Annotated in this window: 55 protein-coding genes, 1 tRNA gene and 1 pseudogene (1 of these 57 only partly in view); 31 read left to right on the top strand and 26 right to left on the bottom strand. The window is 71.0% G+C overall.

Annotated features, from left to right (window positions below):
• Nucleotides 1-47: 47 nt before the first annotated feature.
• From GHR20_RS19065 to GHR20_RS19055, 3 genes are all read right to left on the bottom strand, one after another.
• On the bottom strand, nt 48-1,283 hold the full coding sequence (locus tag GHR20_RS19065; protein WP_153813870.1) for a tyrosine-type recombinase/integrase: 1,236 nt from the start codon (nt 1,281-1,283) through the stop codon (nt 48-50).
• A gap of 11 nt (nt 1,284-1,294) precedes the next feature.
• Entirely contained in the window at nt 1,295-1,600 is a 306-nt protein-coding gene (locus GHR20_RS19060) for a helix-turn-helix domain-containing protein (protein WP_153813869.1), read from the bottom strand.
• 176 nt (nt 1,601-1,776) lie between these two features.
• Nucleotides 1,777-2,292: a helix-turn-helix transcriptional regulator gene (locus GHR20_RS19055; protein ID WP_153813868.1), complete on the bottom strand. Its 516-nt coding sequence runs from the start codon at nt 2,290-2,292 to the stop codon at nt 1,777-1,779.
• Nucleotides 2,293-2,762: 470 nt separating this feature from the next.
• On the opposite strand from GHR20_RS19055, the gene GHR20_RS19050 reads away from it, so the two are divergent.
• The 4 genes from GHR20_RS19050 to GHR20_RS19035 all read left to right on the top strand — a co-directional run bounded on the left by GHR20_RS19050 (nt 2,763) and on the right by GHR20_RS19035 (nt 7,971).
• A complete protein-coding gene (locus tag GHR20_RS19050) occupies nt 2,763-3,863 on the top strand; it encodes a DUF3631 domain-containing protein (RefSeq protein WP_234376287.1) in 1,101 nt (366 codons plus the stop codon).
• 416 nt (nt 3,864-4,279) lie between these two features.
• Nucleotides 4,280-5,242 carry a DUF2637 domain-containing protein gene (locus GHR20_RS19045; RefSeq protein WP_153813866.1) on the top strand — a complete coding sequence of 321 codons (963 nt, stop codon included), beginning with the start codon at nt 4,280-4,282 and terminating at the stop codon, nt 5,240-5,242.
• A gap of 154 nt (nt 5,243-5,396) precedes the next feature.
• Complete coding sequence (mobC, locus tag GHR20_RS19040) at nt 5,397-6,224, top strand: plasmid mobilization relaxosome protein MobC (protein ID WP_153813865.1); 828 nt, start codon at nt 5,397-5,399, stop codon at nt 6,222-6,224.
• Nucleotides 6,214-7,971, top strand: coding sequence for a mobilization protein (locus GHR20_RS19035; RefSeq protein ID WP_153813864.1), 1,758 nt, complete (start codon nt 6,214-6,216; stop codon nt 7,969-7,971). The genes mobC and GHR20_RS19035 overlap by 11 nt, the downstream gene beginning before the upstream one ends.
• A 397-nt stretch (nt 7,972-8,368) precedes the next feature.
• Here the strand turns inward: GHR20_RS19035 and GHR20_RS19030 are convergent, their stop codons facing one another.
• Nucleotides 8,369-8,842, bottom strand: coding sequence for an NUDIX hydrolase (locus tag GHR20_RS19030; RefSeq protein ID WP_234376277.1), 474 nt, complete (start codon nt 8,840-8,842; stop codon nt 8,369-8,371).
• Between the two features lie 94 nt (nt 8,843-8,936).
• Nucleotides 8,937-9,854, bottom strand: a complete 918-nt coding sequence (locus GHR20_RS19025; RefSeq protein ID WP_100575780.1) for an FkbM family methyltransferase — start codon at nt 9,852-9,854, stop codon at nt 8,937-8,939.
• 100 nt (nt 9,855-9,954) lie between these two features.
• On the opposite strand from GHR20_RS19025, the gene GHR20_RS19020 reads away from it, so the two are divergent.
• Nucleotides 9,955-10,455 (top strand): ATP-binding protein, encoded by a 501-nt coding sequence (locus GHR20_RS19020; protein ID WP_208446851.1) that lies wholly within the window; start codon nt 9,955-9,957, stop codon nt 10,453-10,455.
• Here the strand turns inward: GHR20_RS19020 and GHR20_RS19015 are convergent.
• The 4 genes from GHR20_RS19015 to GHR20_RS19000 are packed head-to-tail and all read right to left on the bottom strand — an operon-like array spanning nt 10,413 to nt 14,384.
• Nucleotides 10,413-11,306, bottom strand: a complete 894-nt coding sequence (locus GHR20_RS19015; RefSeq protein WP_153813863.1) for a hypothetical protein — start codon at nt 11,304-11,306, stop codon at nt 10,413-10,415. The two genes, GHR20_RS19020 and GHR20_RS19015, sit on opposite strands and share 43 nt — an antisense overlap.
• Nucleotides 11,303-12,532, bottom strand: coding sequence for a hypothetical protein (locus GHR20_RS19010; RefSeq protein ID WP_153813862.1), 1,230 nt, complete (start codon nt 12,530-12,532; stop codon nt 11,303-11,305). The genes GHR20_RS19015 and GHR20_RS19010 overlap by 4 nt, the downstream gene beginning before the upstream one ends.
• Nucleotides 12,529-13,233, bottom strand: coding sequence for a hypothetical protein (locus GHR20_RS19005; RefSeq protein WP_100575777.1), 705 nt, complete (start codon nt 13,231-13,233; stop codon nt 12,529-12,531). Before GHR20_RS19005 ends, GHR20_RS19010 begins: the two co-directional genes overlap by 4 nt.
• Complete coding sequence (locus tag GHR20_RS19000; protein ID WP_100575776.1) at nt 13,230-14,384, bottom strand: glycosyltransferase; 1,155 nt, start codon at nt 14,382-14,384, stop codon at nt 13,230-13,232. Before GHR20_RS19000 ends, GHR20_RS19005 begins: the two co-directional genes overlap by 4 nt.
• A gap of 144 nt (nt 14,385-14,528) precedes the next feature.
• Here GHR20_RS19000 and GHR20_RS37125 point away from each other — a divergent pair, with 144 nt between their 5' ends.
• The 3 genes from GHR20_RS37125 (at nt 14,529) to GHR20_RS18985 (ending at nt 17,020) form a co-directional block, all read left to right on the top strand.
• Nucleotides 14,529-15,500, top strand: coding sequence for a helix-turn-helix transcriptional regulator (locus GHR20_RS37125; RefSeq protein ID WP_153813861.1), 972 nt, complete (start codon nt 14,529-14,531; stop codon nt 15,498-15,500).
• A complete protein-coding gene (locus GHR20_RS37120) occupies nt 15,497-16,066 on the top strand; it encodes a peptide deformylase (RefSeq protein WP_153813860.1) in 570 nt (189 codons plus the stop codon). The genes GHR20_RS37125 and GHR20_RS37120 overlap by 4 nt, the downstream gene beginning before the upstream one ends.
• Nucleotides 16,067-16,144: 78 nt before the next feature.
• Nucleotides 16,145-17,020, top strand: a complete 876-nt coding sequence (locus GHR20_RS18985) for a GIY-YIG nuclease family protein (RefSeq protein WP_153813859.1) — start codon at nt 16,145-16,147, stop codon at nt 17,018-17,020.
• Between the two features lie 319 nt (nt 17,021-17,339).
• Here GHR20_RS18985 and GHR20_RS18980 read toward each other — a convergent pair.
• Nucleotides 17,340-17,525 (bottom strand): annotated as a pseudogene (locus GHR20_RS18980) (tyrosine-type recombinase/integrase); the annotation flags it as partial.
• A 42-nt stretch (nt 17,526-17,567) separates the two neighbouring features.
• Between GHR20_RS18980 and GHR20_RS18975 the strand changes: the two are divergent.
• Both GHR20_RS18975 and GHR20_RS18970 read left to right on the top strand, forming a co-directional pair.
• The gene (locus GHR20_RS18975) at nt 17,568-17,972 is read left to right on the top strand and encodes an NUDIX domain-containing protein (protein WP_153813858.1); all 405 of its coding nucleotides are present in this window, start codon (nt 17,568-17,570) and stop codon (nt 17,970-17,972) included.
• A 545-nt stretch (nt 17,973-18,517) separates the two neighbouring features.
• Complete coding sequence (locus tag GHR20_RS18970) at nt 18,518-19,834, top strand: hypothetical protein (protein WP_153813857.1); 1,317 nt, start codon at nt 18,518-18,520, stop codon at nt 19,832-19,834.
• A gap of 515 nt (nt 19,835-20,349) precedes the next feature.
• Here the strand turns inward: GHR20_RS18970 and GHR20_RS18965 are convergent.
• Nucleotides 20,350-20,664 carry a hypothetical protein gene (locus GHR20_RS18965; RefSeq protein ID WP_100575771.1) on the bottom strand — a complete coding sequence of 105 codons (315 nt, stop codon included), beginning with the start codon at nt 20,662-20,664 and terminating at the stop codon, nt 20,350-20,352.
• Nucleotides 20,665-20,814: 150 nt separating this feature from the next.
• Complete coding sequence (locus GHR20_RS18960) at nt 20,815-21,174, bottom strand: hypothetical protein (RefSeq protein WP_153813856.1); 360 nt, start codon at nt 21,172-21,174, stop codon at nt 20,815-20,817.
• 779 nt (nt 21,175-21,953) lie between these two features.
• On the opposite strand from GHR20_RS18960, the gene GHR20_RS18955 reads away from it, so the two are divergent.
• A complete protein-coding gene (locus GHR20_RS18955) occupies nt 21,954-23,585 on the top strand; it encodes a DUF4041 domain-containing protein (RefSeq protein ID WP_153813855.1) in 1,632 nt (543 codons plus the stop codon).
• Here GHR20_RS18955 and GHR20_RS18950 read toward each other — a convergent pair.
• From GHR20_RS18950 to GHR20_RS18935, 4 genes are read right to left on the bottom strand one after another with little or no spacing between them, the layout of a single operon-like run.
• Nucleotides 23,575-24,336 carry a glucose 1-dehydrogenase gene (locus GHR20_RS18950; RefSeq protein WP_153813854.1) on the bottom strand — a complete coding sequence of 254 codons (762 nt, stop codon included), beginning with the start codon at nt 24,334-24,336 and terminating at the stop codon, nt 23,575-23,577. The two genes, GHR20_RS18955 and GHR20_RS18950, sit on opposite strands and share 11 nt — an antisense overlap.
• Complete coding sequence (locus GHR20_RS18945) at nt 24,333-24,809, bottom strand: cupin domain-containing protein (protein ID WP_111585800.1); 477 nt, start codon at nt 24,807-24,809, stop codon at nt 24,333-24,335. Before GHR20_RS18945 ends, GHR20_RS18950 begins: the two co-directional genes overlap by 4 nt.
• Before the next feature lie 21 nt (nt 24,810-24,830).
• The gene (locus tag GHR20_RS18940; RefSeq protein WP_111585799.1) at nt 24,831-25,415 is read right to left on the bottom strand and encodes a GNAT family N-acetyltransferase; all 585 of its coding nucleotides are present in this window, start codon (nt 25,413-25,415) and stop codon (nt 24,831-24,833) included.
• The gene (locus GHR20_RS18935) at nt 25,405-27,501 is read right to left on the bottom strand and encodes a penicillin acylase family protein (protein ID WP_153813853.1); all 2,097 of its coding nucleotides are present in this window, start codon (nt 27,499-27,501) and stop codon (nt 25,405-25,407) included. Before GHR20_RS18935 ends, GHR20_RS18940 begins: the two co-directional genes overlap by 11 nt.
• 96 nt (nt 27,502-27,597) lie before the next feature.
• On the opposite strand from GHR20_RS18935, the gene GHR20_RS18930 reads away from it, so the two are divergent.
• On the top strand, nt 27,598-28,191 hold the full coding sequence (locus GHR20_RS18930) for an HhH-GPD-type base excision DNA repair protein (RefSeq protein ID WP_153813852.1): 594 nt from the start codon (nt 27,598-27,600) through the stop codon (nt 28,189-28,191).
• Between the two features lie 98 nt (nt 28,192-28,289).
• Nucleotides 28,290-28,985 carry an HdeD family acid-resistance protein gene (locus GHR20_RS18925; RefSeq protein ID WP_153813851.1) on the top strand — a complete coding sequence of 232 codons (696 nt, stop codon included), beginning with the start codon at nt 28,290-28,292 and terminating at the stop codon, nt 28,983-28,985.
• A 119-nt stretch (nt 28,986-29,104) separates the two neighbouring features.
• Here the strand turns inward: GHR20_RS18925 and GHR20_RS18920 are convergent, their stop codons facing one another.
• Nucleotides 29,105-30,688 carry a helicase HerA-like domain-containing protein gene (locus GHR20_RS18920; RefSeq protein WP_153813850.1) on the bottom strand — a complete coding sequence of 528 codons (1,584 nt, stop codon included), beginning with the start codon at nt 30,686-30,688 and terminating at the stop codon, nt 29,105-29,107.
• Between the two features lie 133 nt (nt 30,689-30,821).
• On the opposite strand from GHR20_RS18920, the gene GHR20_RS18915 reads away from it, so the two are divergent.
• Nucleotides 30,822-31,118 carry a type II toxin-antitoxin system VapB family antitoxin gene (locus GHR20_RS18915; protein WP_003986294.1) on the top strand — a complete coding sequence of 99 codons (297 nt, stop codon included), beginning with the start codon at nt 30,822-30,824 and terminating at the stop codon, nt 31,116-31,118.
• 202 nt (nt 31,119-31,320) lie between these two features.
• Nucleotides 31,321-31,971: a LytR C-terminal domain-containing protein gene (locus GHR20_RS18910; RefSeq protein WP_243878073.1), complete on the top strand. Its 651-nt coding sequence runs from the start codon at nt 31,321-31,323 to the stop codon at nt 31,969-31,971.
• Nucleotides 31,972-32,074: 103 nt separating this feature from the next.
• On the opposite strand, the gene upp is transcribed toward GHR20_RS18910, so the two are convergent.
• Nucleotides 32,075-32,710 (bottom strand): uracil phosphoribosyltransferase, encoded by a 636-nt coding sequence (gene upp, locus GHR20_RS18905; protein WP_085568627.1) that lies wholly within the window; start codon nt 32,708-32,710, stop codon nt 32,075-32,077.
• Between the two features lie 94 nt (nt 32,711-32,804).
• Here upp and GHR20_RS18900 point away from each other — a divergent pair, with 94 nt between their 5' ends.
• From GHR20_RS18900 to GHR20_RS18860, 9 genes are all read left to right on the top strand, one after another.
• On the top strand, nt 32,805-33,008 hold the full coding sequence (locus GHR20_RS18900) for a hypothetical protein (RefSeq protein ID WP_153813849.1): 204 nt from the start codon (nt 32,805-32,807) through the stop codon (nt 33,006-33,008).
• 321 nt (nt 33,009-33,329) lie between these two features.
• Nucleotides 33,330-33,878, top strand: coding sequence for a hypothetical protein (locus GHR20_RS18895; protein ID WP_153816040.1), 549 nt, complete (start codon nt 33,330-33,332; stop codon nt 33,876-33,878).
• A 68-nt stretch (nt 33,879-33,946) separates the two neighbouring features.
• Nucleotides 33,947-34,378 carry a tRNA adenosine(34) deaminase TadA gene (tadA, locus tag GHR20_RS18890; protein WP_237520509.1) on the top strand — a complete coding sequence of 144 codons (432 nt, stop codon included), beginning with the start codon at nt 33,947-33,949 and terminating at the stop codon, nt 34,376-34,378.
• A gap of 45 nt (nt 34,379-34,423) precedes the next feature.
• Nucleotides 34,424-34,508, top strand: a tRNA-Ser gene (locus GHR20_RS18885).
• A 154-nt stretch (nt 34,509-34,662) separates the two neighbouring features.
• Nucleotides 34,663-34,842, top strand: a complete 180-nt coding sequence (locus GHR20_RS18880; protein ID WP_037650636.1) for a hypothetical protein — start codon at nt 34,663-34,665, stop codon at nt 34,840-34,842.
• Between the two features lie 10 nt (nt 34,843-34,852).
• A complete protein-coding gene (locus GHR20_RS18875) occupies nt 34,853-35,146 on the top strand; it encodes a Dabb family protein (protein WP_153813848.1) in 294 nt (97 codons plus the stop codon).
• 164 nt (nt 35,147-35,310) lie between these two features.
• A complete protein-coding gene (locus tag GHR20_RS18870; RefSeq protein WP_111585792.1) occupies nt 35,311-36,165 on the top strand; it encodes an RNA polymerase sigma factor SigF in 855 nt (284 codons plus the stop codon).
• A gap of 385 nt (nt 36,166-36,550) precedes the next feature.
• The gene (locus GHR20_RS18865; RefSeq protein WP_111585791.1) at nt 36,551-37,465 is read left to right on the top strand and encodes an RNA polymerase sigma factor SigF; all 915 of its coding nucleotides are present in this window, start codon (nt 36,551-36,553) and stop codon (nt 37,463-37,465) included.
• A gap of 38 nt (nt 37,466-37,503) precedes the next feature.
• Complete coding sequence (locus tag GHR20_RS18860; RefSeq protein ID WP_153813847.1) at nt 37,504-38,277, top strand: hypothetical protein; 774 nt, start codon at nt 37,504-37,506, stop codon at nt 38,275-38,277.
• A gap of 35 nt (nt 38,278-38,312) precedes the next feature.
• On the opposite strand, the gene GHR20_RS18855 is transcribed toward GHR20_RS18860, so the two are convergent.
• Nucleotides 38,313-38,516 carry a hypothetical protein gene (locus tag GHR20_RS18855; RefSeq protein WP_037650629.1) on the bottom strand — a complete coding sequence of 68 codons (204 nt, stop codon included), beginning with the start codon at nt 38,514-38,516 and terminating at the stop codon, nt 38,313-38,315.
• Between the two features lie 207 nt (nt 38,517-38,723).
• Between GHR20_RS18855 and GHR20_RS18850 the strand changes: the two genes are divergently transcribed.
• From GHR20_RS18850 to GHR20_RS18840, 3 genes are all read left to right on the top strand, one after another.
• Nucleotides 38,724-39,218: a MarR family transcriptional regulator gene (locus GHR20_RS18850; RefSeq protein ID WP_153813846.1), complete on the top strand. Its 495-nt coding sequence runs from the start codon at nt 38,724-38,726 to the stop codon at nt 39,216-39,218.
• Nucleotides 39,219-39,231: 13 nt separating this feature from the next.
• The gene (locus GHR20_RS18845; protein WP_153813845.1) at nt 39,232-41,796 is read left to right on the top strand and encodes an MFS transporter; all 2,565 of its coding nucleotides are present in this window, start codon (nt 39,232-39,234) and stop codon (nt 41,794-41,796) included.
• 100 nt (nt 41,797-41,896) lie between these two features.
• Nucleotides 41,897-42,718, top strand: coding sequence for a YceI family protein (locus tag GHR20_RS18840; protein WP_153813844.1), 822 nt, complete (start codon nt 41,897-41,899; stop codon nt 42,716-42,718).
• A gap of 64 nt (nt 42,719-42,782) precedes the next feature.
• On the opposite strand, the gene GHR20_RS18835 is transcribed toward GHR20_RS18840, so the two are convergent.
• A complete protein-coding gene (locus GHR20_RS18835; protein WP_153813843.1) occupies nt 42,783-43,538 on the bottom strand; it encodes a GAF and ANTAR domain-containing protein in 756 nt (251 codons plus the stop codon).
• A 144-nt stretch (nt 43,539-43,682) separates the two neighbouring features.
• On the opposite strand from GHR20_RS18835, the gene GHR20_RS18830 reads away from it, so the two are divergent.
• Nucleotides 43,683-44,153 (top strand): PPOX class F420-dependent oxidoreductase, encoded by a 471-nt coding sequence (locus GHR20_RS18830; RefSeq protein WP_153813842.1) that lies wholly within the window; start codon nt 43,683-43,685, stop codon nt 44,151-44,153.
• 15 nt (nt 44,154-44,168) lie between these two features.
• On the opposite strand, the gene GHR20_RS18825 is transcribed toward GHR20_RS18830, so the two are convergent.
• The 6 genes from GHR20_RS18825 to GHR20_RS18800 form a co-directional block, all read right to left on the bottom strand.
• The gene (locus GHR20_RS18825) at nt 44,169-44,921 is read right to left on the bottom strand and encodes a TetR/AcrR family transcriptional regulator (protein ID WP_181516581.1); all 753 of its coding nucleotides are present in this window, start codon (nt 44,919-44,921) and stop codon (nt 44,169-44,171) included.
• A gap of 176 nt (nt 44,922-45,097) precedes the next feature.
• A complete protein-coding gene (locus tag GHR20_RS18820) occupies nt 45,098-47,317 on the bottom strand; it encodes a glycosyltransferase family 39 protein (RefSeq protein ID WP_153813841.1) in 2,220 nt (739 codons plus the stop codon).
• Nucleotides 47,314-48,657, bottom strand: a complete 1,344-nt coding sequence (locus tag GHR20_RS18815) for a bifunctional glycosyltransferase family 2/GtrA family protein (protein ID WP_153813840.1) — start codon at nt 48,655-48,657, stop codon at nt 47,314-47,316. The genes GHR20_RS18820 and GHR20_RS18815 overlap by 4 nt, the downstream gene beginning before the upstream one ends.
• Before the next feature lie 14 nt (nt 48,658-48,671).
• Entirely contained in the window at nt 48,672-50,399 is a 1,728-nt protein-coding gene (locus GHR20_RS18810; protein WP_153813839.1) for a HAMP domain-containing sensor histidine kinase, read from the bottom strand.
• A complete protein-coding gene (locus tag GHR20_RS18805) occupies nt 50,399-51,136 on the bottom strand; it encodes a response regulator transcription factor (protein ID WP_161214726.1) in 738 nt (245 codons plus the stop codon). Before GHR20_RS18805 ends, GHR20_RS18810 begins: the two co-directional genes overlap by 1 nt.
• A 101-nt stretch (nt 51,137-51,237) precedes the next feature.
• Nucleotides 51,238-52,110: a DUF2797 domain-containing protein gene (locus GHR20_RS18800; protein ID WP_153813838.1), complete on the bottom strand. Its 873-nt coding sequence runs from the start codon at nt 52,108-52,110 to the stop codon at nt 51,238-51,240.
• Nucleotides 52,111-52,487: 377 nt separating this feature from the next.
• Here GHR20_RS18800 and GHR20_RS18795 point away from each other — a divergent pair, with 377 nt between their 5' ends.
• From GHR20_RS18795 to GHR20_RS18785, 3 genes are all read left to right on the top strand, one after another.
• A complete protein-coding gene (locus GHR20_RS18795; protein WP_153813837.1) occupies nt 52,488-53,690 on the top strand; it encodes a hypothetical protein in 1,203 nt (400 codons plus the stop codon).
• 447 nt (nt 53,691-54,137) lie between these two features.
• Nucleotides 54,138-54,356, top strand: a complete 219-nt coding sequence (locus tag GHR20_RS18790; protein ID WP_153813836.1) for a hypothetical protein — start codon at nt 54,138-54,140, stop codon at nt 54,354-54,356.
• 390 nt (nt 54,357-54,746) lie between these two features.
• Nucleotides 54,747-55,406, top strand: the 5' portion of a protein-coding gene (locus tag GHR20_RS18785; protein WP_153813835.1) for a YdcF family protein. Its footprint extends 9 nt past the window's final position; only the first 660 of its 669 coding nucleotides appear in the window; its start codon is at nt 54,747-54,749; its stop codon lies beyond the right edge, outside the window.

The raw sequence follows: 55,406 nt of genomic DNA, 5'->3' as shown, positions 1-55,406 counted from the left end.
TGCAGACGCATTCGAGCCGACAGCCCCGCTGGTGAAGTGTGCGGCGCTCAGACGACGGGCGGTACCTCGGGCAGCGGCCAGAGCAGGCCGCTGATCTTGTCGGCCGTGTCCGTGAGCACCCGGTTGGTGAGGTGCTGGTAGCGGCGGCGCATCCGGGCGGACTTGCCGGGTTCCCAGCCCATGATCGCGTCAACGACCGTGTCCGGAACACCGAGAATCAGCAGCACGGTCGCCGCCGTGTGACGGGCGTCGTGGAGACGGCCTGTGCGCAGACCCGCCGCCTTCAGGAGGTCCTTCCACTCGTGGTGGTCGGTGTTCGGGTTGAGGGGCTCGCCGGTCGGGGAGGCGAAGACGTACCCCTTCTCCGTCCAGAGGTCGCCGGCCAGTCGGCGGTCCCGCTCCTGCTCTCGCCGGTGCTGGAGCAGCAGCCGCACCAGCGGTTCGGGGATGCCGATGGGCCGACGTCCGGCGCGGGACTTGGTGTCCTTGGTCTCGCGTCGGATGTTGACCTTCTGGGGGCAGTAGCCGGGCTTGCGCCCGCAGCGGTTGCCGCAGCCGTGCTCGTACCGAGGTCGCAGTCGATTGCGCTGGACCGTCATGACCCGCAGCTCGAAGTCGACGTCCGTCCACTTGAGCCCGAGGACCTCGCCCTGACGCAGTCCGAGTGCCAGGGATATGACCCAGCGCGCGGGGTGTCGGCTCTTGTTGGCCAGGTCGAGGAGCTTCTGCACCTCCTCAACCGTGTAGGGCTCGACCTCTTCCTCCTCCAGGCGTGGCGCCTTGGCGACGGAGGCGGGGTTGACGGTGAGGTGACCTCGGCGCACCGCCTCGTTGAGGGCCGTGCGCACGGTGCGGTGGACCTGGTGCGCGGTACCGGCGGCGCTGCCGGCCTTCTGCATCTTGGCGTAGAAGCGCTCCAGGTGCTCGGGCTCCAGCTTGGGGAGGCGGTGTGCGCCGAGGCCGGGGATGAGGTGGTGGTAGACGGCGACGCGGTAGCCGTCGATGGTGTTCTCGCCCACGTGTGGTGCGGCGATGTTCTCGACCCAGTGGGTCAGCCAGGTCGTGACGGTCCAGGTCTGCCCGGCCTTGCCGACGGTGCCGGAGTCGCGCTTGCGTTCCAGTTCGCGGACCGCCTTGGTGGCGTCGGCACGGGTCTTGCGCTTGACGTGGCGCCGGTCGGGTTTGCCGTCGTCCTTGACGCCGACGGTCACGTAGCCGTGCCACTTGCCGTCCCTGCCGAGGAAGATCGAGGAGGCGCCGTTGGGCTGGCGGGAGTTGGCCATGTCCGCCCCCTTCAGGCCGCGAGGGCGACGGTCGGGGCGGGAGCCTGGGAGCAGTCGGCGAGGTAGACGGCCAGGGCATCGGCAGACACTCGGCGCAGGCGGCCGATGCGGACGGACTGGACCTCGCCGGAGGCGATGAGCGCGTACATGGTGGTGCGGCCGACGCCGAGGCGGCGGGCGGCCTCCTCGACGGTGAGCGCGGCGAGGGTCGCGTCAGGGGTGGGTGCCGTGTGTTCCAGCACCAGAGTGCGGAGCCGCTGCTCGGGGACGCCGAGGGCGTCGGCGATGCGGGTGAGCGGGGGCAGGGTGGTGGGCATGCGGGATCGCCTTTCGGTGGTCACGGGGCAACGTGACCGCTGGACTGTCCGGGATGGGCGGTGGGCTTGGATCGGTGTCCGCGCTGGTGAACCCCGGTGTTCGTAGCACCGAGGGATGGCGGTGGATGGGCTTCGAAGAGCCCATTCAGGCGCCTGAGGAGATATCCGCCGAGCGGTTACTCGTCGTCGGCGGAACCGCTGCGGAGCGGATCGCCGGGCGAGTTCGGAGCCGGATAGAACGAGAGGCTCCCCGGGTCTGGCTCGATGCCGAGGCGGTCGGCGATCTCGTCGTACCGGGCCTCGGCCGCCTCAAGTCTGTTCTTCGCGGCAACGGCGAGATCTTGGGCGACCCGGTGCTCCTGTTCGGCCTTCTGAATGTCGAAGGCCGCTTCCTGCAGCTCCCAGTGAGGATCGTCGAGGCCCGCGACGGCTTCGAGCAGGAAGTGATCAGCAGGGACGCCGAGAGCCTTGGCGAAGCCCAGGGCCTCGTTGAGGCTGATGCTCCGACCACCGTTCTCGATCTTGGCGATCTGGGTCTGGTGCATCTTGAAGCCCAGGCGGCGCATGCGCTCCGCCATGTCCTCCTGGGACAGGCGGGCCGTCATGCGTAGGACCTTCAGGTTGTGCGCCACCAGGGCTTCCCCTTCGGGCGGAGCCCAGCGCTGCGGCTTGGCATCTTCCACTTCTTTCACCTCCCTCCTCTTTCTCGGTCGACGGAGGGCGCCACACCTCCACCCTTAAAACCTACCAGCATGGATACCCCAACCCGCAAGAGATTAACCCCGCATGTGGCACGCGTCACTATGGACTTGAGCAGCGAGCATTCCCGTAGGGGTTGGATTATCGATTCACTGGAAGGTTGACTACGGGCGGGCGCTCGTGCACACTTATGCCATGAGGGCATCTACTAGCGAACCGCACCGAGGTTGAAACACCTAGGTGCCCCGAGGAACGCGAAAACCCCCGGCGCTACGAACACCGGGGGCTGCAGGAAACCTCGCCACCGCCCATCCCAGGACAGTCGACCACGGCGGACCGGGTTGCCCCCCGGAGCCGCCGAGTGAGGATCTCCGTGAACGAGAGTACCGCCCCCGCCGCCCCTGCGGCATCCCTTCCGACCGGCACCCCGTCACCGGACCGTGGGCAGCCGGACGGCGCCGCGCTGCTGGACGAGCTGCGCACCGCCCTCGCCCGCTTCGTGGTCCTCCCGTGCGAGCAGGCACTGGACGCAACCGTGCTGTGGATCGCGGCCACTCACCTCCAGCAGGTGTGGCAGCACGCCCCACGTCTGGCTGTGGTCGGCCCGGCGAAGCGGTGCGGGAAGTCCCGCCTGCTCGACCTGCTCACCGAGACGGTCCACAAGCCCGTCATCACCGTGAACTCCACGGCAGCGGCCATCTTCCGCTCGATCTCAGACGAGCCGCCGACCCTCCTCGTGGACGAAGCCGACACCATCTTCGGCAGCCCCAAGGTCGCCGAGAAGAACGAGGAGATGCGCGGTCTGCTCAACGCCGGGCATCAGCGCGGCCGACCGGTACTGCGAGTGGTCGGCAAGGAGCACACACCCCACTCCTTCGCGACCTTCGCCATGGCGGCGCTCGCCGGTATCGGCGATCTGCCCGACACGATCATGGACCGGTCCGTCGTGATCCGGATGCGCCGCCGCGCAGAGGGCGAGCGGGTGAGCCCGTACCGGACCCGCCGCGACAGTCCCAGCCTGCACGAACTGCGGGCCCGTCTCGCGCGCTGGGCCGCCTCGGTGAGCCAGCAGGCCCTCCATCTGGAGCCGGGGATGCCCGTCGAGGACCGGGCGGCCGACACCTGGGAGCCTCTGGTGATCGTCGCCGACCTCGCAGGCGGCACCTGGCCCGAGCGCGCCCGCACCGCATGCACGCAGATGGTCACCGCCGAGGTCCAGGCCGAGGAGGACAACCCCTCCAATGCCCGCATCCTCGCCGACATCCGCCGCGCCTTCGCCTCCGCTGGCGACCCCGAGAGCGTCTCCACCGACGCCCTGCTCTACCGCCTCAACTCCGACCCCGAAGCCCCCTGGGCTGAGGCCGGGCGCGGCGGGCTCAACCCGCGCGCCCTCTCCGGGCTGCTGCGCGAGTACGGCATCCGCTCCGGCAACGTCCGCATGCCCGACGGCACCCAGCTCAAGGGCTACACCCGCGCGAAGTTCGCCGACGCCTGGAAGCGCTACTGCCCGTCCGTCCACCCCGAGACCGGCCCTGACGACGCCAGAGACGCGCGGACCGACTGACCCGCGTGGGTGCCGCCGCCGACCGCTCGACGGCGGCACCCGCGCCGGTCACCCCGCTACGGGCACGGACGCCGCCGAAGGACAGCCACGGTCCATATCCGTCTCGTGCCGTCCCTGCCGTCCCAGCCGTATAAGCGCAGGTCAAAGCCGATCCGGGCAAGACGGCACAGTGTCCCAAGACGGATAGGCATCCGTCCCGGGCCCCGAGCCGACGGCACCGGCACTCCTGTCGAGCCAACTAGTGCGACCACGGCCGCCGAGCCGACGCCGTACGGCAGGACGCGTCCCGGACGGCGCTGAGACACCGTGCCGCACGCCTGCCGTCCCGCCCCTGACCTGCACCGTCAACGGCAAGACGGCCAAGACGGATCACCACTCACCCCCACCCAGAACCGCACCCCGAGGGGGCCACACCCATGCCCGACACCGCCATACCTGCCACGCCCACCAGCCGCCACCGCGCCACCTGGTGGGACCGGTTCGCCATCGTCCTGCTCGGCATCGCCGGATGCGCGCTCTCCTACGACGCGCTGCGGCAGATGGCCACCGCCGTCCACGTCCGCCACCAACTGACCTACCTCTTCCCCGTGGTGATCGACGGGTTCATCGCCTACGGCGTCCGCGCCCTGCTCGTCCTGCGCGAAGCGCCGATGCCCGCACGGCTGTACGCGTGGACGCTGTTCATCACGGCGACCGCCGCCAGCATCTGGGCCAACGGGCTTCACGCTCTCGACCTGAACCGGCCCGGCGCGGTCACACTCCACCTGGGCGACGGCACCGTCACCGTGCTGTCTGCCATCGCACCGCTCGCCCTGGCCGGAGCGACCCACCTGCACATTCTGATCACCCGCTACGGCGGGATCACCGCCGCCCGGACGCCGGTGACCGCAACTCCTTCCGAAGTTCAGGACGGTACGCAAGCCCTGGGCACGCTGGCCGCCGAAGTTCCGTACACCGCCGTCGCAGTCCGGCCCGCTACGGCACCGCCCCAGCAGCCGACTACCGCCACCCGGGCCGCCGAAACCGAGCCCTCGCCCTCGACGGACGCACCCGGCTCCGGCTCCGGGCAAGGCCGCGACAGCGTTCCTGACAGCACCGTCGACGGGCCCGAAGAGGAGCGTGAACCCGCAGGCCCGAACCCTCACGAGAGTTCCGGACAGGCTCCGGAGACGAGCCCTGGGGGACGCCCCGCGATCGCCTCCATCGCCGAGCTGGCCAGCATCATCAGCACCGCTCACCCGGGGAATTCCGGACTGACCCGCGACAGCGCCCGCAAGGCCGTCACCGACGCCGGACTCGGCGCCGGCACCGATCGGCTCGCCGAAGCCATGGCACTGGTGCGCCAGGGAACCGAAGCCCGCCCGCACCCCATCGGATGACCCGTCGCGGCGCGGCGCTGCCCGGACCGGTTCCGGGCGGCACTCCTTCCCCACAACCACACGAGACGTCCGACTAGGCCGAACCGTCGCTCAGCAACACAGTCACCTCCCGGCCGATAGCGCGCCCGATCCAGCACTGGAGCACCCACCGCCCATGAACCGCAACCCGTTCTCCCGCAAAGGCCGCCGCACGCACCCCGCACAGCTCCCGCAGACTGCGCCCTCGCACCGTCGCGACACGACGGAGAGCACCACCGTCAACAGCGGAGCGAGCTGGGGCGAAGTCCACATCGCCGGGGGCGATGCGGACTTCGCGCTCGGACCCGCCCCGGCGGGGGCGGACCAGGCCCGTGCCCAGCGGGGCTCGGAGCAGGGGAAGGTGGAGGCCGAGCGCGACCTCCACCAGGACCAAGACCAGCCCACCGCTGCCGACGCTGTCGCGCACTTCGCACCAACCGTCACCGCTGACGCGTTCGCGCACCGCGGTATCGCCGCCTACGACATCCCCGCCCCTGCCGACACCGACGCCGCTCCCGGCTCCGAGCGCCGGCGGCGGCTGAGCGACGTGCTGTACCGGCCCCGCTCCGGGATCAAACGGAACGTGCAGTTGACGTGCTCGGCGGAACCGGCGGAGCGCGACTTCATCGACCGCGCCGCACGCGAGGCGAAGCGCTCCCGCTCGGCCTACCTGATGGACGCGGCACTCACGTTCGCCCACGCCTACCTGCCCGACCAGCGCCCCGCCGCCATCCCCGCCCTGCCCTCCCCGCAGGCGACGCAAGACCTGATGGTCCTGTCCGGAAGGCTGCTGCGGGAGTTCCACCGGATCGGTACGAACCTCAACCAGATCGTCCGCGCGATCCACACCGGCGACCTCCCCGACCGCGCCGAACAGGTCCTCGACGAACTGCACGAGACCGCGCGGCTGGCGCGTCGCGCGCTGGAGCAGGTTGTGGACGGTGGTGGCCGCCGTGGTGCCTGATGTCTCCACCGGGGACCGCACGCGCGGCCTGCTCTCCTACCTTTTCGGACCGGGACGCCGCGACGAGCACACCGACCCGCACATCGTCGCCGCCTTCGCCATGCCCGGAATCACCGATCCCGGCCGCGTCCGGCTGGAAGAGCACCAGGACGCGCTCACCGAACTCGCCCGCTACCTCGACCAGCCTGTCGAACTGCGCCGACAGCGCACCGGGAAGAACGTGCCGCAGCACGTGTGGCACTGCCCCGTCCGCACAGCCCCCGGCGACCGCTACCTCACCGACGCCGAATGGGCCGAGGTCGCGCGCCGCGTCGTCCACGCCACCGGGATCGCCCCGCACGGCGACGACTCCGGCTGCCGGTGGATCGCGGTACGCCACGCCGAGGACCACATCCACATCATGGCCACCAGCGTCCGCGAGGACGGCCGCCGTCCCCGCAACAAACGCGACGGCCAGCGCGCCCAGGCCGAATGCCGCAAGATCGAAGTCGAACTCGGACTGCGCCGGCTGAGGTCCGGTGACGGCACCGCACCCAAGACGCCCACCGGTGCCGAGGTGGCCAAGGCCGAGCGTCAGGGCCGCAAGACGACCAGCCGGCAGTGGCTGCGCGAGCACGCCTACGCCGCAGCAGCAGCCGCGCGTGACGAACACGAGTACTTCGCGGTACTCACCGCGCTGGGCATCAAGGTCCAGAAACGGCTCGGCCCCGAGACCGGTGACACCACCGGCTACAGCCTCGCCGCCCCCGGCGGCACCGACGCCAGGAACGAACCGGTCTACTACGCCGGCTCCAGCCTCGCCCCCGACCTGTCCCTCAACCGCCTGCGTGAACGCTTCGCCCCAGCCCCCACCGACACTGCAGTCACGGCCACCGTCCGCGCCCGTGCTCGGGGCACGAAGAGCGACGCGTGGCGACGCGCCGAATCCGAACTGCGCAGCACCCACGCCTTCCTCCTCGGCCCAGAAGGCGGGCAGGACCTGGAAGCGTTCGACCGGCGGGTACAGGCCCAGGCGGCGGCATTCGCCGAACTGCTCCACAACACCGCCGCCACCGCCCCGAAGGCAGCGCGAGCAGAACTACATGCCGCAGCAGCCGCGTTCGGCCGTGCGAACCGCTCAGCGATCCGTGCAGAGCACCAGAGCGCGTACGCCCTACGACAGGCAGGCAAAGAACTGATACGCGCCGTGGGCGGCGAGGACGGCTCCGCGGTGGCCTCCCTACTGGCCATCGCCGTCTACGTGCTGATCGCTTTGGACCACTGGCACCAGCAGCGCGGCCACGAACAGCAGGCCGCCGCCGCCCAGCAGGCCCTCGCCCACCTGCAGAACGCCTACCAGCGCACCGCCCGCCCCGAACTCGCCCGCCTCACCGACCGCACCCCCGGACCGGACGAGATCCGCCGCCTCGCCGCAGTCGTCCAGGCAGCCGTACCCGCCCACGCCCAGCGCATCCTCACCGACCCGGCCTGGCCCGCCCTCGCCACCACCCTCGCCCAAGCCGAATCCGCCGGCACCCCACCTCGCCACGCACTCACAGCCGCAGCCGAACAACGAGAACTCGACAGCGCCGACCACCCCGCCGAAGTCCTCACCTGGCGACTCCGCCACACCACCGCCCAACAGACCGCCGCCCGCACCCGCGCAGCCACCACCCGCACCCGCCACGCGACAACCACCCGCACCCCACTCACCACCACACCCCCCGCCATCCAGCGGCCCACCGACACCGTGCACCGCAAGCGCTGACACCCAACCCCAGAACGAGTCACCACCGCACCGCCCGCCCAGCGACCGAGGGTGAGCCTCTCCGCCGAGGGCCGTTCAGTTCCTGAACCACGCTGCGCTCAGTCTCTGAACACGCACGGCGTCCCGGGTCGGGAAACGGGGCTTGTCCCGAAAAGGGACACGCGGCGTGTTCCGAATCGGAACAGCGCCGATGTCCAATCAGTGGACACGGTCAGCGTTTCCAGACTGGACGTCCCCGTGTTCCCTAAAGGAACTGGTCCGGTGTTCCCTCGGGGAACAGAAGCGCAGCGCGTGGTCTCCCGAATCGGGAGACCACGCGCTGCACGGGCATTGTTCTCCGTTGGCCGGCGCACACAGAAACTGGTCCTGCGTGCACAGCCGGCCTTGAGGCCGCTCTTTAAGTCGCGGGGACCGACCACCCGTGGCGGGAGAAGGCGGGCCCTCCGTCCCGGTATGCGGCCAGGGCCTGTGTGGTGGTCGGGAACGCGGGCTCGGGCATGCTGTTCGCGGTGACCCACTGGACCGTCAGGTGCTTGTCCGGCTCGGTGTTGGTCAGTTCACCGGTCCACGTGTCGGTGGCGAAGACGAAGAGGACGAACTGCCCAGCCTGGTCCCAGCCCTGTTCTACGTGGATGACGTGAACGAGTACCAGGCCGGCCGGGTCGACGAGCAGGCCGGTCTCCTCCTTGAGTTCGCGGGCGGCGGCCTCGTCCAGGGCTTCGCCCGGTTCGGCCTTGCCGCCGGGTAGGGTCCAGGCGGGCTGCGGAGACCAGTTGCGGGCGGCGTAGAGCACGGCGGCGACCATGTCGGCGGCGCTGTCGTGGACGATCACACAGACCGCGTTGCGGCTGTTCATGACGCTGGCGTTCATCAGTGCCCACTCCTTGTCATCGTGCCGGAAGATGTCGAACGGTCTAGGTAGGAGGCTCAGACTGGCCCCACCCCACGGAGAGTGCGGGTTCAGCTCAGCGCCCGAGCGTGAGGTGATCGGCGTCGGTGCGGGAGAAGACCAGGTCGGTCAAGTCCTTCGGGGTTTCGGTGCACCGGACGGGCGGCTGCGGTAGGCGCATGGTCCGGGGGTAGGTAGCCGGGTCGTAGTCGTTGTTGATCGTGTAGACGTGGTAGCCATGCTCGCGCAGGCTGTCGATGACGTCGGCCGCTTTCTCGCCCTGCTTGGCCAGGAGCCTGGGGGTGACTTCCACAACGAGTTCCGCGTCGTCGCGGAGGTGTGGGAGCGCGGGCAGAAGTCCTCGGATCGCTGCTGCTTCCGCACCTTCGACGTCGATCTTGATGATCCGGGTGGCGGCGAATTCGGCCTGGCTGACCAGGTCGATCAGAGGTGCGGTGGGCACCTCGAAGGCCGCGTGGACATGACGGGGCTGGACGGCGCTGGTGTGGCCGAGGTTGGCGGGGTCCTCCAGGTAGAGGGTCAGCGTGCCGGGGGTGTCGGAGGCGGCGGAACGGACAGTTTGGATGTTGGTGCGGTGGTTGGCGGTGGCCGCAGCACTCAGGTCGTCGTGGAACTGCGGGGAGGGCTCGATGGCCACGACGCGGCCATGGGGGCCGACTGCACGGGAGGCGAGGAGGCTGAACGCGCCGCGGTGGGCTCCGACGTCGATGAAGGTGTCCCCGGGCTGGAGACGGTCGCGCAGGAAGGCGCTCAGGTTCGGCTCCCACTCGCCGAACAGGTACTGGTAGCGCTGGATGACGTCGCTGGTGGTGACGGTGACCACGTCACCGGACCGCAGCCGGACGGCGGTGTGGACGGGATGGGTTCGCAGGTGCTCGTCGAGGAAGCAGCCGACGAGCCGTGCCTTGCCCACGGTTCCGGGGGCGTGGCGGACGTAGGCCCGCAGCGCGCGGGCGAGAACGGAGGAGGGCATGGGCGGCTCCTTCGGGTGGTGACGGCAAGGGACCGGGTGGGGGTCGGCGGGTGGTGGCAGACTGGCCGGAGAACGCTGGTGATGTTGAGGGGAGTTGGCGGTGGCCGAGTGCACTCCGGTGGTGTTCTTGCTGGTGGGGCTCACCGGCTCGGGGAAGACCACCTATGCCCAGCGGAAGCTGGAGCCTGAAGGTGCTGTGCGGCTTTCGGTGGACGAGGTGGTCCACCAGCGGCACGGCCGGTACGGCGTCGACTATCCCGAGAACACCTACTTCGAGAAGGAGGCTCCGGTCGTCGCCGAGCTGCACCGGCGGCTGGCCGAGCTGGTCGCCGAGGGCCGGGACGTGGTGTGGGACCACGGGCTGTGGCCGCGTAAGGATCGCGAGGCGATGAAGGAGCTGGTGGAGTCGGCCGGCGGACGGTGGCGGCTGCTCTACTTCCCGGTGGAACGCGACGAGCTGCTGCGCAGGCTGGCGAAGCGCAACGAGCGGGAGGACGCGAACGCGCTGGTCGTGACGCCGGAGGCCCTGGACGACTTCTTCGTCCGCTTCGAGGCGCCTCAGAGCGAGGGCGAGGAGATCGTGGAGCCGGACTGGCTCTGATGCGTGGGCGGGTGCCAGGTCGTGGCGATCTTGGCGGCTTCGGCGGTCCAGCCGTTGGGCAGACGGTCGAGGATGACGCGGCGGAAGGCCAGGCGGGGATCGGCGACGTCGATCCGGCCGCGGTAGCGGTCGACGTGCTGCAACAGGCGGGATGCCTCGCTGCGGACGGCTGGGGTGTGCTCGGCCCAGGCGCCGGAGGTGAACTGGTCGGCCCGTCGCCTGAGGTCGTCCAGAACGCCGGAGCGCCACTTGAAGTGGTGCACGCACGCGAGCGAGTCCGGATCGGGCTTGTGTCCCGGTGCGCGGTGGTTGCCGGACGCCACGGTCACCGAGGACTGGGCGAGGACGATCTTGCGCGGGTCGCCTTTGAGGAGCCGGTGGGTGACGTGGCCGCCGAGCGGGTAGGTCCGGTCCAGTCCGATTTCCGGCTGCCAGGGGGTCAGGCGGCCGTCGTTCGAGACGCGGTCGAGCAGCAGCCCGCCGACCACGTTCTGCCTGGTCGCTTCGGCCTGGGCCACTACTTCGGCCAGCGGGGCGGGGTAGGACTGGAACTCGTCGGAGTCGGCGAGCAGGTGCCAACCGCGTCCGGCCTGCTCGCGCAGGCTGTCGCGGAGCTGGCTGTTCGTGTGCTCGTGCCATGGCCCGGTGCTGATCTGTGCCGGGACGATGCCGAGTTCGTGGCTGGCCGCGATCAGCTGGTGCCGCCAGGGGCTGGGGACGTGGTCGGGGAAGTGGAAGGCGACGTGGAAGCGATCGATGCCGAGTGCGCGGTAGTGGGAGGTCCACGCGGCGAGCAGGGCCGGTTCGACGGGTCCGATGACCGCGATCAGTACGGGAGGTACGAAGGTCATGCCTGCTCCTGGGCCTGCAGTCGGGTGTACGTGTCGGTGAGGAAGGCGACTTGCTCGTCCGCCGGATGCATGCCGAGGCGGCGGGGTGCCTGGAGTCCGGGCTGCTCGGGCACCACGTGGGTGAGGCCGTCCAGGGCTGTGGCAAGGGCATCGGCGTCGCCGGCCTTATAGAGCCGTGCCCACGGCTGGTCGGCCAGCCGGGTGGTGAGAACGGGGTCGTGGGTGGAGACGATCAGGGGGACGCCGAGGCGGGCGGCGTCCATGACCAGTCCGGATTCCTTGCGCACGTCGGGGCGGCGGGCGACGAGTGCGGCGTCGGCGGCGGCGTACACGAGCCGCAGGACTGGTTCGGCGACCGGTCCGGGCACCGTGTGGAGGCGGACGTTGGTCAGCTGATGCCAGCGTTCGAGCACGGTGTCGTCCAGCGGGGTGCCGCACACCAGGACGTGTAGCGGGTTGGTCAGGCGGGCGAGGGCGGCGTCGAGGGCGGCGATGTCCTTGTACGGCCACCAGCCGCCGACCAGGCACACCGCCTTCGCGTTTTGCGGGATCGTGAAGGCGGTCCGGGCGCCGGCGCGTTCGGCGTCGGTCAGTCGCAGGCCGTCGTCGACCGCGAAGGTCCGCACCTGGCCCGGCAGGTGCGGGAAGGCCAGAGCGAACTGCTCGTGGACGGCGGTGGTCGGGTACAGCGCGATCACCCGCTTCTCGCCGTGCTGGGTGATGCGGCCCAGCAGTCTCACCGGGAGGTCTTCGGTGGTGACCATCTCGTGGACGAACCGAAGGTGCGTGGTGCCGCCGAGCAGGGCAGCGGCACCGTGGAGGGCTTCGCTCGCGCTGAGGATCACCACCGACGCGGCGTCCGGGGCGAGGCGGCGGCCGGTACGGAGACACGCCGCCTCGGCCAGGCAGCGGGCGAGGAGGGTGACCTGGTGAGGGAACCTGCGAACCGTGGGCGGCAACCGTTGGGAGGCGAAGGCTCGGCGCCCGGCGGCCGATGCGCGCTCGGCCGCACGCGCGCCTGCCGCCAGAACGGCCGCGAGTACGCCGACGGTGTCGGAGACGACTCGCGTCCCGGGTAGGGCCAGGTCGGCGGGCGGGCCGCCGGGGGCGATGACGAGGCTGCCGGGCCTGCTGGCGGCGAGCGCGGCCAGCGTGCGCTGGTGGTGCCCGCCCCCGCGGTGCGCGTACGGCTCGATCAACACGAGCGGCCTGTCGCCCGCGCTCATCCGGCGACCGCCTGTTCTCCGTGCAGCGCGGTGAAGTGCTGGTACAGCCAGGACGGGTCGTTGAGTGTCTCGAAGCGCTGGGAATCGCGTGCCGCGTTGCGGGCAAAGGTGAGCCCGTCGCGGGCGCCGGCCGCCGCGTAGGTGGCGAAGTCGCCGTGCCTGCTGGCCGTCCAAGCGGTGATGCGTTCTCGGGCGGAGGCGTCGGTCATGCCGTACTCGCTACCGCGAGCGAGCATCGCGCACTCGCGGAAGCCCGCCTTCCATGAGTGGAACGGGGTCTGGTTGAACAGCGTGATTCCGGCTGTCCGTCGGCTGAACTCGACCCGGCCGGGCAGCGCGGCCAGTACGTCGACGGCTTGGCCCATCTCGCGCAGGGCGGTGGCCCGGATCAGTTTGAGTCCGCCGTAGCCGTAGGTGAGGCCGTTGACCGGGTTGATGGCTCGCCAGACTCGCATCGACACGCCTTCGGCCAGCGGCTCCACCGTGGTGACGGGGAATTCCGGGTCGATGGCGAAGTCTCCGTCGGCGAGGAAGAACTGGTCGGTGTCGACCAGTTCGGCGGTGAGCCGGTAGGCGCGGCGCATTCCGCGCACTCCGTGCAGGCGCTTGGTGGTGCTGCCCAGCACGCGGGTGAGACGGGTGTGCAGGGCGTCGGCGAGCGGCTCGTCGTAGGAGAGCTGGACCACGTCGAAGCTGGTCATGCGATCGCCTCCAGGTAGCGGGCGGCAACCATCGCGGGTGTGAGGTCGGCGGTGGAGGCGTGCGCGCGCTTGGCGTGCACCAGGTAGAACTCCGGGTCGGTTGCGAGGCGCTCGGCGATCTGGACGGCTTGGTCGTCGGTGTCGAAGAGCAGCTCTGCGTCGATGTGTTCGGCCAGCCAGCCGGTGCGCGGCCCGATCACGGGCAGGCCCATCGCCTGGCAGTCGATCACCGACATCGACCAGGGACAGCCGGGGCGGAAGGGGGCGATGCCGAAGTGGGCGCCGGCCAGCAGGTTGCGGTAGCGCACGCGGTCGTCCTGGTCGGAGGCGACCGTGACGCCGTCCACGGCTGCGAGTGCCTCCAGGTGCCTCTCGGGGCTGGGGTCGAGGCGAATGCGCTCGGGGCTGCGGGTGCCGAACAGGTCCATCACCGTGAGCCGCACCGGGGCCTCGGCGACGAGGCGGCGGGCGAGCTGGGTGAAGCGGGCGGTGCCGTAGTGCGCGTACAGGCGGTGGTTGTAGATGCCGGTAGCCCGGCCCCCGGGCGGGGTGATGTCAGCCGGGTCACGCACCAGGATCCCGTCCCTGGGGGCAGGGACGACGTGCAGTTTCTCGCCGAGTTCGACGCTGGTGCGGGCGGCGGCTGCGGTGACCCACGAGGCAGCGGTGGAGGAGTGGACCAGCACGCGGTCGCAGGCCGCGAGACCAGCCGCGAAGGCCAGCAGTACGCTGCGGCCGAGGCCGCCGCCGTTCATCGCCGGGTCCAGCTCCAGCATGCCGTTGCTGGTGAAGGAGAACGGCAGGTAGTGGCAGTACCCGGCGATCCGCGCGTCCACCTTGGCCTCCAGCAGCGCGGCCCGCACTGCGGGGGCGGCCTCTACCTGATTGGCCACCACCACCTCGGGCCGCCATTCGCGCATCAGTGCGACCAGGGCATCCATGCCAGGGTCGAAGCGGGCTCGGTACTTGGTGGACGGCGAGGCGGTGGGCGCGAAGTGCACGCGGGCATCGCCGGCCGGGACCGGGGAGGCCACGGTCACCTCGGCCCCGGCGTCGGCCATGGCCGGGGCGAGCAGGTCGGCGAAGGTGAAGCCGGAGTCGGCGGTCAGCCGACTGGCGTTGGAGACGTTGAGCAGGTACAGCACACGCATCGCTGGGGCCCTCCCTCACGGAAGCCCGGAACTCGAACCGGGCTGGTGAAGGAAGGGAACCGGCAAGCGGGAGCGTGACAGAATGATGAATCGAGGTCACTCACGGTTCATTCATCTCATCCGGCAGCCAGAGCGGGGGCTTTGATGGACGCGCGGGACGACGCTTCGACGGTTGAGCAGGCCGCCGAGGCGTTCGCGGCGGAGGTCGCCTACTGGCGTGAGGTGCGGGGGCTGTCCAAGCGGGAGCTGGCCCGCAGGATGGGCTTCGACCCGTCCTACGTCAGCCACGTCGAATCCGGGCGGCACAAGCCGACCGAGGACTTCGCCCGCCGTGCAGAGGACATCCTGAATGCGGGCAAGGCCCTGTGGAAACGCTGGCTCGACTTCGAGACGGCAAAGGCCCGCACGGCACCCTCGGCAGCCCCACCCCCGCCCCGCCGGGCCGAGCAGCCGTACGCGACGGGCTCGGCCATCGTCGTCGAGCACGACGCCGCACGCCTGGACTACGACGGGCGTCAGTACCGGCTGACGATGCGCCGACTGCTGCGGAACACCGGCAGCGAGCCGATCACCCGCTACCTGATCCGCATCAGCGTCGACCGCTACCCTGGCGAGCCCGAGCGCTCCAACGCCCACTACCGCGAGCACCCGCTGACCTGGGACGAACTCGCCCTGACGGCCACGTGCCACGGGGAGGACATGCGCTGGCAGGCCAAGCACGACCGCGACGCCTTCAAGGAAGTCTGGCTGCTCTTCGAGAACGGCCAGGGCCGGTACCCGCTGCACCCGGGCGAGTCGGTGTGGATCGAGTACGCCTACTCGGCGGGCGACGAGAAGTGGGGCCGCTGGTTCCAGCGCGCCGTCCGCCTGCCCACCGAGCACCTGGAGGTCGAACTCGCTTTCCCCGCCGCACTCGATCCCACGGTGTGGGGCACCGAGACCTCCATGACCGCCGAGGCGGCACCCTTGCGGACCGCCCCGATCCGGCGCAACGAGGACGGGGTAAGCGTCTTCTCCTGGAGCACGTCCACACCTGCCCTCCACGCCCGGTACCGTCTGGAATGGCGATTTCGGACCCGTCCCGAACGTGACACAAGCCAAGGGGAGTTCAGGTGATCGAGGTGCGGCCCAGCGAGCAGATGCGTGATCTCGGAGTCGTGCAGCACGGCGCCCCCGTCCTCGCCGAGCCCGCCCGCCCCTTCGACCTGCCGACCGAGCGTGAGGCCGCCGAGCAGGTCGTCGAGAAGCTGTTCACCTCGATGGAGCGCATCGGACAGGTCCACCCCTTCGCCAAGGGCATGGGCATCGCCGCACCACAGATCGGCATCGCCCGGGCCGCTGCCGTCGTCCGGCCCGCCGACCCCGCCGCACCCCCGGTCGTTCTGCTCAACCCCCGCATCACCGAATGCTCGGACGAGACGGATGAGCAGTTCGAGGGCTGCCTGTCCTTCTTCGACGTCCGCGGATTGGTCCCCCGGCCGCTACGGATCACCGTGGAGACCACCACGCTGGACGGTCAAACGGTGACCACCACCTACCAGCGCGGCATCGCCCGCCTCGTCCACCACGAGGTCGACCACCTGGACGGCCTGCTCTACACCGCCCGGATGCGGACCGGAACCGAACCCATCCCCGTCGAGCAGTACCGCCAGACCGGTCATGCCTGGACCTACGAGCAGTAGCGACCCATGGCCCACCTCGCAAAGAAGTTGGACAAGGTCGCCGACCATTTCGAAAGCTTTTGATTCCCAGGAGATAGTTTGAGCGAGAGCACCCGCGGCGTGATTTACATCCTCGCCAATTCCTTGATGCCTGGAGTTCTGAAGATTGGTCGCACTGGAAGGGGGCCAGTCGAACGCGCCAGGGAAATTTCACGCGCTACGGGCGTGCCGGAAGAATATGAGGTGATCTATGATCAGGTAGTTAGCGATGCCAAGGGTGCCGAGAAACGAATTCACTCCTTGCTGCAATCTCATCGCGTCAACCCGAAGAGAGAATTCTTTAGAATCTCAATCCGCGAAGCCATTCGCCACGTACAGGAAAGCTGTGCCCGCTATCCCGTGAATGAAGCGCGCGAAGCGGTCGAATTTGACGCCCTACCGGGGCTCGAAGAGCGAATGCGTCGGTGGATTAGGCGTGACCTCGTGGCTGTGAAATTCGTGCAGTACTCAGATCTGTGTCTGATCAGATGGGTGCTCCAGCCGGACTTTCGCAAGATTGCGGCACACGAGAATATATATGACCTGGGATGTATCGGCGACGAACGCGAACGATGCATGGAAGATTACGATCGACATCGCGATGAATACCGATGCGAGAGCGGCTTCTTCTGCCCAGTCCACTACTCCCCGAAAGAGAATTTCGACTCTTTCCTTGAGCTCGATCCATATTCAATGATCATGACGGGTCTCGATATTCTCAGCGATGAGGCTTCCGATTATGTTGCCCACCTTTGGGAGCGGCGTCGAATTAAACCACCAAAGCGGCTGGGTTGGACCGTTGTGGGTGCCAGCTATTCCATGATGGGCCCAGAAGAAGAGTGGCGCGAAGCCCTTGCTAAGCACGGAATCGCAAACAGCGACATGGATGCTGAAAGTGAAATCGTCCAGCTCTCAGGAAAACGGGATATCTTGTAGGTCAGAGATGGCATCGCCGATCGAATCAGCCTCGTTCGTCCTGGAGGCCGCGGCCAGCTCTGCGCGATGATCGCCGCCAAGGCTGCATCGAAGTCGGCCTGACATCCAGAACCCACATCAACGGCGGTGGGTTGCGGCGGTCGGGCTCGGCTCCTCACGGTGCGGGCAGCCGTGGGGGCGCAAGAGAGCGCTGCCGTCCGATCGAACTCCTAAAGCGGGTGTCGCAGGTTCGAATCCTGCCGGGGGCACCAGGGACAAGGCCACCTAGGAACGTTCCTAGGTGGCCTTTGACATCCACTTCTGACATCAGCGAGCACGGTCACTCACGACCAGGGCGCTTCCTGAGCAGCCGATCCATGTGGCTCATGGCCTCGCGCTGGGTGTCCTGCACGATGTGCGTGTACACGTCCATGGTGATGCTGATCTGCGAGTGCCCGAGAATCTCCATCACCACGCGGGGCGCCACTTCAGCCGCCGTGAGCATGGTGGCCGTGCCGTGCCGAGACGTGCCGAGCATCGTGCAGCCGGATCGCTCCACTCTGTGTCCGTGGCCGGAGTGGTCACCGGCGAGGACGGCCGACTCCTTGCGATCCGCCGCGCGGACAACGGCACTTGGGAACTCCCCGGCGGCGTACTTGAACTCGACGAGACCCCCGAGGCCAGCGTCGCCCGCGAGGTCTTCGAGGAGACCGGCATCCACGTCGAGGTGAACCAGCTCACCGGGGTCTACAAGAACACCACCCGTGGCATCGTCGCCCTGGTCTTCCGCTGCAAGCCCTCAGGCGGCACGGAACGTACGTCCAGCGAATCAACCGCGGTCGACTGGCTCACGCCCGAAGAGGTCAGCGAACGCATGGCCGAGGTCTTCGCGATCCGACTCCTGGACGCCTTGGACGGGAACGGGCCTCACGTACGGAACCATGACGGCAAGAGCCTGATCGCAGCGCGGTAGAACTTTCCCTACTTCATCAAGGCACCCGCCGCGCACGGCGCGGCGCGCGCGGCCCGTCGCCCGGGCCTGCGCTCCTGTCTACGCCCCGCTCCAGCCCGGCCGCCGGCCGCACGCCTGACAGCTCGGGTTGATGGGCGACGAACCCGCAATGCGGCCGAGGCGGTACGCGGGTACGACCTCAAGATGATGCCTCCGGCGGGGGCGCTCAGGCTCCGGGATGGCGGGGGCTCGCACGCGGGTGCCGGCCGGTGGGGTGTGTCGGTGGGGGCTCCCATCCCGTCTGCCATCGACCCAGGCAGAGCCGAGCAGACACGGCACCGGGCGTCCAGGTCGTTCGTACAGTGGCGCGCTCCACCTGGACGCCCGGCACCGCGTCTGCTCCACGTTGTGTGGGTCGACGGCAGACGGGATGGGAGCAGGGGCAGGTGTCACGAAGAGCTGGACCCGAAGCTGCGAAACCTCTCCGGGAGAGGCATCAAGTAGCTACCTTTCTCAGTACGACCAGAGCGTTGATGGCACCCCTTGTTAGACCTGGAGCAGCAAGAATGAGTGAAGTCCCTGAGGTAAGCGAAGAACTCATCACGGCCGGACTTCGCAGAGTATTCCGAATAAACGAAGAAGGAAACGGTAATTTCACCCTCCGGGATCCCATCCGGGTAGATGACGAGAAAACAATTACAGGAGTCACCGGACCCGAGATCTCCGAGATCTCCGACCGCCTGAATTCGGCCAAACTCAAGAGTGAAAGCTATTTTCAATGGGGCACTGAAGCCGAATTCTCACTCGTTTCACTCGACCCCATAGGGGCATTTGATCGATACTTCGACGAAAAGGAGTTCATCGGTCAGGGAGATAACCCCGTCACCTTCAAGGTCGGAAAGCCTTCGCGCGAGTTCTCTGCTTACCTTCTCTGCCTATTCGCAAAGAATCCTCTGCTCCTCCGGGCGCCTCGCCATCGAATGCTTCTCAATCGCATCAGATCCCTTGGCAGCGAACGTGCAAATCTCGGCATCACCAGAAGCAACCGCCGACCGCTGGATGCCGAATCACTATTCGACGCCGTCGGGGAATCGCTGCGTGTCACCACGTTGCGCATCAGCTCCACCAAGGTCCGGTCAGACTTCGAGAAACTGGCCAACTCCTTCCTTTTTCATGCCGCCTACAACACCGACATGGCGGCTCGAATCGGGCTCGATCCCGTGTTTCGAGCGCAAGCCATCCAACGGGTCAGAAGGACGCAATTCGATGCCCTTGAAGCCCCCAGGAAGACTTACGAGACCGACCTGGTTCACCACTACCTGATGGGAGTCGCCGCCGAAATCCCTCTATTGGAATACTTGGCCTACTATCACATCGCCGAGCATTACTTTGTAGAGGTATTTAATGAAGACTTGGTGAAGCAGGTTCGATCCAGCATTACGGACCCATCCTTCTCAACTCGCCGCGACAAAGACATTCAGTCGATTATTCGAATCGTCAACAAGGCGCAGCGTCAGGTAAAGGATGAAGGTGGAGTGAATGAGCAGCGCTCGCTCAAACTTGTCCTTGACAGATTCGTAAACCTAGATCGACTTGCGACTGATCTCGATGCGTACGATGCCAGCCTGGTCGACTATTACGCTCAAAGTGACGCGCCATTCGCCGGGGCGAGTAAGGCTGCGATTCGCGGGGCCGACGAAGAAGTAGCGCGTAACGCTATCGCAAAGAGAATCTACAAGGTGCGCAACGCTTTGGTGCATGCCAAGGAAGGGGAACTGCCGAAATACGCCCCATTCGCGCACGATGATGAACTGGCACGCGAGATACCTCTGATGCGATTTGCTGCAGAGCAAATCGTAATTGCGCAGGGAAGGGCTCTGTAGCTTTTCCAGCGTGGGCCCCTCCGGACTTTAGATCTCCTTTGTCGGTGGCGATGCGCGGGCTATTCGTGGCCGGGGCCGCCTCCTTAGTACTCTGGAAGGGCTCTGGACTGGCCCAACGTTTGTGCAGCACGCGCCTTCCAAAGTCGTTACCTCGTGCGAATAGGCTAGGAAGGTTCGCGCGCGGCCGGCGCTGGCAGGGCACTCTTGGCCATCGGCGCAGCCTGGCCGTCGGTTGGGTCCCGGGCTTGCACCGGGCCGCCCCCGGACAGAGCCAGGGATGCAGCTGCACTACAGAGCTGGACACCTCGAAAGCCGACCGCGCGCAGGTGGACGCTGTCCCGAGGCACTGACAGACGGCATCGAAGACCGTGCCACATCCGTGCCAGATCGCGCGGGGAACCACGGCGAACGAGGGGCGGTGTCGGGCTCTGGGGTGTCGATCAGCTCCCGCAGCATCTGTGCAGGTCAGGCGTGGCCCCACTCTCCCGCTCTCCTAAAGAGGTTGTCCAGCACCCTCACCGGCTCCACACCCGCTGGAAGTCTCCGGGCGAGATGGCCTCCAGCGGATCATCTTCAGGGTCGATCGCTTGGTCTGTCAGGAAGCCGTGCTCGTCCTCGAGGTGCTCCCAGCTGTAGCGGTGAAGCTGGCCGGCCGACGTCAGCTCGGCTTGCTTGATGACGATCAGCTCGCCGCGGTCGGGTACGGCCTCGATGTACCAGAGGCCGCCTTCCTCGTCAGCGTGGTGGAAATGGTGTCGCAGGGTGGCGTTCTCATCGAGTGCTCGGAAGTACGCCACGGTCTCCGCGTTGATGCGCTCCAGGTCAACCACAGGACTATCGTGCCAGCGAGCACACGCCGTTGCACCGTTCTGACATCCATGAGTGACATCAACGGCGCTGGACGCCAGCGCTCCTAGGCGGTCTGGCACGGCCAGCGTGACCAGGCGGCTACCCGGCAGTGCCACGCAGCGATCGAACTCCTAAAGCGGTGGCTTCATGGCAACCAGCGGCAGCGGCCAGCCGGCGCAGGCCACTGGTGCGCTGCCGTCCTCGGTGAGGAAGAGCAGCGTGGTCCATGTCCGATCGGCAGCGTCGATCAGCCCTGTGCGCACGGGCTGGCCATGTTCGCGGACGAGCTGAACTGCTCGTTCCAGCCCAAGAGGTTCGAGTCCATGTTTCCGCATGCGCTGAAGTCGGCCCTTGAAGACTCCGGCATGCTGGCCTGCGGGTTGTGCTCGGTCGCCCACCCAGTAGATGGCGCCGCTGCGGAGGGTGGCAAGAGCTAACACCCACGCCTCGTCATCACCGGCCAACAGCGATCCCAGCTCATGCCGTTCCATGGTCACCCCCCTTCTGGATCCTGTGGCACAGCAGCCAGGCACCGCAACCTCAGCAATCGCCCTCAGAAGGTGAAGGGGGGGCTGGCCGTGTGTCAGGCCGTCTCAGTTCCTGTCTCGTTGAGCGCGGTTCACGGCGGTTCAGACAAGGCCGAAGAACGCGACCGCTCCCACGAACAGCCGCCCATAAACGCAGGTGAATGGCCCTGTTCGTTGGTCCAGGGAACGCCACACAGTTGGAAAGCGTGCCTGAAGCGGAGGAGGAGGGCTTCGTGCGGATCCGTGCCCCGGGGGCAAATCTGGCCAACGTTCGCCAGCCGGGCCAGGAAGGATTCGACGCGTCCGAGGCCGTTGAGCGGTTACACCTCCACATCTGGCCGGCTCCTCACAGCGCACCCGCCGTGATCAAGCGATGGGCGGCTGCCATCTGACCGCCGGGGTTGCAGTTCGGGTTGCATTCACGCCCGTTCAGGCCCGTTCATCGCGCCCTGACGGGCAGGCTCAGCCGCAGTTCAGGACGCTAACGAACCCCGCCGGACAGCCAGACGAACAGTTGGAAAGCGTGTTGGGGGCAACCCCTCACGAGTTCGAATCTCGTATCCTCCGCCAGTGCCTCACCGGGCACGATGTCGAAGGGCCCCCTGGAAACAGGGGGCCCTTCGGCGTTGGGTAGCTCCTCGGCCGCGCGCGATCACAAGAAGGTCACATGGCGGAACAGGCGGGCGCCCCGGTCGCCGATCGCCCGGAGAATCGCGCTCTGCGCATTTCACTGGGGGGTGGGAATGAGCGCTTACCGCTTCAATCCGCCGCCGGGCTGGCCCGTGCCGCCCGCGGGATGGACGCCGCCGGCGGACTGGCGGCCCGATCCGTCGTGGCCCGCCGCTCCGGAGGGCTGGCAGTTGTGGATACCGGAGGGCGGCCCCGCACCCGGCACCCTTGCCGTCGGTCCCGCCACCGGCGCCCCTGTCGTCGGCGCCGCTCCCGCGGTCCCGGCGCCGCGCAAGGGCCGGTTGTTCGGGCGGCGCCGGGCGGACGCCGTCTCTGAGGCGGAGGAGTTGCGGGACTGGATCACGCGGACGCAGGGGCTGGACGCGGCCCGCGTCGCCGATCTCGTACGGCAGGCCGGGGCGGAGGCCACCGCACTGCGGGAGAGGGCGGTCGCCGAGGCCGGGGTCGAGGCCGGAGGGATCGTCGAGGACGCGCGGGCGACGGCGAAGGAGATCCTCGCCGACGCGCGTGAGACGGCCAGGGCGACGGACCGGCTGCGCAAGGACGCGGACCGGCACCGCGCGGACGTCTCCGCGGCCGGACGGCGGCTCGCCGAACTCCAGGCACGGATCGTCAACGCCGACGAGACCGCTCTGCTCCAGGAGGCGGGGATCTACGCCTACCGGCATGTCCTCCAGGACGCGATCGCCTACCGCAGCCGCCTCGACACCCTGCGGGACGAGATCAAGTCGCTGACCCGCGCGGGCCGGGCCGTGCACGCCGCCACGGACTGGACGGTCAACGGCTCCAAGCGCGAGGGCCAGAAGATGGTCCGCGACTTCTCCAAGCTCATGCTGCGCGCCTACAACGCCGAGGCCGACTACGCGGTGCGGTCCATGCGGCCGTACCGGCTCGGCTCGCTGGTCGACCGGCTCTACAAGAGCCGCGAGACGATCGCCAGGCTGGGCGCCACCATGCACATCCGGATCAGCGACGAGTTCCACGACGCGCGGGTGCGCGAGCTGGAGCTCACCGCCGACTACCTGCAGAAGAAGGACGAGGAGAAGGAGGCCCAGCGCGAGGCGCGGGCCCGGGAGCGGGAGGAGGCGGCCGTCCAGCGGGAACTGGACCGGCAGCGCGAGAAACTGAACAAGGAACTCGGCCACTACCAGTCGGCGCTGGAGCGTCTGCGCGAGCGCGGGGACGAGGGCGGTGCCGCGGAGCTGGAGGCCAAGCTGGCCGAGATCGAGAGCTCGCTCCAGGACGTCGAGTCCCGCGCGGCCAACATCCGTACCGGCTATGTGTACGTCATCTCGAACATCGGCGCCTTCGGCGATCGCATCGTGAAGATCGGCATGACCCGCCGGCTCGAACCCCTCGAACGGGTCTACGAGTTGAGCGGCGCGGCCGTCCCCTTCCGCTTCGACGTGCACGCGTTGATCTTCAGCAAGGACGCGGTCGGTCTGGAGGCGGAGCTGCACCGGCACTTCGCGCCCCAGCGCGTCAACCAGGTCAACAGCCGCAAGGAGTTCTTCTACGCCACGCCGGTGGAGGTGCGCGACGCGCTGCACCGGTTCGCCGGGCAGCACCTGATCGAGTTCACCGAGGAGCCCCAGGCCCTGGAGTGGCGGGCGAGCAGGAACGGGGACGCGGGCGGCGCCGCCGGACCGGGCGCCGCCCCGACGAGCGGAGCGCTCACCAGGTAGGCCCCGCCGACACGCCCCCGTCCACCACCAGATCGTGCCCGGTGATCCAGGAGGCGAGCGGGGAGGCCAGGAAGACGCAGGCGTCGGCGACGTCCTCGGGGCGGCCCAGGCGGCCGGTGGGGGCGGTGGCGAGCCAGCGGTGGACACCCTCCGGCCAGGCGTCGGCGAGGCCCGGGCGGTCGATGAGGCCCGGGGAGACCGTGTTGACGCGGATGCCGTCGGGGCCGTACTCCAGCGCGGCCGCCCGGGCGTGCGCCACGACCGCCGCCTTGGCCGCGCCGTAGTGGGCGTGGCCGGGGGCGGGGTGGGTCGCCTCGATGGAGGCGATGTGGGTGACGGTGCCGCCGCCGTGCGCGCGCAGATGGGCCGCGGCGGCCTGGGTGCAGGCGAAGACGCTGGTGAGGTCGGTGTCGATCACCGCGCGCCACTCGGCGGCGGTCAGCCGGGGCAGCGGCCGGACCGGCTGCACGGCCGCGTTGTTCACCAGCGCGGTGAGCCGGCCGCCGGACCAGTCCAGGGTGTCCCGCACCAGGCGGTGGCAGGCGTCCTCGTCGGTCAGGTCCGCGCGCAGCACCACCGCCCGGCCGCCCGCCGCGCGGATCCGGTCCGCGGTCTCCCCGGCCGCGGCGGTCGCCGTACGGCAGTGCAGCGCGACCGCCGCGCCCTGCTCGGCGAAGCGCAGCGCGATGGCGCGGCCGATGCCGCCGCCCGCGCCGGTCACCAGGGCGGTCTGTCCGTCGAGGAGGTTCATGGGCGGCACAGTTCCCTGATCCGGGCGGCCTCGGCGGGGTAACGCGCCGTGAGGTCCCCGGCCTCCCCGTGCTCGTAGTCCGCGAAGGTGAACCCGGGGGCCGTGGTGCAGCCGAACAGCGTCCAGGCGCCGCCCGGGGCCACCCGCGCCCCCATCCAGGTGCGGGCCGGGACGGTCAGCTGGACCTGCTGGCCGGCGCGTGGATCGGGGCCGAGGACGGCCGTGCGGGTGGTGCCGTCGGGGGCGAGCAGCAGCAGGCGCAGCGGGTCGCCGCGGTAGAAGTGCCAGATCTCGGCGTAGGGCAGGCGGTGCAGGGCGGAGTAGTCGTCCGCCGTGAGCAGGGCCACGATGGCGGCGCCCTCGGGGCGGCCGTCCGCCCGCTCGGGCCCCTCCCAGGTGCGCCGGAACAGGCCGCCCTCGCGGGGGATCGGTTCGAGTCCGTAAGTCGCGATCAGCTCGTGCGGAGTCGTCACCCCCGGAAGGCTACCCCCGCTCTACCGGCGTTCCAGGAAAGCGAGTTGGGCGTGCTTCTCGGGCAGGTACACATCGGGGATGTCCACCTCGGGCAGCACGACGGCGGGTCCGGTCACGAAGCCCTGGCGGACGAAGCGGGCGATCGCCTTGGCGTTGCGGACGTCCGGGTCGACCACGAGCCGCTGCCGGCCGAGGGCGGTCAGCGCGTACGTCGTCAGGACGGTGAGCAGCGCGGCAGACCAGCCGGGGCGGGCCCCGGCGGCGTCGGCGGGGGCCAGCAGGACGTGCACGCCGAGGTCGCCGGGGCGGACGTCGTAGCACTCGCCGACGCGGTCGGCCGCGGGCTCGTACGTCTGGAACAGGGCGGCCGGGGCGCCGTCCTTGGTGACGAGGTGGGCGTGGTGGGTGTCCAGGGTGGCCATGTGGGCGTAGATCTCGGCGACCTGGTCGCGGCTGAGGCCGGTCATGCCCCAGAAGGCGGCGCGTTCCTCGCTCACCCAGGCGTGGATCACGTCCGCGTCGGCGGCGGGGTCCAGGGGGCGGACGCGGACGGTGCCGAAGCCGTCGACGTGCTGTTCGTACGACGGGGACGGGTCAGTGGTCATCGGGGTGCTCCAGGGTGCGGTCGGGGGTGAGCCGGTGCCAGTCGGTGACGACGGGGGCGAGTTCTCCCCCGAGCCACAGGGGGAGTTGGTCGTGGTGGTGCGGGCTCCCGGGGACGCCGTCGGCGCCGAAGGGGACCACCCAGCGGCTGGCGTCCCGGTCGGCGAGGTCCCAGACCCAGCGGGCGGCGGGGCCGCGGGCGGCGCGGTCGGTGAGGCCGGGCAGGGCGGAGGTGCACAGCACGCAGTCGTGGTCGCCGGCGAGACCGGGGGCGGTCCGGCCGTCCGGCAGGGCCTGCCAGGGGGCGAGGCGGTGGGTGTCCGACCAGGTGCCGGTGGGCGGTTCGGCGGCCACGGCCTCGAGTGCCGTGCGAACGAGGGCCGGCCGGTCGATGCCGTACAGCTCCTCGGCGCGCAGCAGGTGTTCGAGGGCGAATCCGATGCGCGGGACGAGGGCCAGCCAGGGGCGCAGTGCCGCCGGGTACGCCGGGGGTTCGGTGAGCGGCGCGAACGCCGGCTGGGCGGCGAGGAGTCGTACGACCTCTCCGCGCAGCGCCGCGTAGAGCGCCGCGTCGCTGCTGTCGGCGTCCATGTGGCGGTCCCACCCGAGCAGCCGGTCGCGCAGCCGGGCCGCGGCCGGGGTGAGGCCGTCGAGCGCGGCGAGGTGGCCGAGGAGGGGCGCGGCGGAGGCGAGATGGGTGTCGGTGTGGATCGCGGCCATGTCCCCGGCGCTCCAGCGGCCGCCGGCGCCGAGGAGGGCGCGGATGCGGTCGGCGCGGTGCGGCGGGGCGAACTCCACGCCGAGCGGGGCGGCCGGGCCGCGCTGGTTGGCCATCACGGCGATGCCGTCCGGGACGGGGGCGTACGGCATCTCGTGCCAGCCCCGCCAGTCGTGGCCGGGGTGCCAGGCGGGCACCGGGTGGAGGCGGTTGGCGCGGGCGCGCAGCGGGACGCGTCCGGCGACGCGGTGCAGGGTGCCGCCGTCGGTGTCGGCCGCCTGGACGACGTTCACCGGCTCGGCCCAGGCGTCCACGGCCCGGTCGACGTCGGCGACGTTCCGCGCCCGCAGGAGCGGCAGCAGGGCGCTGAAGCCGAGGTCCTCCGTGACGCGGGGCGGGTAGCGCAGGGCGAGCGTCCCGCCGTCGGCGCCCTCCGGGTCGTACGGCGTCTCCGGTCCCCCCGCGATCACCGGGCCCCGCTCCGTCTCGATCACCTCGACCTCGACCGGCGCCTCCCCCGCGACCTCCAGCGTCTCGGTGTGCGCGTGCGCCGGGTGCCAGCGCCCGTCCGGGCCCAGCGCCTCCACCGCGGTACCCGCGCGGCGCAGGCGTTCGCGGTAGAGGTCCTGGTAGTCGGCCATGGCGTTGGTGATGCCCCAGGCGACCGTGCCCGCGTGGCCGAAGTGGGGGAGGCCGGGGATGCCGGGGACGGCCAGGCCGAGGGCGTCGAACTCGGGGCAGGCCAGGCGGATCTGCTGGTAGACGCCGGGGTCCTCGATGAAGCGGTGGGGGTCGCCGGCGAGCAGCGGCCGGCCGGTGGCGGTGCGGTCGCCGGAGAGCAGCCAGCCGTTGCTGCCCGCCGTGCCGGGGCCGTCGGTGGCGAACAGGCCCACCGCGTCCGGGCCCAGGTGCCGGATCGCCTGCTCGCGCCAGAGCTTGGCCGGGAAGCCCGCGAACAGGAGGTGGGTGGAGAGCCAGACGGCGAGCGGGGTCCAGGGCTCCCAGCGGCCCGGGGCGAGCGCGGTGCGGGCGAACTCCGGGGCGCGGCGGGCGCCGGCCGGCAGTCCCTCGTTGACGCCGTCGGCGTACGACCGTACCCAGCGCGCGGTCTCCGGGTCCCGGCGTTCCAGCGCGGCGAAGCAGCGGCGCGCGGTGTCGGCCAGGCGGGCCCGGCGGGCGAGGACGTCCCAGGGGACCTCCCCGGGGCCGAGGAAGGACGCGGACGTGCCCTGGGCGCGGTGCCGTTCGACCTCCAGCTGCCAGGCCCGGTCGAGCGCGGTGACCCGGCCCTGGGCGCGGGCCAGCGCGTGTACGTCCGCCGCGCGCACATGGGGAATGCCGAAGGCGTCGCGGTAGGTCTCGCTGGTCACCCCGAGCCCTCCAAATCTTAGGTTAGCCTTGCCTAATTTCCAACGGGGGGAATCGTACGCGACGCGCGATCATCCGCGACGCGGGATCATCGGCTCATGGACGTCACCCTGCACCTCGCCCAGGACCCGGCGGCCGACGCGCTGCTCGGCCGCTCGCCCCTCGCCGCGCTCACCGGGATGCTGCTGGACCAGCAGGTCCCGATGGAGTGGGCGTTCAAGGGGCCCCGGACCATCGCCGACCGGCTCGGCGCCGAGGACCTGGACGCGCACGAGATCGCCGCGCGGGACCCGGAGGCGTTCGCCGCGCTGCTCTCCGAGAAGCCCGCCGTACACCGCTACCCGGGCTCGATGGCCAAGCGCGTCCAGCAGCTGTGCCAGTACCTGGTCGAGCACTACGACGGGGACGCCGAGGCGGTCTGGCGGGGGGTCGGCAGCGGGGCCGAGCTGCAAAAACGCCTGGAGGACCTGCCGGGGTTCGGCCGGCAGAAGGCGCAGATCTTCCTCGCGCTGCTGGGCAAGCAGCTCGGGGTCACGCCGGCGGGCTGGCGCGAGGCGGCCGGCGCCTACGGCGAACGCGACGCCCACCGGTCCGTCGCCGACATCACCGGACCGGACTCGCTCACCAAGGTGCGCGCCCACAAACAGGAGATGAAGGCCGCGGCCAAGGCGGCGAAGGCGGCCCGGAAGTAGCGCCGGGAGCGGAGGCGGGCCCGGATGCGGGGTACGCCTGGTGGCCCACTTGGCCCACCCGGGTGGCGGACCGCGCGGAGCCGTTCCGAGCATGGAACATGACCGAGGCATCGCGTCACGGCCCGGAATGGGGCCGTGAGTACGACGACCAGCGCGTCCATGGCGGACATCCGCCGGGCGCCCCGCACGAACCGCAGGCGCGCCACGAGCGCCACGAGGCCGGGCCGCCGGTCGAGGGACCGCTGCACGCCCTGGCCAAGGCCGCCTGGCAGGTGGTCCTGGTCACCGGGATCGCCTCGCTGATCCTGGGCGTCCTGGTCCTGGTGTGGCCGGGCCACTCCCTGGCCGTGGCCGGTGTCCTCTTCGGGCTCTACCTGCTGGTCAGCGGCGTCTTCCAGCTGACCGCCGCGTTCGGCACCCATCAGGCGACCTCGCTGCGGGTGCTGGCGTTCATCAGCGGCGCGCTGTCGATCCTGCTCGGCCTGCTCTGCTTCCGCGGGCCCATGCAGTCGATCCTGCTGCTCGCCCTGTGGATCGGCATCGGCTGGCTGATCCGCGGGGTCACCCACACCATGGCGGCGATCTCCGACCCCCGGATGCCCGCGCGCGGCTGGCAGATCGTGCTCGGCGTGCTGACCTTCGTCGCCGGGATCGTGCTGATCGACTCGCCCTTCCGGTCGGTGGCCGTGCTGACCCTGGTCGGCGGCATCTGGCTGATCGTGGTGGGCATCACCGAGATCATCACCGCGTTCCGCATCCGCCACCGGGCGAAGCAGGTGCCGCAGACCGTCTGAACCCGTCCGGACCACCGGACCGGACGCGCTCGGCTGCGTCCCCGGTCCGGGGGCCGGTCACCACCGTCGCTCCGGCGGCCGGTCGCTCATGGCCTCCCCCGGGTCCGGCGGCCGGTCGCTCACCGCCTGCGGCGCGCCGTCCCGAACAGGGACCGGGTGATCTCGCGGCCCAGCTGGGTGCCGACCGAGCGGGCCAGGGACTTGAACATCCCGCTGCCGACGACCTGTTCGACCAGCGTGGGCTCCTCCTTCGGCGCCCGCGCCCGCACCGGCTCCGGCTGCGGCTGCGGCCGCGCGGCGGCGGGTGCGGCGGTCAGCTTCTCGTACGCCGACTCGCGGTCCACAGCCTGTGCATAACGGCCGTGGAGCGGCGAGTTCCGCACCGCTCCGTCCAGTTCGGCCGGATCCAGCGGGCCCATCAGGGACTCGGGGGCGCGCAGCCGGGTCGCGGCGACCGGGGTGGGGGCGCCGTTCTCGCCGAGCACGGTCACCACCGCCTCGCCGGTGCCGAGGCCGGTGAGCAGTTCCTCCAGGTCGTACGACGATCTCGGGAAGGTCCGTACGGTCGCCCGCAGCGCCTTCTCGTCGTCCGGGGTGAAGGCGCGCAGCGCGTGCTGGACGCGGTTGCCGAGCTGGCCGAGGACGTCGGCGGGCACGTCCTTCGGGGTCTGGGTGACGAAGAAGACGCCGACGCCCTTGGAGCGGATCAGCCGCACGGTCTGCGCGATCGAGTCCAGGAACGCCTTGGACGCGCCGTCGAACAGCAGATGCGCCTCGTCGAAGAAGAACACCAGCTTCGGCTTGTCGGCGTCGCCGATCTCGGGCAGGTCGTGGAACAGGTCGGCCAGCAGCCACATCAGGAAGGTGGAGAACAGCCGGGGTCTGTCCTGGACGGCGGCCAGTTCGAGGACGGAGACGATGCCCCGGCCGTCGTCGGCCGTCCGCAGGAAGCCGGCCGTGTCGAACTCCGGTTCCCCGAAGAAGTCCGCCATGCCCTGCGCCTCGAAGGCGGTGAGCGAGCGCAGGATCACCCCGGCGGTGGCCGTGGAGAGCCCGCCGATGCCCTTCAGCTCGGGTCTGCCCTCGTCGGAGGTGAGGAAGGCGACGACCGCGCGCAGGTCCTTGAGGTCGAACAGCTCCAGGCCCTTGGTGTCGGCGTAGTGGAAGATCAGGCCGAGGGACTGCTCCTGGGTCTGGTTGAGCCCGAGCACCTTGGACAGCAGGACCGGTCCGAAACTCGTGACCGTGGCCCGCACCGGGATGCCGTGGCCGAGGCCGCCGAGCGCGTAGAACTCCGCCGGGAAGCCGGCCGGGGTCCAGCTCCGGCCGACCTCGCCGGACCGCTGCCGCACCCGGTCGTTCTCCTGGCCGGGGCGCGCGATGCCGGACAGGTCGCCCTTGATGTCCGCGAGGAACACCGGCACCCCCTGCGCCGACAGCTGCTCGGCGATCAGCTGGAGGGTCTTGGTCTTGCCGGTGCCGGTGGCGCCCGCGACCAGGCCGTGCCGGTTGAGCATGGGCAGCGGGACGCGGACCGGGGCGTCCGGGTGGCAGGCGCCGTCCCACAGGAGGGCGCCGAGGTCGAGGGCGGGGCCCGAGAAGGCGTATCCGGCGGCGATCTCCCGGGCCGGGGCGGGGAGCCCGGCGGGGCCCGGGGACTCCGCGCCGGGACCGGCTCCGGGTTCCGCGTCGCGGTCGCTCATCTGCTCCCCCTGTCCCTTCACCACGGCCTCTGGAACCGATAGACGGCATTTGTCCTGTTTGTGGAACCTTTTCACGCGTCGCACTCCGGCGCCATGGCTGCGCCCGGAACGTCTGGGCCGGTAGGCTTTCCGTGTGATCTTCAAGCGCATCGGAAACGGCCGGCCGTACCCCGATCACGGCCGGGAAAGCACCCGGCAGTGGGCGGACGTCGCGCCGCGCCCGGTCCGCCTCGATCAGCTCGTGACGACCAAGCAGCAGCTGGACCTGGAAACCCTGCTCGCGGAGGACTCGACGTTCTACGGCGACCTCTTCGCGCATGTCGTGAAGTGGCAGGGCGATCTCTACCTGGAGGACGGCCTGCACCGCGCGGTGCGCGCGGCGCTCCAGCAGCGCCAGGTGCTGCACGCGCGGGTGCTCGAACTCGGCTGACCGGCTCGGCGGGGCGGCGCGGCCGACCGGTTCGGGGGCGGCGCGGCCGACCGGTTCGACCGACCGGAGCGGTCGGCCGGGCCCTCGCCGGCTACGCCGATCGGCCTTGTGAAGCCCGCCGATTGACCCTTTCGGGTTCCACTGAGCGCTCTCCGCTGATCATCTAATAGGCATCCCCGCTCCGGCGCACTACGCTGCGCTCATGAGCATGCTGACTCCCCCCGGCATGGGCGGCAAATACCGGATCACGGGGACGAAGTACCCCCGGATGCGCCGGCCCCGGCGGCGAGGCCGGCTGGTCGCGGCCGTACTGGCCTCCGCGTGCACCCTCGGTCTGCTCGGCTGGGGCACGCTGGAACTCATCGACGTCTTCGGCGGGGGCGGATCGACCGCCGGCGCCGCGAAGCGCTGCCCCGCCAAGGGCAAGGCCGACACGGCGCAGGCCGCGACCGCGCACGGCGGGAAGGTGCTGCCCCCGCCCGGCCGCATCACCGTGAACGTCTTCAACGCCACCGCCCGCACCGGGCTCGCCAAGGACACCGCGGACCAGCTGAAGAAGCGCGGGTTCAAGATCGGTGACGTCGGCAACGCCGGTGCGGACTACGACAAGAAGGTGAAGGGCGCGGGCGTGGTCCTCGGGCCGACGGCCGCGGTCGGCACGTCCCTGCCGGTGCTCGGCGCGCAGGTCGCGGGCGCGGAGCAGCGCCCCGACGGGCGCAAGGCAGCCACGCTCGACCTCATCCTCGGGGACCAGTTCAAGGGGCTGGTGAAGGCGGCGGACGCGGACCGGGCGGTGACGGCCCTGACCGCGCCCGCGACGGGCGTCGGCGCGCCGAAGAAGAAGGGCTGCTGAGGCTTCGTCGTCGGGCGCGGGTCCGGCGCGGCCGATCGCGCCCGCGCGGCGGAGCCGTTGATCGGCACGGCCCCGCGCCCCCTCGGCGCGCCGAGGGCTTCCGCTACTCCGCCGCGCCGTACAGCCGGTCGCCCGCGTCGCCCAGGCCCGGGATGATGTAGCCGTGCTCGTTGAGGTGGTCGTCGACCGCGGCCGTCACCACCGTCACCGGCGTGCCCGCCAGTTCGCGCTCCATCAGCTCGACGCCCTCGGGCGCGGCCAGCAGGACCACGGCCGTGACGTCGTCCGCGCCGCGCCGGATCAGCTCGCGGATGGCGGCGACCAGGGTGCCGCCCGTGGCCAGCATCGGGTCGAGGACGTAGACCTGGCGGCCCGAGAGGTCCTCCGGCATCCGGGTGGCGTACGTGGAGGCTTCCAGCGTCTCCTCGTTGCGGATCATGCCCAGGAAGCCCACCTCGGCGGTCGGCAGCAGCCGGACCATGCCGTCGAGCATGCCGAGACCGGCGCGCAGGATCGGCACGACGAGCGGGCGGGGGCGGGCGAGCTTCACACCGGTGGTGCGCGCGACCGGCGTGTCGACGTCGACGATCTCGGTGCGCACGTCCCGCGTGGCCTCGTAGGCGAGCAGGGTGACCAGTTCGTCGGCGAGCCGGCGGAAGGTCGCGGAGTCGGTGCGCTGGTCGCGCAGCGTGGTGAGCTTGTGAGCGACCAGGGGGTGGTCGACGACGTGGAGGCGCATGCCCATAACGGTACCTGCGCCCCGGACCGGTCCGTGCTGGCGTCAAACCGGCCGTCGGGGGCAGGGTGACAGGGACGGACTGGGGTGGTGTGACGTGTCTGACCTGCCTGATACTCCCGGCGGCGCGTACGGCGCCAGGGCCACGGGTCCCGAGACCGAGGCCGAACGGCGGCGCCGCAGAGCCCGGTTCCTGCGCGAGCTGGCCGAGGCCCGGGCCCTGCGCGACCGGGTCCAGCCGCGACGCGCCAAGGCGGCCCGGCTGCGCCACGCGATGCGGATGCGCACCTTCCGCTGGTAAGGCCGGGGCCATGAGCTGGGACCCCTGGGCAAGAAGCGGGTGAGGAAGATCGCCGGCCGGGCCCGAGTTTCCCCGGCGGGCGTGCGTGAGCGTCCCGTAAAGCCGCGTACGATCCGCAGGTGGCCGCAATGAGAGCGCTGGTGACTCTGTGACGATTCACGCTCAGAACCGCCAGACACAGGGGGCCGAAGACGTCCCCTGAACGCCTTGTTTCTGCCACGATTCCGAGTGGGTGGGGCTCGGAGCCCAGCTCTCCCCGCCCAAGAACCTCCGCCGGGGGGACCCCCAACCGGCACGCCTATGACCAGTGGGAGAGTCACGGTGTACTTCGCCGCACTGCTCGCGCGCACCGAAGACGGGTGGGAAGCGAGCGACACAGAGCTCGACGATGTGGAGACCCTGTCGGATCTGGCCGATCTGGCCCGTGAATCCTCTCCCGAGGAGGACACGGTGCTCGTCCTGATCGAGCAGGAGGACGCGTGGTTCGGCGTCGTTCGCGTGGACGGGGAGGACGACCCCCGCATCTACGTCTCGGACGCGGCCGCCGCCGCCCGCAGCGCCTACGGTGAGCTGCTGCTCACCGATGAGCTGCTGGGCCGGGAGCCCGGTGCCGCCGACGGCCCCGACCTGGACGAGCTCGACCTCGACGGCACCGAGGACGGCGAGTCCGACGCCGCCGCCGACGACGACGACGGGGACGAGGAGGGCGGCACGGGCGACGCGGTGCCGCACAGCCCGGTCGGCGACAGCGAGATCCTCGACGACCTCGGCATCAGCGAGAAGGAACTGCGCTCCCTGGACGCCGAGGACGCGCTCGGCTCCATCGCCGAGGCCCTGGGCGCCTCGGAGGTGCTGGAGACCGTCCGCTGACCGCGGGACGAACGGTGGACGGCACCCGAGCGGCACCGGACCCGGTGCGCGACCCCTGGCGGGACGCGATGCGGCTCGCCCTGGCCGAGGCCGGGGCGGCTGTCCGGGGCGGGGACGTCCCGGTCGGCGCCGTCGTCCTGTCCCCGGACGGCACGACGGTGCTCGCCACCGGGCACAACGAGCGCGAGGCCACCGGCGACCCCACGGCCCACGCGGAGGTGCTGGCGATCCGCCGGGCCGCCGCGCGCCTCGGCGAGTGGCGGCTGACCGGCTGCACGCTCGTGGTCACCCTGGAGCCCTGCACCATGTGCGCGGGCGCGCTGGTGCAGTCCCGGGTGGACCGGGTGGTCTACGGCGCCCGGGACGACAAGGCGGGCGCCGCGGGATCGCTGTGGGACGTGGTGCGCGACCGGCGGCTCAACCACCGCCCGGAGGTTGTCGAGGGCGTCCTCGCAGGGGAGTGCGCCGCGCTGCTCACGGAGTTTTTCCGGGACCGCTGACCACCGATTTCGAACCACGCCCCACCGTGCTGTAAGGTCTCCCTCGGTAGCGTGTCCGAGCGGCCGAAGGAGCTCGCCTCGAAAGCGAGTGTGGCGCAAGTCACCGAGGGTTCAAATCCCTCCGCTACCGCTTTTGGAAGGGCCCCGTCACAGACGGGGCCCTTTCCGCATCCGCCCAAATCGCTTTGCGCGGCGGGCCGTTGGCCCCCGATAAAGGGGTGAACGTTACACTCACCGCCGGCAGGCAGGGGCCCATCGGGCCATGGACACACGGGAGGGCCGCGGTGGCGGTGAACGCCAAGAAGATCGTTCTGTACGCGCTCGTGGTCTTCGTGCTGTACGTGATCATCACGGACCCGGCCAAGGCGGCCAGCTATGTCCAGATAGGGTTCGAGGGCATATCGGACGCGGCCAGGGCCATCGGGGACTTCATGACCTGGGCCGCCAACGGAGGAAAGAACTGAGGTACTCCGCATGATCCGCCACCTGGTCCTGTTCAAGCTCAACGAGGGCGTCGAGCGCGACGATCCGCGGGTCGTGGCGGGCGTGGCGGCCTTCCGGGCGCTGCCGGAGCAGATCGGGGAACTGCGCTCCTGGGAGTGCGCCTGGAACATCACCGACCGGCCGATCGCCTACGACTTCGCGATCAACTCGGCGGTCGAGGACACCGGAGCCCTCCAGCGCTACCTGGAGCACCCGGCCCATCAGGCGGGCGTCGCCCTGTGGCGCGAGTTCGCCACGTGGGTGATCGCGGACTACGAGTTCTAGGCCCCCTTCCCGCCGAGCCTCCCCGAAGCCTCCCGCCGCGCAGGCGGGGGGCTTTCGCGCGTTTCACGGCCCAACTTGTCAATGTTTGAACACAACACGGTGTTATCCGGTGCTTGCACACAGTGCACATGTCTTGTGATGCTATGACCGCTTTTGACGGATGATTGACCGAAGAGGTGGCGTTGACCGTGCCGGCCAGTACTGCGCCGCCCCAGGAGGAGGCCCCCGTCCCCGCCTCTGTGCCCCCAGGGAAACGCCGCGGCGCGGACACCCGGGCCCTGACCCAGGTGCTCTTCGCCGAGCTGAAGGACCTGGCCCCCGGCACGCCGGAGCACAACCGGGTGCGGGGCGCGCTGATCGAGGCGAACCTCCCGCTCGTGCGCTACGCCGCCGCCCGCTTCCGCTCCCGCAACGAGCCCATGGAGGACGTGATCCAGGTCGGCACCATCGGCCTGATCAACGCCATCGACCGCTTCGACCCGGAGCGGGGCGTGCAGTTCCCGACCTTCGCCATGCCGACCGTCGTGGGCGAGATCAAGCGGTACTTCCGGGACAACGTCCGCACCGTGCACGTGCCGCGCCGGCTGCACGAGCTGTGGGTACAGGTGAACAGCGCCACCGAGGACCTGACCACGCTGCACGGCCGCTCCCCCTCCACCGCCGAGATCGCCGAGCGGCTGCGGATCAGCGAGGAGGAGGTGCTCAGCTGCATCGAGGCGGGCCGCTCGTACCACGCCACCTCCCTGGAGGCCGCGCAGGAGGGCGACGGGCTGCCCGGGCTGCTGGACCGCATCGGCTACGAGGACCCGGCCCTGGACGGCGTGGAGCACCGCGACCTGGTCCGCCACCTCCTGGTCCAACTCCCCGAGCGCGAGCAGCGAATCCTGCTGCTGCGCTACTACAGCAACCTCACCCAGTCGCAGATCAGCGCCGAACTCGGCGTCTCCCAGATGCACGTCTCTCGGCTGCTCGCCCGCAGCTTCCAGCGGCTGCGCTCGGCGAACCGCATCGACGCGTAGGCGCCGGCATCGGCCGCCCCACAAGAGGGCAGACGTATAACAGAGCCCCGGGCGCATACCGGGCAAGTCGGTGGTCGCACAGTAGGCGCACCGAAGCACACACCCGAACAGCCCTGCATCGCAAACCCGATCGAGCGCTCACCGCCGCGAGCGATTCGCTCACCAGGGCCGTTGCCGGAGTTGAGGACCCGAAAGCCCGTCAGACCCCTTTTATCCAGGGGTGATTCGGATCTCTCGTGTCGACATGTCACTACAGCGTGTTGCCGACATGTGACATTCTGCCGGGGACGCGTTTGCCGGGGCTCTCGCACCGGTATTCAGGTGAAGGCTGCGTTGCTCGACCGACGGCGCGGCCGCGACCGTCCCGCGACCCGAAGGGGGTGGCATGTCCGCAGAACAGGGCAGCTCGAAAGTGCTGACGCCCGCGAAAAGCGAGGCGGCGCCCAAGGAGCTCGACGCACTCGACGTCCTCGACGGCATCGAGGGCGTCACGTCCCTCGACGCCGTGCCGGCCCCGGCCACCCCGCCCACGGGCGAGGCCATCGACACCCGCACCCTGTCCCGCTCCCTGTTCCTGCGCCTGGCCGCGCTGGGCGAGAACAGCCCCGAGCGCGCCTACGTCCGGGACACCCTGATCGAGCTGAATCTGCCGCTGGTCCGCTACGCGGCGGCGCGCTTCCGCTCGCGCAACGAGCCGATGGAGGACATCGTCCAGGTCGGCACCATCGGCCTGATCAAGGCGATCGACCGCTTCGACTGCGAACGGGGCGTGGAGTTCCCGACGTTCGCGATGCCGACGGTGGTCGGCGAGATCAAACGCTTCTTCCGTGACACCTCCTGGTCGGTGCGCGTGCCGCGCCGCCTCCAGGAGCTGCGCCTGGCCCTCACCAAGGCCAGCGACGAGCTGTCGCAGAAGCTGGACCGCTCCCCCACGGTGACCGAACTGGCCGCCGTCCTCGGGGTCTCCGAGGAGGACGTGGTCGACGGCCTCGCGGTCGGCAACGCGTACACCGCCTCCTCGCTGGACTCCCCGGCCCCGGAGGACGACGGCGGCGAGGGCTCCCTGGCCGACCGCCTCGGCTACGAGGACACGGCCCTGGAGGGCGTGGAGTACCGCGAGTCCCTCAAGCCGCTGCTGGCCAAACTCCCGCCCCGGGAGCGGCGGATCATCATGCTGCGCTTCTTCGCCAACATGACCCAGTCGCAGATCGGCGAGGAGGTCGGCATCTCCCAGATGCACGTCTCCCGGCTGCTCACCCGGACCCTGTCCCAGCTGCGCGAGGGTCTGATCTCGGACTGAGGGTTCTCATCTGACGGGACGTCAGCCACTATGGCCGGATGCTTCGTCACGGGACGCTTCGTACGACGACCTGGTCACCCGGCCGCCGGCGCGCCTTCGCGGGAGCCTCGGCGGCCGTCGTGTGCCTGGGCGCGGCCCTGGGGGCGTGCGCCGGCTCGGGGAGCGGGGGCGGCTATGTGGCGGTGGGCGGTACGGGACGTGCGGGACCGGTCGACGCGAGCCCCACGGGGTCGGTGACGATGGTCCCGCTGGACGGACCGAAGGGCGGGGGGACGACTCCCCCGGGCACCACCGGCTCCCCGCCGGCCGGCACCGGCACCGGGCGCGGCACCGCGCGGGCCGGCGGCGGCCCCGTACCGGTACCGGGCACACCGGACCCGCCCTCCCCGAGCACCGGCAAGAGCACGGGCGCGGGCGCGAGCACAGGCACGGGCGCGGGTGACGGTCGTACGACCCACACCCCCGCCCCACCGGCCCCGACCCCCGCTCCCACCACGCCTCCCGCGCCCGCCGCCCTCTCCTGGGGCGGGCCCGTGACGGCGGCCGGGGATCAGCGGTGGTGCCAGAAGGTCACCGTGGACTTCCGGAACTCCGGGGGCACGGCGGTGCGTTCGGGGTCGGTGACGTTCGGGACGCACGTCATCGGGGCGCTCGGGATCGACTGGTCGACCGTGCGGACGTCCGAGGCGCTGCCGGTGCCGATCGGCGCCGGGGCGCGCACGGACCACACCTGGACGGTCTGCCTCGACGCCTGGAGAGTGCCGCTGGGCATGCACGTCGAGACGCGGGACCTGTCCGTCCAGTGGAAGTGATCACCGGAGAGGGAGGTCCCTCTCCGGTGCGCGGGTTACTTCAGCGCGAGCCAGGCGACGCCGGCCACGACCACGAGGGCCACGATGACGCCGATGATCACGCCGACGCGCGGACCGGAGGACGAGGGGGCGGCCGCCTGCTGCTGACGCCCCTGCGGAGCCTCGTCGACGAACGCGCGGAACATCTGAGTGCTGCCGGCAGGGTCGTAATTGCCCTGGGGGCCCTGGGTGTTAGCCATGAGCCGAGACCTTAGCGAAGACGGGCCGGGGCACCCAAGTGGGGGGCCACCGGGACAGACGGGGACACCCTTCGCGCACCCACCTGCATATTCACATCCGCAACGCTACGCCTTTGCCAAGGTTTTACGCGGGCGACCCGCTACTTATTTGCCTGTAGCAACCAATAGCCCTTACGGTTGCCTTAAGCAACGAATACGGGAGGTGTGATGGCCGAGCATGCGCAGTTTGACGAGCTTGCGCGTCAGCTCAGCGCCGTCGGCGCCGTCAAACGGGACCTCGTGCGGGTACTGCCCCCCGAGTGCCCCGGGGGCTCGGCGGCCGTGCTGACGCTGCTCGGCCGGCACGGCGACATGCGCATGAGCAAGCTCGCGGAGCTGCTGGCCGTCGATCTGTCGGTGACCAGCCGGCACGTGGCGCATGTCGCGGCCCGCGGCTGGATCGAGCGGCACCCGGACCCGGCGGACAAGCGCTCGCGCATCCTGCGCCTGACGGCCGCGGGCCAGGAGCAGCTGGACGAGCTGTCCCGGCGGACCTCTCAGCTGCTCGCCGAGCGGCTCGGTGACTGGACCGACGACGAGGTCACCCAGCTCATCCGGCTGATGACCCGCCTGCGCTCGTCGTTCGGCGACTGCCGGTCCCCCTCGGCCCGGCCACCCGCCCCCGTAGTCGAAGAGACCACCCGTACACCCGCAAGCACGTAAGAAAAGGAAGCCCATGGCAACGACCACACCAGCCGGTGTGCGGGCTCACGCCAAGCACGGGGGAGGCTCCTCGGCGGGCGACGCCCCGATGACCCACCGCCAGATCATGGAGGCGCTCTCCGGCCTGCTGCTGGGCCTGTTCGCCGCCATCCTGTCCTCCACGATCGTCACCAACGCACTGCCGACGATCATCAAGGACCTCGGCGGCGGCCAGTCCGCGTACACCTGGGTCGTCACCGCGGCCCTGCTGGCGATGACCGCCTCCGTGCCCCTGTGGGGCAAGCTGTCCGACCTGATGAGCAAGAAGGCGCTCGTCCAGATATCCCTGGTCATCTACGTGGCCGGCTCGGTCATCGCCGGTCTCGCGCAGAACCCGGCGATGCTGATCACCGCCCGTGTCGTCCAGGGCCTCGGCGCCGGCGGTCTGTCCGCCCTGGTGCAGGTCATCCTGGCCGCGATGATCGCCCCGCGCGAGCGCGGCCGGTACTCCGGCTACACCGGCGCCACCTTCGCCGTGGCCACCGTCGGCGGCCCGCTGCTCGGCGGTGTCATCACCGACACCAGCTGGCTCGGCTGGCGCTACTGCCTGTTCGTCGGCATCCCCTTCGCGCTGATCGCGCTGGTCGTCCTCCAGAAGACCCTGCACCTGCCGGTCACCAAGCGCCAGGTCAAGGTCGACTGGCTCGGCGCCTTCTTCATCACCTCGGCCGCCTCGCTGCTGCTGATCTGGGTGACCTTCGCCAACGACAAGTACGACTGGCTGTCCTGGCAGACGTACGTGATGGTGGGCGGCACGATCCTGCTCGCGCTGGCGTTCGTCTTCACCGAGACCAAGGCGTCCGAGCCGATCATCCCGCTGCGCCTGTTCCGCAACCGCACGATCTCGCTGGCCTCGGTGGCCTCGCTGTTCGTCGGTGTCGGCATGTACGCGGGCACCGTCTTCTTCTCGCAGTACTTCCAGCTGGCGCGGGACAAGTCCCCGACCATGTCCGGTGTGATGACCATCCCGATGATCGGTGGTCTGTTCCTCTCCTCCATGATCTCCGGGCGGATCATCTCCAACACCGGACGCTGGAAGAACTGGCTGGTCGCCGGCGGTCTGTTCCTCACCGCGGGCCTGTCGCTGCTCAGCCTGATGCGCTACGACACCCCCTACTGGCAGCTGTCCATCTACATGGCGCTGCTGGGCATCGGCGTCGGCATGATGATGCAGAACCTGGTGCTCTCCACGCAGAACCAGGTCGCCCCGAAGGACCTGGGCGCCGCCTCCTCCACGGTGAGCTTCTTCCGCTCCCTCGGTGGTGCGGTCGGCGTCGGCGTGCTCGGCTCGGTCATGTCGGACCGGATCAGCCACTACGCCAAGAACAGCATCGGTGAGCTGGGCCTCAAGGAGCGGATGGCCGCGGCCAAGGCCGTGGGCGGCGGCGAGCTGCCCGACATGAACAGCCTGCCCCTGCCGATCCGTCATTGGCTGGAAAGCGCCTACGGGCACGGCATCGCCGACGTCTTCCTCTACGCGGCGCCCTGCGCCCTGGTCGCCTTCGTCGTGGTGATGTTCATCAAGGAGGTCCCGCTGCGGACGACCGGCGCGCTGACCCAGGCCGCGCACGAGAAGGCGGGGACCGTGGAGAACACGCTGGAGAGCACTGTGGAGAACACCATGCGGAACGTGCCCGGTGAGCCCGAGCAGGAGAAGGTGCCCAGCCTGACCGCCCCCGCCCCGGTGGTGGGTGCCACCGAGGCGCTGGCCACCGCGACCGCGAGCGCGGCCCCGATGACGGCCGTGGCGACCATCGCCGAGCCCGGTGCGGGCGGCGACGGCACCCCGGTGCACGGCTTCGTCCGCGGCGCCGAGAGCGCCCCGGTCCCGCAGGCCGCGGTCACCCTGATCTCGCTGGCGGGCCGCCAGCTGGGCCGCTCCGTCGCCCACGCCGACGGCTCCTACGCGCTGGCCGCCCCCGGCACCGGCAGCTACGTCCTGATCGCCTCCGCCGACGGCTACCAGCCGCAGGCGTCCACCGTCGTGGTGGGCGAGGAGCCGCTGTCGTACGACATCCTGCTCAGCGGCACCAGCGGGCTGAGCGGTGTGGTGCGGGCGAGCGGGAGCGCGCTGCCGGTCAAGGACGCCATGGTGATCGTCACCGATGTGCGCGGTGACCTGCTGGCCACCGCCGCCACCGGGGAGCAGGGCGACTTCGCCTTCACCGACCTGGTGCCCGGACCGGTGACCGTCGCCGTCAACGCGGGCGGTTTCCGGCCGCGCGCCCTGCCCGTCGAGGTGGCCGCCACCGGAATCACCCGGCTCGCGGTCGACCTGGACGCCGGCGCCCGCCTCCAGGGTGTCGTCAAGGCCCCGCACGGACCGCTGGCCGACGCCCGGGTGACCCTGGTCGACCAGGCCGGCAACGTGGTCGGCAGCGCCACCACGGGTACGGACGGCGCGTACGCCTTCACCGACCTGGACAGCGGCGAGTACACCGTCATCGCGACCGGCTACCCGCCGGTGGCGACCGCGCTGACCGTCACCGGCACCGGTGCCGACGGTCACGACATCGAACTCGCCCACCCCGGCGAGTAGTTCCACCCGGCCCGTGGCAGGGCACGCTCCGAGCGGAGCCGTCCGGCGCCACGGGCCGGTTTCTTACGACCGATCTGCATGGTTTCAGGGAGAAAACGGGATGGGACTGACCGCGAAGATCCGTACGCGGGACGGGTGGGCCGTGTCGCACGCGGTCGTCACGGTGACCGACATGACCGGTACGCAGGTGCTGCGGGCCGAGGCGGACGCCGAGGGGGCCGTACGGGACACCACCGAGCTGGCCCCGGGGGCGTACACCGTGATCGTGACCGCCGTCGGGTACGCGCCGGCCGCGTCCAGCGCGATCGTCACCGCGAGCGGCCGCGCCGAGATCGGCGCCGTGACCCTGGCCCGGCAGGGCGGCACCGAGCTGCCCCCGCCCGGCCCCTGGACCATCGACCCGGCGCATTCCTCGGTCGCCGCGGTCGCCCAGCACCTGGGGATCTCCAGCGTGCACGGCCGGTTCACGGAGTTCGGCGGCACGATCGAGATCGCTCCGGACGACATCGCCAAGTCCCGGGTGGAGGCGGTGATCAGGGCCGGGTCCATCGACACCGGCAACGGCATGCGCGACACGCACCTGCGCTCCGGTGACTTCCTCGACACCGAGAACCACCCGGAGATCACCTACCGCTCCACCGGGCTGACCCAGGCCGGCCCGGACCGCTGGACCGTGCACGGCGAGCTGGCCCTGCACGGCGTGGTCCGCCGGGTCGACCTGGACCTTGCCTACCTCGGCACCGGCGCCGACCCCTGGGGCGGCACCCGCGCCGCGTTCCGGGCCACGGCGGAGCTGCACCGCGAGGACTTCGCGATGAACTACAACCAGGTCCTCCAGGCCGGTATCGCCGCCATCGGCACCACGCTGAAGGTCCAGCTGGACATCCAGGCGGTGCAGGGGGACAGCCTGCCGGCCGCCTGAGCCACCGCACGAAGGAGCCCGTCGGCCGGCATCGGTCGACGGGCTCCTCGCGTTGCGGGGAAAGCTAGTTGTCCGTCGCGCCCACGATGCGCCGGGCCAGGTCGCGGAGCTTGACGTTCTCCCGCTGGGAGGCGCGCACCAGGCTCTCGAAGGCGGCCTGCGCGTCGATGTCCAGGCGCTCCATCAGGATGCCGGTGGCCTGCCCGATCAGGTCCCGGGTGTGCATGGCCGCCGTCAACTGCTCGCGTACGGTCACGGAGTTCAGGGCGAGGCTGACATGCGCGGTGAACAGCCGCCCGAGCCGGGCCGCCGTCTCGTCGAAGGCGCCGGGCTCCCGGGAGTAGGCGGTGAGCACGGTCAGCCGGCGCCGGTCGGCGCGCAGCCGCATCGACAGCACCGAGCGCAGCTCCTGCGGTTCGCCGTCCGCGCCGCCGCTGTCGGCCACCCGGACCACCGGCGCGTCCCACAGCCGCTCCCAGTGCGGCAGGTCGGGGGTGCCGGCGGCGCGCACGATGTCATGGCTCCAGGCGACCGTGCGCCGGCTCTCGCCCCGCTCGATCTCGCAGACCCCGGCGTGCTCGGCGCCGGGCAGCAGATGCACCGCGAGCCGGACCGCCGCGTCGAGGGTGGCGCCGGGAGAGGCGCTCTCGTGCAGCTCCCGGGCGGCCGCCGTCAGCGCTTCGGCCAGGTCGAGAGCACCGGGGGAACGGGTCGCCCCGGCGACGTCGTACGCGGAGAAGTCGTACGCGGAAGAGTCGTACGGGGAAGACTCGGGCAGGGAAAAGTCGGACGCGGCCACCACGAACCTCTCGGATGACATGACCGTACGGCCATGCGCAGGAGAGCTCCGCAGCACATTCCCGACTGCGAGCACAGGACAGAAGAACTTTAGCTGCTCCATTGCGGTGAAGTGACCTTCCTCCGGTGCGGCGCGCGGCGGCCGCCGGCGTTCTAGGCTGCGGTCATGGCACCGAACATCGCGACGAACACCCGTGTCTCCCTGGACGAGCTGCTGGACTTCGTACGACCCCGCCACCGGGCGCTGCTGATCACCCGCCGTGCCGACGGCTCCCCGCAGGCGTCCCCGCTGACCTGCGGGGTGGACGACTCGGGCCGGATCGTGGTCTCGACCTACCCGGAGCGGGCCAAGACCCGCAACGCCCGGCGGGATCCGCGGGTGAGCCTGCTCGTGCTCAGCGACGACTGGAACGGCCCCTGGGTGCAGGTCGACGGCACCGCCGAGGTCGTCGACACCCCCGACTCGGTGGAGCCGCTGGTCGAGTACTACCGGAACATCGCCGGTGAGCACCCCGACTGGGACGAGTACCGGGCGGCGATGCGGGAGCAGGGCAAGTCGATCATCCGGGTGACGCCCGAGCGGTGGGGGCCGGTGGCGACCGGGGGCTTCCCGGCGCGGCTGTCCGGCGGGGAGTGACGGCCCGCAGGGGGCTCAGCCCCGTTCGACCATCGCCTCGATGCCCGAGATCAGCAGGTCCAGGGCGAAGGTGAAGTCACGGTCCATCAGCTCGGCGACCGTGCCGCCGCCGCGGGCCTCCAGGATGCGCCGGGACTCCTGGACGAAGTCCGCGGTGTGCGGGTCCTCGCGGACCGAGTTCCGGGCCTGCTGGTAGTAGTCGTCCGGGGTCAGCCCGGAGTCCGCGATCCGGCCCATGAACTGGGCCTCCTTCGTGCCGAAGCCGTACACGAACTGGAAGACGGCCGAGATCGCGCCCATCACCCGGTGCGCGGGCAGCCCGGAGCGGTCGAGGGTGCGCTGCACGCTGCGGGAGAAGTCCAGCGAGTGGGGGCCGATGTTCAGGTACTGGCCGGCCAGCCGGGACAGCCAGGGGTGGCGCACCAGCAGGCTCCGGTACTCGGCGGCCAGTGCCCGCAGCCGCTCCCGCCAGTCGGCCGCGTCGTCCTCGCCGGGCAGCCGCAGTTCGCCGTAGGCCGCGTCCAGGGCGAGTTCGAGCAGGTCGTCCTTGGTGTCGACGTACCAGTAGAGGGACATCGCGCTGACGTGCAGTTCGCCGGCGAGGCGGCGCATGGAGAGCTTCGCGAGGCCCTCGGCGTCCAGGAGGCGCACGGACGCTTCGGTGATCCGCTCCCGGTCGAGGCCGGAGGGCTGCCCGCCGCGGCCGCCGTGCCGGGGCTCCTGGAGCCACACGCTGTCCCGCGCCGTCCGCCCCGCCGTCCTCGCCACCCGCGCACCATCCTCTGTCTCCGGCCGGTCAGGGCCCGCCGCGGCCACTGCCCGGGGTGCCAGGGGTCGGCCGGCGCGGGGGCGCGGGCCCGCATCCCTGAGCCGTTACCCACATCCCCCGGCTCTTAGGCGCGGACCCGCTCCGCCGTTTCCTCTCGATTCCCTCCGCGTCCTCCTCAGCCCTTCACGGGCCGGGTCAGGTCGTAGAAGGTGGCCGAGCCCGCGGTGACCTTCGTGAAGTGGCTCTGGACCCAGGAGCTGATCTGCGAGCCGGTGCCGCTGCCGCCACCGCGTCCGGCGCCCTCGCCGCCCCGGCCCATGCCGCCGCCCATGCCGCCGCCGTCGATGAAGTAGTGGATCCTGCCGTCGGCCACGTACTTCTCGAACTGGGCGAGGGTGGGCGACGGGTCGGTGCCGTTGAAGCCGCCGATCGCCATCACCGGGTCACCGGTGGCGAGTTGGTAGCTGGCCGCGTTCTGCGAGCCGACGGACGCGGCGACCCAGGTGTACCGGGAGGCGTTCTTCTTCAGCAGCGCCTTGGCCGCCGAGCCGACGTCCGCGCCGTTCAGCAGGCCGCCCATGCCGCCGCCCGCCCCCTTGCGGGCACCGCCCGGGAAGCCGCCGGCGCTTTCGCCGCCGAGGCCCGGGAAGCCGTTCCCGTTCTGCCCGCCCGGCATGTTCTGGCCACCGCCCGGCATGCCCTGACCGCCACCGGGCCGGCCCTGCTGGCCTTGCTGGTTCTGCTGGCCCGGCAGCCGTCCGCCGCCGAAGCCGCCCCGGGTGCCGCCCGGGCCCCGGCCGCCGAAGCCCATCATGCTCGCGCCCGCCGGGCCCGCCGTCGGGATGGAGCCCACGTGCGCGGAGTCCACCGTGCTCAGGGTGTAGGCGGTGGGACCGGCCAGCGCGGCGGCCAGGGCGAGGGCCGCAGCCCCGAGGGCGAGGGGCCGGGTGAGGCGGCCGACGAAGATCAGGCCGAGGGCCGCCACCAGGCCGCCGATCAGAACCAGCCACTTCAGCCAGGACAGATAGGCGGGCGTGCGGTCGAGCAGCACATAGCCCCAGGCCGCGGCCGCCACCGCGGAGGCGGCGAGCGCGAGCGCGGCCCACACCGCGCGGCGCCGCTCCCACAGCAGCCCGGCGCCCATACCGACGACGGCGGCCAGGTAGGGGGCGAGGGCCACGGTGTAGTACTGGTGGAAGATGCCCGCCATGTAGCTGAACACGGCCATGGTCGTCAGCAGGGAACCGCCCCAGACCAGGAGCGCGCCGCGGGTGACCGACGTACGCCGGTACCGCTGGGTCGCCACCAGGCCCGCGACCAGCAGGATCAGCGCGGCGGGCAGCAGCCAGGAGATCTGGCCGCCGGTCTCGGAGTCGAACATGCGGCTCCAGCCGGTCTGCCCCCACATCCCGCCGCCCGCGCCGCCGCCGGGGCCCCCGCCCCCGCCGACGCTGCCGGTCTCCTCGCCGTTCAGCCGCCCGAACCCGTTGTAGCCGAAGGTCAGTTCCAGGAAGCTGTTGTGCTGCGAGCCGCCGATGTAGGGGCGGGACGACGCCGGCCACAGCTCGACGATCGCGACCCACCAGCCCCCGGACACCACCAGCGCGAGGGTGGCGGCGGCCAGTTGGCCGAGGCGCTTCCTCAGCGGCACCGGCGCGCACACCGCGTACACCAGGGCGAGCGGCGGCAGGATCAGGAACGCCTGGAGCGTCTTGGCGAGGAACGCGAGACCGATCGCGACCCCGGCCCACACCAGCCACCTGGTGCGGCCGTCCTCCAGCGCCCGTACGACGAGGTAGCAGGCCAGCGACATCAGCAGGGCCAGCAGGGCGTCCGGGTTGTCGAACCGGAACATCAGCGCCGCGACCGGGGTGAGCGCGAGCACCGCGCCCGCGACCAGACCGGCCGCGGGACCGCTCCGGCGGCGCACGGCGGCGTACACGACGGCCACGGTCGCCACGCCCATCAGCACCTCGGGCACGAGGATCGCCCAGGAGTTCAGGCCGAAGACCCGCACCGACAGCTCCATCGGCCACAGCGAGGCCGGGGGCTTGTCGACGGTGATGGCGTTGCCCGCGTCCAGCGAGCCGAAGAACAGCGCCTTCCAGGACCTGCTGCCCGCCTGGACGGCCGCCGAGTAGAAGGAGTTGGCGTAGCCGGAGGCGCTCAGGTCGTACAGATAGAGCAGCAGGGTGGCGGCGAGCAGCCCGAGGAGGGCGGGGCGCGCCCAGCGGGGGTCCTCGGGGCGGCCGCGCCACAGGCGGTGCGGGAGGGAGGACGGCCGGGACGCGTTACCGGGTGCGTCCGCCGGGGGCGGCTGGCTCGGCGGGCCCCAGCCGGTCGTGCCGTGCGGCCCCTCGTTCGCGTCGAGCGGGCGGTCGTAGGAGGTGCTCATCGGGACCCTTCAAAGAATTCGGTGGCGGTGCCGGAACCCGTGCCGGTCCCGGTGCCGGAACCCGTGCCGGTGCCAATGCCGTGCGGCTGCCGCTGGTCCGGGAAGACCCAGGCGCGGAAGAGCAGGAACCGCAGTACGGTCGCGGCGAGGTTGGCGGTGACGAGAACCGCCAGTTCGGTGGAGTGCGCGGGCCGGCCGCCGGCCGCGTCGAGGGCGGCCAGGGAGCCGCTGGTCAGGGCGAGCCCGATGGCGAAGACCACCAGGCCCTGCGCCTGATGGCGGACCGCGCCGCCCCGGCCGCGCACCCCGAAGGTGAGCCGGCGGTTGGCGGCCGTGTTGGCGACGGCCGAGACCAGCAGCGCGAGGCCGTTGGCGGGCTGCGGCCCGCAGAACTCCCGGAAGCCGCTGTAGAGCAGCAGATAGAAGAGGGTCGACAGGACGCCGACCACGCAGAAGCCGATCAGCTGGCGGGCCAGCCCCTGGGGCACGCCGGTCAGCTCGCGGTCGCGCGGGTCGTCGCCGAACGGCCGGGCGAGCAGGTCCAGCGGCAGCGAGCCGGTGGCGAGCGCCCGGCCGATCCGCCAGACGCCCTTGAGGTCCTCGGTCGCGGTGCGCACGAGGTGCACGGTGGAGTCGGGGTCGTCCACCCAGTCGACCGGCACCTCGTGGATGCGCAGCCCGGCCCGCTCGGCGAGCACCAGCATCTCGGTGTCGAAGAACCAGCCGCTGTCCTCCACCAGCGGCAGCAGCACCCGCGCCACGTCGCCCCGGATGGCCTTGAACCCGCACTGCGCGTCCGAGAAGCGGGCCTGGAGCGAGCCGCGCAGGATCAGGTTGTACGCCCGGCTGATCAGCTCGCGCTTGGGGCCGCGCACCACCCGGGAGGAGCGGGCGAGCCGGGAGCCGATCGCGAGGTCGGAATGGCCGGAGATCAGCGGCGCGACCAGCGGCAGCAGGGCGTTGAGGTCGGTGGACAGGTCGACGTCCATATAGGCGAGGACGGGCGCCTCGGACGCGGACCACACGGTGCGCAGCGCCCGGCCGCGGCCCTTCTGCTCCAGCCGTACGACGCCCACCCCGGGCAGTTCGGCCGCCAGCCGCGCCGCGAGCAGCGCGGTGCCGTCGGTGGAGGCGTTGTCCGCGATCGTGATGCGGAAGGCGTAGGGGAAGGTGCGCGTCAGGTGCTCGTGCAGCCGGCGGACGCACGGCTGGAGGTCCTGCTCCTCGTTGTAGACGGGGATCACCACGTCCAGGACGGCCGGGCCGGCGGCCGACGCCGGCAGGTGCTCCCGGGCCGGCAGAGCGCCGGGGGGCGAGTCGGGAGAAGAGTCGGTTCGCATGGAACCGACTCTTGTCAGCCGCCCTGTCGCATCGATGTGGTGGTGCTGTGGTACGGCTGTGAGTGCGAAGTGGCTTGTTCCGTAAAGGAGTTGGTGCCGTCGCAGTCGTCGGGACCGGTGACGGAGCGGGTGCCGAGCGCGGGCAGGCGCAGGGTGAACACGGTCCGGCCCGGCGCGCTCTCCACGCTCACCGAGCCGTCGTGCGCCGCCGCCACGGCCTGCACGATGGCGAGCCCGAGCCCGGTGGAGCCGGTGGCCCGCGTCCGCGCCGAGTCCCCGCGCGCGAACCGCTCGAAGACATGCGGCAGCAACTCGTCCGGAATCCCGGGCCCGTCGTCCTCGACGTCCACGCAGACCGACGGCCCCTGCCGGCGCACCCGCGTGGTGACGGTCGTACCGGGCGGGGTGTGGCGCTGGGCGTTGGCCAGCAGGTTGACCAGGACCTGCTGGAGCCGGGCGGAGTCGGCGCGGACCGAAGCGGGCTCGTCGGGCAGCGCGAGCCGCCAGACGTGGTCCCGGCCGGCCGCGCGGGCGTCGCTGACGGTGTCCACGACGAGCGGCACCAGATCGGTCCGCCCGAACTCCAGGGGCCGGCCCGCGTCCAGGCGGGCGAGCAGCAGCAGGTCCTCCACCAGCAGGGTCATCCGCCCGGCCTCCGACTCGATCCGCCCGAGGGCGTGCCGGGTGTCGGGGCCGACCTGTTCGTGGCCGCGCCGGGTCAGCTCGGCGTAGCCGCGGATGGAGGAGAGGGGGGTGCGCAGTTCATGGCTGGCGTCGGCGACGAACTGCCGTACCCGCGTCTCGCTCCGCTGCCGGGCCTGCAGGGCGCCGTGCACATGGTCGAGCATCCGGTTCAGCGCGGCGCCGACCTGTCCGACCTCGGTGTGCGGATCGCACTCGGCGTCCGGGACGCGCTCGCTGAGGTTCACCTCGCCGGTGTGCAGCGGCAGTTCGGAGACGCGGGTGGCGGTGGCGGCGACCCTGCGCAGCGGGCGGGTGGCCACACCGACGATGACGGTCCCGGCGAGGCAGGCCGCGAGGAGTCCGGCGGCGGTGACACAGACCTCGACGAGGATCAGGGTGTTGATGATGCCGTCGGTGTCGCCGGTCGGAATGGCCACGTAGAAGGAGCCGTTGGGCCCGGTGGCGTACTGGGCGCGGTAGCTGCCGAGGCCGGGGAGGTCGAGGGTGTGCGCGCGGGCGTCCTCGGGGACGGCGCCGAGGGCCGCGAGCTGGGCTTCGTCCAGGTCGTGGGCGCTCGTGTACGGCGCCGACCTCGACTTGCGGCCCACCTTGCCCTCGGTCGCGGTGCCGTCGCTCACCACGGCCACGACCGTGTACTGCGGCTGCGGGCCCAGGGCGACGAACTGGCCCAGCTCGATACCCGTGGGCGCCTGTCCGCCACCGGGTCCGCCGGGCCCCTTGCCCTGTCCCGGCGGGGCGAAGGCGCCGGAGGCCCGCTTGCCGACCTCGTCCAGCCGGCCGTCCAGCTGGGTGTACAGGTGCGAGCGCAGGGCCAGGGTGGTGACGGTGCCGATCACCGCGCAGACGACGGCGATCAGGACGACGGAGGCGACGACGAGGCGGGTGCGCAGGGTGCGCGGGGAGCGGGTGCGGGGGAAACGAGCCCGGGGGGAGCGGGCTTGGGGGAAGCGGGTCCGGGGGGAGCGGGGCGGCCGCGGGGCGGACCGTCGCGCCGGGCTCGACCGGGGTGCGGGTCCGGGCCCGGGCGGTGCGCTCATCACACGGCGGGCTTGATCAGGTAACCGGCGCCGCGCCGGGTGTGGATCATCGGCTCACGCCCGGCGTCGATCTTCCGCCGCAGGTACGAGATGTACAGCTCGACCACATTGGCCTGGCCGCCGAAGTCGTACGACCAGACGCGGTCCAGGATCTGCGCCTTGCTGAGCACGCGCCGCGGATTGCGCATGAGGAAGCGCAGCAGCTCGAACTCGGTGGCGGTGAGGTGGATGGAGTCGGTGCCCCGCGTCACCTCGTGGCTGTCCTCGTCCAGGGTGAGGTCGCCGACGACGAGCACGGACTCGGAGCGCCGGTCGGTCGCCCCGGACCTGCGGATCAGTCCGCGCAGCCGGGCGACGACCTCCTCCAGGCTGAACGGCTTGGTCACATAGTCGTCGCCGCCGGCGGTGAGCCCGGCGATCCGGTCCTCCACCGCGTCCTTGGCGGTCAGGAACAGCACCGGCACGTCCGGCAGTTCACGGCGCAGCCGGCCGAGGACGGCCAGACCGTCCATGTCCGGCAGCATCATGTCGAGGACGACGGCGTCGGGGCGGAACTCGCGGGCCGTCTGGAGGGCGCCCTGACCGTCCGTCGCGCTTCTGATCTGCCAGCCCTCGTAGCGAAGGGCCATGCTCAGCAGTTCGGTGATCGACGTCTCGTCGTCGACCACCAGCACGCGGACGGGGCTCCCGTCCGGCCTCAGCAGTTCGGTGCGCCCCTGGGGCGAGGTCGTGGTCATGGCGGCCACACTGTCGGGGCCCTCTGAGAGGAGTGTTTCACCAGTCTTGGTTTTTCCTGAGAAACACACAGCCACCACTCAGACAACGCCTGGGCGGCCCCTCAGAACAGCCCGTCCTGCTCCCGGCGGAACTCCCGCACGGGCAGGGAGAGTTCATCGCCCTCGCGCGGCGCGGGCACGAGTCCCCACCCCCGTATCAGCCGGGTGTCGAGCACGACGACCCCGCGGCCGGCAACCGCCAGATGAAGATCGGGACCGGCGGCCGCGACCAGTTCCCCGCCGACGGCACCACCGGGGACGAGCCCGGTCACCTCGCCGAAGGCGGCGGGTACGCCGTCGAGCCCGAAGGCCCGCACATGGTCGACCACCTCGCAGGGCTCGGCCCGCAGCGACTCCGGCCACCGGTCGAGCGCGACGGCCCGCCGGTGCAGCGCGCGCACCTCGGCCGCCCGCTCCGCCGCCGTCCCCGGCAGCCTCGCCCGCACCGCCCGCTTCTCGGCGTACGCGATCCGGTCCGGCACGCCCAGCGCGGCCCGCAGCATCTCCTCGGCGCGCCGGGCCGCCATCAGGGGACCGGTACCGAGCCAGCTGAAACAGACCGCGCCCTGCTCCAGCAGCCGCGCCGGACCCCGCTCGACGGCCGTGATGCCGACCTTGACCAGACCGGGCCCGAACCAGGCGAGATACACCCGGTACGGCCGGGGGTCGTCGGCGATCGTGTCGGCGGCCACGGAGTGCGCCCGGTCGAGCCGGGCGCACTCCTCGCACCGGGCGCCGGTGGCGCGCACCGGCACGGCCGCCCGCACCGGGCACGCGTGTCCCCGCGCGCCCACACAGACGCGCCCGCCCCCTTCCGGCACGGCGAACCCGACCCGCTTGCCCCACGCCAGCGCGCTGCCCCGCCCGCCCTCCCAGGCGAGCACGAGCCCGTCGCCGGACCAGCGAAGCCCGGAGCATCTCCACGTCTGTGCCATCACTCGTGAGGGTAAGGGGTGGGTCCGACAGTGCCGGGGGGAGACGGGGCCGGCGGCACGCGCACCGCTCACGGCAGCGCGTACACCGGCGTCCGGCGGCCCGCGGCCATGCCCGAGCGTCGGGCACACCCCCGCTCGATCAGCCACGCGCGGACGGTCGTGCGCCCGGGCGACCGGGCACACGGGCGGCTGTGAGGCCGGTGCGTTCCGCGAGGTCCGTGCCTTCCGCGAGGCCCGGGCGCTCCGCGAGGTCCTCCGTCCGGCAGTGCACGGGGCCGGGAGGCCGGAAAATTGCGGAGCGGTGGTGTCGGAGTGCGGGATAGCCTCCCCTGGCAGCTCTCCGGGTGCCGGCTTCGCGAGCGTGGGAGGCGTCAGCGTTGGCAGACCGTTCCGCCGCTCTGCCCGCCGGGCTCGCCGGGCTTCTTCTCGCCCTGGCCGCATCCGAGTTCGGGGACAAGCTGGTGCAGGTGGCGTACGCGCTGATCGCGGTGCGCGCGGGTTCGACGACCTTCCTCGCCGCCGTACTGGCCGCCCAGACGATCCCGGTCCTGGCGCTGACCCCGCTCGTCAGCTCCCGGGGGTGGATCCGCTCGCGGACGGCGTGGCGGGCGGGGCTGATCGGGCAGGTGGCGGCGTTCGCCGTCGCGGCCGCGGTGGCGGACCACCGGATCGCCGTCCTGGCCTGCGTTCTCGTCGCCGCGTCCTGCGAGGCCCTGACGATGCCGTTCTCCCGCTCGCTCCTGCACGCCCGCAGCGACGGACGGCAGGCCGAACTGGCCAAGTGGTGGAGCGTCGCGAAGGCGGGGGCCGGCGCCCTGGGCATGGTGCTGGCCGGCGTGGTGGTGGCCCTGTCCGGCGCGAAGTCGGCCTTCGCCCTGGACGCCCTCACCTTCCTGCTGGTGCTGGCCGTGGCCTGGTCGCCGCGGATTCCGGCGGACGACGGCACGACGGGTGGCCGTAGCGCCACCGCGAGGTTCGGCCTGGGGTTCGGTCCGGGGTTCGGCCGCCTGGTGGCCCCCGGCGCGTTCGGCGCCCTCGGCCTCCTCTGCGTGACCGTCATGCTGGTCACCACCAGCCTGGAGGGCGTGTCGGGCCCCTTCATGCTGGCCAGGACACCGGGTTACGACGCTCACGGGCTCGGCGTCGTGTTGGCCTGCTGGGCCGTGGCCTCCATGATCGCGGCGGCCGTGACTCCCCGCCGGTTCACCGGCGTTCGCGCGCTTCTCCCTCTGTCCGATCTGCTGGTGGCCCTCGCGATCGGGCTTCCGAGCCTCGGGCTCCCCTTCTGGTCCGCCACCGTCGCCTTCGCCCTGGGCGGCATCGGGAACGGCGTCTTCAACCTCCTCCTCACCCGGGTCATCTGGTCGGGTGTCCCGGCGGCGGCCCAGCCCCACGCCTGGGCCGCGTTCAACTGGATCCTGAACGCCTCCCTGTTCCTGAGCTTCTCCGTGGGCCTCTTCCTCCACCCCCGGCACGCCCCGGCCCTCCTGGCGACGGCCGCGGCCCTCTGCCTCCTCGCAGGCGGCGCCTACCTCCTCTTCCTGACCCGATCCCCCAAGGCGGCCCGCGCCATCGCCTGAGCCGGGAACAGCGGGGCCGACGCCTCAGCTTTCCCTCAAACAAAGGGCGTTCATCTGCCGGGCCGCATCGACAGGGGTGACTGTTCTGTGGCACACGCCGCCTCTCAGAGGGAGAGATGGTGAAAGGACGCACCGGGGGTGCCGAACATCCGATGGCAATGACCAGACGATCCATCCGCCTGGCCTTCTCCGTGTGCGTCGCCACCCTGGCCACGGCCGGCTGCACCGGCTCAGGTCAGCACGGCACAGCCTCCCCGCCCCGCCCGGCTCACCACACTCCCAGCCCCCGCCGAGTCCCCCGACACACCCTCGGCCTCTCCCGCCCCGTCCGTCCACCGGGTCCCGCTGTCCGCCTCGGACGGCATCGAGATCCTGGCCGCCGGCACCGCGGTCAGGGGCGACGCCACCTACCCGATCCCGGGCGGGATCAAGGCGGGCAGGACCCTGGTGATCGCGATCGACTGCCAGGGCCCGGGCCGGCTGACCGCCCAGGTGCCGTCCGCGGGCGTCTCCTTCCCGCTGCGGTGCGAGAAGGGCGAGGTCCTGCCCGCGATGAACGAGATCCAGATGCCCCGGACCGCCGCCACCGGCTCCCTGCGCTTCACCTCGGACCCGGACGTGAGCTGGTCCTTCGCCCTCGGCTGGAACCGGGGGCGCGCGCGTTGAGCTCCTGCTAAAGCTCGCTGGAAGCCGGGCTCAGCGGCAACACCGTCGTGGTCAGGAGCCCGCCTTCAGGCGGCCGGTCCGAGTTTCTGAGGTCTCCTCACGTTCTCCCACACGGTGGCGCGGTGGACGCCTGCCGCCTCGGCGTGCCGGGCGCAGCGACCTGTCCTACACGAAGCACACCTCTGTCCACCCCGACCCGCAGTCGCTCATGGCGGGCTCCGGGAAGCTTGTGGAACTGCTCGGGCCGGGGTGATGGACTACTCGTCCTCGATCAAGCCATTCGCACGGCCGCCCAGTACGGACTCGTGCACCAACTGCGCAGGATCGAGGGCATCAAGGCCACGAGACAGAGCCGGACTGGCCCCCGGCGACGGTGACAGGGAGAGACGCGTGGGCGACAACCAGCAGGCCATCACCGAGGACCAGTGGCACCGGGCCGCGCTGATCTGGGAGTACCACCAGATGCGCCACGCGCCGCGGCCCGTCGACGTGGCGATCGGCCTGGGCAGTCACGACCTCGGCGTCGCCACCCGCGCCGCCGAGCTGTACCGCGCCGGGCTGTTCCCGACCCTGATCTTCACCGGCGGCAACAGCCCCACCACCGCCAAGGTCTTCCCACGCGGCGAAGCCGTCCACTACCGCGAACACGCCATCGGCCTCGGCGTCCCCTCCGAGGCGATCCTCCTCGAACCGTCCGCCGGCAACACCGGGCAGAACATCACCCTCTCCCGTGAGGTCCTCGCCGCCGCCGGCATCACCCCGGCCACCGTGCTGCTGGTCTCCAAGCCCTACATGGAACGGCGCTCCTACGCGACCGCCCGCAAACTGTGGCCCGACGTCGAGATCCTCTGCGCGTCGGAGCCGTCGGAACTCGACGACTACGTGAAGTCCATCGGTGACGAGAAGCTCGTCGTAGACATGCTCGTCGGTGATCTCCAGCGGGTGATCGAGTACCCGAGGCGCGGGTTCGCCATCGAACAGGACGTCCCGGCCGATGTGCGCGGGGCGTACGAAGCCCTCATCCGCGACGGCTTCACCAGCCGCCTCATC

It is taken from the genome of Streptomyces sp. SUK 48, assembly GCF_009650765.1.
Lineage (GTDB): Bacteria > Actinomycetota > Actinomycetes > Streptomycetales > Streptomycetaceae > Streptomyces.
The sequence above is the reverse complement of the archived record's forward strand: the minus strand, read 5'-3'. Positions and strand labels throughout refer to the sequence as shown.

Coding starts and splice junctions, on each gene's coding strand:
- GHR20_RS19065 (WP_153813870.1), bottom strand. CDS start 1,283: ATGGCCAACTCCCGCCAGCCCAACGGCGCCTCCTCGATCTTCCTCGGC.
- GHR20_RS19060 (WP_153813869.1), bottom strand. CDS start 1,600: ATGCCCACCACCCTGCCCCCGCTCACCCGCATCGCCGACGCCCTCGGC.
- GHR20_RS19045 (WP_153813866.1), top strand. CDS start 4,280: ATGCCCGACACCGCCATACCTGCCACGCCCACCAGCCGCCACCGCGCC.
- mobC (WP_153813865.1), top strand. CDS start 5,397: ATGAACCGCAACCCGTTCTCCCGCAAAGGCCGCCGCACGCACCCCGCA.
- GHR20_RS19030 (WP_234376277.1), bottom strand. CDS start 8,842: ATGAACGCCAGCGTCATGAACAGCCGCAACGCGGTCTGTGTGATCGTC.
- GHR20_RS19025 (WP_100575780.1), bottom strand. CDS start 9,854: ATGCCCTCCTCCGTTCTCGCCCGCGCGCTGCGGGCCTACGTCCGCCAC.
- GHR20_RS19015 (WP_153813863.1), bottom strand. CDS start 11,306: ATGACCTTCGTACCTCCCGTACTGATCGCGGTCATCGGACCCGTCGAA.
- GHR20_RS19010 (WP_153813862.1), bottom strand. CDS start 12,532: ATGAGCGCGGGCGACAGGCCGCTCGTGTTGATCGAGCCGTACGCGCAC.
- GHR20_RS19005 (WP_100575777.1), bottom strand. CDS start 13,233: ATGACCAGCTTCGACGTGGTCCAGCTCTCCTACGACGAGCCGCTCGCC.
- GHR20_RS19000 (WP_100575776.1), bottom strand. CDS start 14,384: ATGCGTGTGCTGTACCTGCTCAACGTCTCCAACGCCAGTCGGCTGACC.
- GHR20_RS37125 (WP_153813861.1), top strand. CDS start 14,529: ATGGACGCGCGGGACGACGCTTCGACGGTTGAGCAGGCCGCCGAGGCG.
- GHR20_RS18970 (WP_153813857.1), top strand. CDS start 18,518: ATGAGTGAAGTCCCTGAGGTAAGCGAAGAACTCATCACGGCCGGACTT.
- GHR20_RS18960 (WP_153813856.1), bottom strand. CDS start 21,174: ATGGAACGGCATGAGCTGGGATCGCTGTTGGCCGGTGATGACGAGGCG.
- GHR20_RS18955 (WP_153813855.1), top strand. CDS start 21,954: ATGAGCGCTTACCGCTTCAATCCGCCGCCGGGCTGGCCCGTGCCGCCC.
- GHR20_RS18950 (WP_153813854.1), bottom strand. CDS start 24,336: ATGAACCTCCTCGACGGACAGACCGCCCTGGTGACCGGCGCGGGCGGC.
- GHR20_RS18940 (WP_111585799.1), bottom strand. CDS start 25,415: ATGACCACTGACCCGTCCCCGTCGTACGAACAGCACGTCGACGGCTTC.
- GHR20_RS18930 (WP_153813852.1), top strand. CDS start 27,598: ATGGACGTCACCCTGCACCTCGCCCAGGACCCGGCGGCCGACGCGCTG.
- GHR20_RS18925 (WP_153813851.1), top strand. CDS start 28,290: ATGACCGAGGCATCGCGTCACGGCCCGGAATGGGGCCGTGAGTACGAC.
- GHR20_RS18920 (WP_153813850.1), bottom strand. CDS start 30,688: ATGAGCGACCGCGACGCGGAACCCGGAGCCGGTCCCGGCGCGGAGTCC.
- GHR20_RS18910 (WP_243878073.1), top strand. CDS start 31,321: ATGAGCATGCTGACTCCCCCCGGCATGGGCGGCAAATACCGGATCACG.
- upp (WP_085568627.1), bottom strand. CDS start 32,710: ATGCGCCTCCACGTCGTCGACCACCCCCTGGTCGCTCACAAGCTCACC.
- tadA (WP_237520509.1), top strand. CDS start 33,947: ATGCGGCTCGCCCTGGCCGAGGCCGGGGCGGCTGTCCGGGGCGGGGAC.
- GHR20_RS18875 (WP_153813848.1), top strand. CDS start 34,853: ATGATCCGCCACCTGGTCCTGTTCAAGCTCAACGAGGGCGTCGAGCGC.
- GHR20_RS18865 (WP_111585791.1), top strand. CDS start 36,551: ATGTCCGCAGAACAGGGCAGCTCGAAAGTGCTGACGCCCGCGAAAAGC.
- GHR20_RS18860 (WP_153813847.1), top strand. CDS start 37,504: ATGCTTCGTCACGGGACGCTTCGTACGACGACCTGGTCACCCGGCCGC.
- GHR20_RS18855 (WP_037650629.1), bottom strand. CDS start 38,516: ATGGCTAACACCCAGGGCCCCCAGGGCAATTACGACCCTGCCGGCAGC.
- GHR20_RS18850 (WP_153813846.1), top strand. CDS start 38,724: ATGGCCGAGCATGCGCAGTTTGACGAGCTTGCGCGTCAGCTCAGCGCC.
- GHR20_RS18845 (WP_153813845.1), top strand. CDS start 39,232: ATGGCAACGACCACACCAGCCGGTGTGCGGGCTCACGCCAAGCACGGG.
- GHR20_RS18840 (WP_153813844.1), top strand. CDS start 41,897: ATGGGACTGACCGCGAAGATCCGTACGCGGGACGGGTGGGCCGTGTCG.
- GHR20_RS18835 (WP_153813843.1), bottom strand. CDS start 43,538: ATGTCATCCGAGAGGTTCGTGGTGGCCGCGTCCGACTTTTCCCTGCCC.
- GHR20_RS18830 (WP_153813842.1), top strand. CDS start 43,683: ATGGCACCGAACATCGCGACGAACACCCGTGTCTCCCTGGACGAGCTG.
- GHR20_RS18820 (WP_153813841.1), bottom strand. CDS start 47,317: ATGAGCACCTCCTACGACCGCCCGCTCGACGCGAACGAGGGGCCGCAC.
- GHR20_RS18815 (WP_153813840.1), bottom strand. CDS start 48,657: ATGCGAACCGACTCTTCTCCCGACTCGCCCCCCGGCGCTCTGCCGGCC.
- GHR20_RS18810 (WP_153813839.1), bottom strand. CDS start 50,399: ATGAGCGCACCGCCCGGGCCCGGACCCGCACCCCGGTCGAGCCCGGCG.
- GHR20_RS18805 (WP_161214726.1), bottom strand. CDS start 51,136: ATGACCACGACCTCGCCCCAGGGGCGCACCGAACTGCTGAGGCCGGAC.
- GHR20_RS18800 (WP_153813838.1), bottom strand. CDS start 52,110: ATGGCACAGACGTGGAGATGCTCCGGGCTTCGCTGGTCCGGCGACGGG.